Source organism: Streptomyces sp. NPDC021080 (genome assembly GCF_044333225.1).
Lineage (GTDB): Bacteria > Actinomycetota > Actinomycetes > Streptomycetales > Streptomycetaceae > Streptomyces.
In genome coordinates this window covers 1-57,671 of sequence record NZ_JBIRQM010000010.1, presented here as the reverse complement: position 1 = coordinate 57,671, position 57,671 = coordinate 1, and the positions used below count along the sequence as shown (strand labels likewise).

The 57,671-nt window shown below is 71.7% G+C and carries 41 protein-coding genes (1 of these 41 running past the window's edge); 32 read left to right on the top strand and 9 right to left on the bottom strand.

Annotated elements, in window-relative coordinates:
* Positions 1–2,349: the 5' portion of a glycoside hydrolase family 3 C-terminal domain-containing protein gene (locus tag ACH4S8_RS24575; RefSeq protein WP_398397466.1), read on the bottom strand. 597 nt of this gene lie to the left of the window's left edge; only the first 2,349 of its 2,946 coding nucleotides appear in the window; its start codon is at positions 2,347–2,349; its stop codon lies off the left edge, out of view.
* Positions 2,350–2,712: 363 nt separating this feature from the next.
* Here ACH4S8_RS24575 and ACH4S8_RS24570 point away from each other — a divergent pair, with 363 nt between their 5' ends.
* The 6 genes from ACH4S8_RS24570 to ACH4S8_RS24545 all read left to right on the top strand — a co-directional run bounded on the left by ACH4S8_RS24570 (position 2,713) and on the right by ACH4S8_RS24545 (position 11,633).
* Entirely contained in the window at positions 2,713–4,392 is a 1,680-nt protein-coding gene (locus tag ACH4S8_RS24570) for a Tat pathway signal sequence domain protein (protein ID WP_398397464.1), read from the top strand.
* Positions 4,393–4,418: 26 nt separating this feature from the next.
* On the top strand, positions 4,419–5,471 hold the full coding sequence (locus ACH4S8_RS24565; protein WP_398397462.1) for an ABC transporter permease: 1,053 nt from the start codon (positions 4,419–4,421) through the stop codon (positions 5,469–5,471).
* Entirely contained in the window at positions 5,468–6,403 is a 936-nt protein-coding gene (locus tag ACH4S8_RS24560; protein WP_398397460.1) for a carbohydrate ABC transporter permease, read from the top strand. Before ACH4S8_RS24565 ends, ACH4S8_RS24560 begins: the two co-directional genes overlap by 4 nt.
* Positions 6,404–6,539: 136 nt before the next feature.
* Positions 6,540–8,546 carry a beta-galactosidase gene (locus ACH4S8_RS24555; protein ID WP_398397458.1) on the top strand — a complete coding sequence of 669 codons (2,007 nt, stop codon included), beginning with the start codon at positions 6,540–6,542 and terminating at the stop codon, positions 8,544–8,546.
* Positions 8,543–10,879, top strand: a complete 2,337-nt coding sequence (locus ACH4S8_RS24550) for a glycosyl hydrolase family 95 catalytic domain-containing protein (protein WP_398397456.1) — start codon at positions 8,543–8,545, stop codon at positions 10,877–10,879. The genes ACH4S8_RS24555 and ACH4S8_RS24550 overlap by 4 nt, the downstream gene beginning before the upstream one ends.
* A gap of 37 nt (positions 10,880–10,916) precedes the next feature.
* Positions 10,917–11,633, top strand: a complete 717-nt coding sequence (locus tag ACH4S8_RS24545; RefSeq protein WP_398397454.1) for a hypothetical protein — start codon at positions 10,917–10,919, stop codon at positions 11,631–11,633.
* Positions 11,634–11,885: 252 nt separating this feature from the next.
* Here ACH4S8_RS24545 and ACH4S8_RS24540 read toward each other — a convergent pair whose 3' ends face one another.
* Positions 11,886–12,899: a LacI family DNA-binding transcriptional regulator gene (locus tag ACH4S8_RS24540; protein WP_398397452.1), complete on the bottom strand. Its 1,014-nt coding sequence runs from the start codon at positions 12,897–12,899 to the stop codon at positions 11,886–11,888.
* Between the two features lie 300 nt (positions 12,900–13,199).
* Between ACH4S8_RS24540 and ACH4S8_RS24535 the strand changes: the two genes are divergently transcribed.
* The 9 genes from ACH4S8_RS24535 to ACH4S8_RS24495 all read left to right on the top strand — a co-directional run bounded on the left by ACH4S8_RS24535 (position 13,200) and on the right by ACH4S8_RS24495 (position 26,876).
* Positions 13,200–15,131 (top strand): acyl-CoA dehydrogenase family protein, encoded by a 1,932-nt coding sequence (locus ACH4S8_RS24535; RefSeq protein WP_398397450.1) that lies wholly within the window; start codon positions 13,200–13,202, stop codon positions 15,129–15,131.
* A gap of 160 nt (positions 15,132–15,291) precedes the next feature.
* Entirely contained in the window at positions 15,292–18,054 is a 2,763-nt protein-coding gene (gene secA, locus ACH4S8_RS24530) for a preprotein translocase subunit SecA (protein ID WP_398397447.1), read from the top strand.
* Positions 18,055–18,246: 192 nt separating this feature from the next.
* On the top strand, positions 18,247–19,503 hold the full coding sequence (gene dxr / locus ACH4S8_RS24525; RefSeq protein WP_398397445.1) for a 1-deoxy-D-xylulose-5-phosphate reductoisomerase: 1,257 nt from the start codon (positions 18,247–18,249) through the stop codon (positions 19,501–19,503).
* Positions 19,500–20,804, top strand: coding sequence for a M50 family metallopeptidase (locus tag ACH4S8_RS24520; protein WP_398397443.1), 1,305 nt, complete (start codon positions 19,500–19,502; stop codon positions 20,802–20,804). Before dxr ends, ACH4S8_RS24520 begins: the two co-directional genes overlap by 4 nt.
* Before the next feature lie 194 nt (positions 20,805–20,998).
* Positions 20,999–22,156: a flavodoxin-dependent (E)-4-hydroxy-3-methylbut-2-enyl-diphosphate synthase gene (gene ispG, locus ACH4S8_RS24515; RefSeq protein WP_361682992.1), complete on the top strand. Its 1,158-nt coding sequence runs from the start codon at positions 20,999–21,001 to the stop codon at positions 22,154–22,156.
* A 499-nt stretch (positions 22,157–22,655) separates the two neighbouring features.
* Complete coding sequence (locus ACH4S8_RS24510; protein WP_398397440.1) at positions 22,656–23,417, top strand: SDR family oxidoreductase; 762 nt, start codon at positions 22,656–22,658, stop codon at positions 23,415–23,417.
* 216 nt (positions 23,418–23,633) lie between these two features.
* The gene (locus ACH4S8_RS24505) at positions 23,634–24,482 is read left to right on the top strand and encodes a GNAT family N-acetyltransferase (protein ID WP_398397438.1); all 849 of its coding nucleotides are present in this window, start codon (positions 23,634–23,636) and stop codon (positions 24,480–24,482) included.
* A 61-nt stretch (positions 24,483–24,543) separates the two neighbouring features.
* The gene (locus tag ACH4S8_RS24500; protein WP_398397436.1) at positions 24,544–25,113 is read left to right on the top strand and encodes a GNAT family N-acetyltransferase; all 570 of its coding nucleotides are present in this window, start codon (positions 24,544–24,546) and stop codon (positions 25,111–25,113) included.
* 71 nt (positions 25,114–25,184) lie between these two features.
* Positions 25,185–26,876 carry a proline--tRNA ligase gene (locus ACH4S8_RS24495; RefSeq protein WP_398397434.1) on the top strand — a complete coding sequence of 564 codons (1,692 nt, stop codon included), beginning with the start codon at positions 25,185–25,187 and terminating at the stop codon, positions 26,874–26,876.
* A gap of 267 nt (positions 26,877–27,143) precedes the next feature.
* Here ACH4S8_RS24495 and ACH4S8_RS24490 read toward each other — a convergent pair whose 3' ends face one another.
* The 3 genes from ACH4S8_RS24490 to ACH4S8_RS24480 are packed head-to-tail and all read right to left on the bottom strand — an operon-like array spanning position 27,144 to position 29,218.
* The gene (locus tag ACH4S8_RS24490) at positions 27,144–28,088 is read right to left on the bottom strand and encodes an aminoglycoside phosphotransferase family protein (protein ID WP_398398043.1); all 945 of its coding nucleotides are present in this window, start codon (positions 28,086–28,088) and stop codon (positions 27,144–27,146) included.
* A gap of 39 nt (positions 28,089–28,127) precedes the next feature.
* A complete protein-coding gene (locus ACH4S8_RS24485; RefSeq protein WP_398397431.1) occupies positions 28,128–28,601 on the bottom strand; it encodes a ferritin-like domain-containing protein in 474 nt (157 codons plus the stop codon).
* Positions 28,598–29,218 carry a hypothetical protein gene (locus ACH4S8_RS24480; protein WP_398397429.1) on the bottom strand — a complete coding sequence of 207 codons (621 nt, stop codon included), beginning with the start codon at positions 29,216–29,218 and terminating at the stop codon, positions 28,598–28,600. The genes ACH4S8_RS24485 and ACH4S8_RS24480 overlap by 4 nt, the downstream gene beginning before the upstream one ends.
* Before the next feature lie 251 nt (positions 29,219–29,469).
* On the opposite strand from ACH4S8_RS24480, the gene rimP reads away from it, so the two are divergent.
* From rimP to ACH4S8_RS24435, 9 genes are all read left to right on the top strand, one after another.
* Positions 29,470–29,967 carry a ribosome maturation factor RimP gene (gene rimP, locus ACH4S8_RS24475; protein WP_398397427.1) on the top strand — a complete coding sequence of 166 codons (498 nt, stop codon included), beginning with the start codon at positions 29,470–29,472 and terminating at the stop codon, positions 29,965–29,967.
* A 2-nt stretch (positions 29,968–29,969) separates the two neighbouring features.
* A complete protein-coding gene (gene nusA / locus ACH4S8_RS24470; protein ID WP_398397425.1) occupies positions 29,970–31,004 on the top strand; it encodes a transcription termination factor NusA in 1,035 nt (344 codons plus the stop codon).
* A 101-nt stretch (positions 31,005–31,105) separates the two neighbouring features.
* Positions 31,106–31,384: a YlxR family protein gene (locus ACH4S8_RS24465; RefSeq protein WP_339131938.1), complete on the top strand. Its 279-nt coding sequence runs from the start codon at positions 31,106–31,108 to the stop codon at positions 31,382–31,384.
* Between the two features lie 148 nt (positions 31,385–31,532).
* Positions 31,533–34,688, top strand: a complete 3,156-nt coding sequence (gene infB, locus ACH4S8_RS24460) for a translation initiation factor IF-2 (protein WP_398397422.1) — start codon at positions 31,533–31,535, stop codon at positions 34,686–34,688.
* A 277-nt stretch (positions 34,689–34,965) separates the two neighbouring features.
* Positions 34,966–35,259, top strand: coding sequence for a DUF503 domain-containing protein (locus tag ACH4S8_RS24455; RefSeq protein ID WP_398397420.1), 294 nt, complete (start codon positions 34,966–34,968; stop codon positions 35,257–35,259).
* A gap of 43 nt (positions 35,260–35,302) precedes the next feature.
* Positions 35,303–35,752, top strand: coding sequence for a 30S ribosome-binding factor RbfA (gene rbfA / locus ACH4S8_RS24450; RefSeq protein ID WP_339131941.1), 450 nt, complete (start codon positions 35,303–35,305; stop codon positions 35,750–35,752).
* Positions 35,749–36,654: a tRNA pseudouridine(55) synthase TruB gene (truB, locus tag ACH4S8_RS24445; RefSeq protein WP_398397417.1), complete on the top strand. Its 906-nt coding sequence runs from the start codon at positions 35,749–35,751 to the stop codon at positions 36,652–36,654. Before rbfA ends, truB begins: the two co-directional genes overlap by 4 nt.
* Before the next feature lie 265 nt (positions 36,655–36,919).
* On the top strand, positions 36,920–40,753 hold the full coding sequence (locus ACH4S8_RS24440) for a serine protease (protein ID WP_398397415.1): 3,834 nt from the start codon (positions 36,920–36,922) through the stop codon (positions 40,751–40,753).
* A 229-nt stretch (positions 40,754–40,982) separates the two neighbouring features.
* Positions 40,983–41,936 carry a bifunctional riboflavin kinase/FAD synthetase gene (locus ACH4S8_RS24435; protein WP_398397413.1) on the top strand — a complete coding sequence of 318 codons (954 nt, stop codon included), beginning with the start codon at positions 40,983–40,985 and terminating at the stop codon, positions 41,934–41,936.
* Between the two features lie 117 nt (positions 41,937–42,053).
* Here ACH4S8_RS24435 and ACH4S8_RS24430 read toward each other — a convergent pair whose 3' ends face one another.
* Together ACH4S8_RS24430 and ACH4S8_RS24425 are read right to left on the bottom strand one after the other, a co-directional pair.
* A complete protein-coding gene (locus ACH4S8_RS24430; protein WP_398397411.1) occupies positions 42,054–45,872 on the bottom strand; it encodes an SCO5717 family growth-regulating ATPase in 3,819 nt (1,272 codons plus the stop codon).
* A gap of 499 nt (positions 45,873–46,371) precedes the next feature.
* Positions 46,372–46,665 (bottom strand): DUF397 domain-containing protein, encoded by a 294-nt coding sequence (locus ACH4S8_RS24425; protein WP_398397409.1) that lies wholly within the window; start codon positions 46,663–46,665, stop codon positions 46,372–46,374.
* A 264-nt stretch (positions 46,666–46,929) separates the two neighbouring features.
* Between ACH4S8_RS24425 and rpsO the strand changes: the two genes are divergently transcribed.
* The 5 genes from rpsO (at position 46,930) to ACH4S8_RS24400 (ending at position 52,435) form a co-directional block, all read left to right on the top strand.
* On the top strand, positions 46,930–47,217 hold the full coding sequence (gene rpsO / locus ACH4S8_RS24420; RefSeq protein ID WP_351123407.1) for a 30S ribosomal protein S15: 288 nt from the start codon (positions 46,930–46,932) through the stop codon (positions 47,215–47,217).
* 362 nt (positions 47,218–47,579) lie between these two features.
* On the top strand, positions 47,580–49,796 hold the full coding sequence (locus ACH4S8_RS24415) for a polyribonucleotide nucleotidyltransferase (RefSeq protein WP_398397406.1): 2,217 nt from the start codon (positions 47,580–47,582) through the stop codon (positions 49,794–49,796).
* Positions 49,793–51,172 carry a M16 family metallopeptidase gene (locus ACH4S8_RS24410; RefSeq protein WP_398397404.1) on the top strand — a complete coding sequence of 460 codons (1,380 nt, stop codon included), beginning with the start codon at positions 49,793–49,795 and terminating at the stop codon, positions 51,170–51,172. Before ACH4S8_RS24415 ends, ACH4S8_RS24410 begins: the two co-directional genes overlap by 4 nt.
* A 26-nt stretch (positions 51,173–51,198) precedes the next feature.
* Positions 51,199–51,951, top strand: coding sequence for a 4-hydroxy-tetrahydrodipicolinate reductase (gene dapB, locus ACH4S8_RS24405; RefSeq protein WP_387299261.1), 753 nt, complete (start codon positions 51,199–51,201; stop codon positions 51,949–51,951).
* A gap of 31 nt (positions 51,952–51,982) precedes the next feature.
* Entirely contained in the window at positions 51,983–52,435 is a 453-nt protein-coding gene (locus ACH4S8_RS24400) for a hypothetical protein (protein WP_398397401.1), read from the top strand.
* Positions 52,436–52,500: 65 nt separating this feature from the next.
* On the opposite strand, the gene ACH4S8_RS24395 is transcribed toward ACH4S8_RS24400, so the two are convergent.
* Both ACH4S8_RS24395 and ACH4S8_RS24390 read right to left on the bottom strand, forming a co-directional pair.
* Positions 52,501–53,058 (bottom strand): hypothetical protein, encoded by a 558-nt coding sequence (locus tag ACH4S8_RS24395; protein WP_398397399.1) that lies wholly within the window; start codon positions 53,056–53,058, stop codon positions 52,501–52,503.
* 90 nt (positions 53,059–53,148) lie between these two features.
* Positions 53,149–53,388, bottom strand: coding sequence for a hypothetical protein (locus ACH4S8_RS24390; RefSeq protein ID WP_398397397.1), 240 nt, complete (start codon positions 53,386–53,388; stop codon positions 53,149–53,151).
* A 286-nt stretch (positions 53,389–53,674) separates the two neighbouring features.
* Here ACH4S8_RS24390 and thyX point away from each other — a divergent pair, with 286 nt between their 5' ends.
* The 3 genes from thyX (at position 53,675) to ACH4S8_RS24375 (ending at position 57,344) form a co-directional block, all read left to right on the top strand.
* Entirely contained in the window at positions 53,675–54,415 is a 741-nt protein-coding gene (gene thyX, locus ACH4S8_RS24385; RefSeq protein WP_398397395.1) for an FAD-dependent thymidylate synthase, read from the top strand.
* A gap of 211 nt (positions 54,416–54,626) precedes the next feature.
* Positions 54,627–55,526, top strand: coding sequence for a 4-hydroxy-tetrahydrodipicolinate synthase (gene dapA, locus ACH4S8_RS24380; RefSeq protein WP_398397393.1), 900 nt, complete (start codon positions 54,627–54,629; stop codon positions 55,524–55,526).
* A gap of 132 nt (positions 55,527–55,658) precedes the next feature.
* The gene (locus ACH4S8_RS24375; RefSeq protein ID WP_398397391.1) at positions 55,659–57,344 is read left to right on the top strand and encodes a ribonuclease J; all 1,686 of its coding nucleotides are present in this window, start codon (positions 55,659–55,661) and stop codon (positions 57,342–57,344) included.
* Positions 57,345–57,671 lie beyond the last annotated feature (327 nt).

Here is a 57,671-nt window from a genome sequence, read left to right as displayed (position 1 = left end):
GGTGAGCGGGAGTTCGAAGGACACGGTCTTCGACGTGCCCGGGGCGAGTCCGACCCGGCGGTGTGCCGCCAGTTCGCGGCGCGGGCGGGGCACGGACGGGGCGACCGCCCGGGTGTAGAGCTGGACGACCTCGTCGGCGGCGACGGTCCCGGTGTTCGTCACGGTGCAGGAGAGGACCAGCACGTCCGCCTCCCGGTGGACCCGCAGGTCCGTGTAGGCGAACGTCGTGTAGGACAGGCCGTGCCCGAAGGGGAACAGCGGGGTCCCCCCGAAGTAGAGGTAGGTCTGCCGGCCGCCGATCACGTCGTAGTCGAGCAGCCCGGGCAGGTCGTCGTCCCCGGCGTACCAGGTCTGCGGGAGGCGGCCCGCGGGGGAGACGTCCCCGGCGAGGACCGCGGCCAGCGCGGTGCCCGCGGCCTGGCCGCCGTGCGCGGTCCACAGCATCGCGGGCAGGCCGGCGTGCCCGACCGCGTACGGGTAGGCGGAGACCAGCGCCAGCACCGTGTGGGGGTTCGCCGCCCGGGCTGCGTCCAGCAGCCGCTCCTGGTGGGCGGGCAGCCGCAGCGTCGTACGGTCCTCGGTCTCGCGGCCGTTGATGTGCGGGTCGTTGCCCGCGACGACGAGCACCACGTCGGCCGAGGCCGCGGCGCGCGCCACCGCGTCCTCGCCGCGCTGCGTGAACTCCGGCTCGAAGATCTCGGCGTCCCGGGCGTCGGGCCCGGCGACCTTCACACCGTCGGCGGCGACACGGACGTATCCGCCCGTCCCGAGGTGCTTCAGGAGCCGGCCGCCGCCCGGGTCCGCGGAGGGTTCCAGCCGGAAGGTCTCCTGGACGATCCAGCCGCCCGGCTGATCGGCGGACGCGCGCAGGAAGCCGTCGTCGGCGACCGACAGGTAGCGGCCGTCGGGGGCGCGCAGGGTGAGGACTCCCTCGCCCCAGTCGACCAGCGCCAGTTCGGTGCCGACGGCGTCGGCGGTCAGCGGGGGCAGGTCGGTGCGGCCCGCGATCAGCGCGGGGTCCAGGGCACCCTCGGCACCCCGAGCCTCCTCCGGCGCGTCCCGCACGGCGGGCACCGCGAGGTACCGGCCGGACGAGGTCCGCAGGCGTACGCGGTCCACGCCCTCGGCGAAGTCCACCCGCTCGGCGCCGAAGCGCTCGTACAGGCCCTCCAGCGGCGTGGACCGGTGGATCAGCGTGCCGCTGTACCAGTCGAGCTTGCACTCGTCGGCGAGCAGGCCGACGACGGCGAGGCGGACACCGGGGCGCAGCGGCAGCAGGCCCTCGTTCTTGAGCAGCACGATCGCCTGCTCCGCGGCCTCCCGGGCGAGCGCGCGGTGGGCGGGCGTGTCGAACTCCCCGGTGCCCGCGTACGGGTCGAGGTCCGGGTCGAACTCGCCGAGCCGGAACCGCACGGCCAGCTGGCGGCGGACCGCGGTGTCGACGTCGGCCTCGGTCAGCAGGCCCCGCTCCAGGGCGCCCCGGACGCGTGCGGTGATCCGCGAGCCGTCCGTGCCGTGGTCGGTGAAGCTGTCGACGCCGGCGAGGAGCGCGGCGGCCGTGGCCTCCTCGTGGGTGTCGAAGTAGTGCTCGGAGTCGACCAGGTTGGACGGCGCGCCCGCGTCCGAGCAGACCAGCAGCTCCTGGTCGGTCCAGGCCCGCAGGTGCTCGCGCAGATACGGCGAGACATGGTTGGGGCGGCCGTTGACCAGGTTGTACGCGGGCATCACCCCGGCGACCGCACCCGCCGACACGGTGTCGCGGAAGGCGCGCAGATCGTACTCGTGCAGCACGCGCGGCCGGACGGAGGAGGACGAGGTGTCCCTGCGCGTCTCGTTGTTGTGCGCGAGCCAGTGCTTGAGGACCGGCGCCGTACGCCAGTAGACCGGGTGGTCGCCGCGCAGCCCGCGGGTGTACGCGGTGGCGATGGCGGAGGTGAGCGCCGGGTCCTCCGAGTAGCCCTCCTCGTTCCGGCCCCACAGCGGGTGGCGCAGCAGATTGACGGTGGGGGACCAGACGTTGAGGCCCACGCGGTCGTCGCGGGCGCGCATCGCGCGGGCCTCCGACGACACGGCCTCGCCGATCCGGCGCACCAGATCCTCGTTCCAGGTCGCGCCGAGGCCGACGGCCTGGGGGAACACCGTCGCCGGACCCATCCAGGCGACCCCGTGCAGCGCCTCCTGACCGGTGCGGAAGGCGGGCACCCCGAGCCGTTCGACGGCGGGCGTGAACTGGTGCAGGAGCGCGATCCGTTCGTCCAGGGTGAGCCGCGCCAGCAGGTCGTCGATGCGCTTCGCGAACGGCAGGCTCGCGTCGCGGAAGGGCGGCATGGAGGGCGTCTCTGCAGTCACGTGGTGATCCCTTGGCACGGGGGCGACGAAGACCTTTCGAAGCGCTTCGATGCTCGATCGACCAGGGGGTGGGTGTCAAGACATCCGGGCGCAGCACCGCGGTTTCCCGCCAGTGACGTCAAGTGCCGTACGGAGACGCTCTGTTGCCGGGAGCCTTCGAGGAATCTTGGAGTCGACCCTTGTGCGCCCCCAGACGTTCACTTAACCTCGCAGCAACATCGAAGCGCTTCGATTGCCGGGTTTCCCTCTCTCCAGGGCACAGCCCTCCGAGGACCGCTTCCGCTCAGTCAGATCCACTCGAGACACCGCAGCCGACGGCCCCACCGCCGGGTGTCCTGCTGTGCGCCACGAAGGGTTGACGCAATGACGCCGAACTCCGCCCCATCCGCCCCCAGCCGGAGAAGCTTCCTCGCCTCCACGGCGGTCGCCGCGGCCGCCGTGGCGGGCGGAACGCCCCTGCTCGCCGCCTGCGGCTCAGGACAGGACGGCAGCAAGGACGGCACCACCTCGGGGAAGGACGCCCGGAAGATCCTCCCGGCGTTCGTGGCGTCGAGCGTCGTCACCCCCGACCTCCCGTCGAAGAACGGATCGGCGGCCGGATTCACCCGCGCGATCGACCTGGACGCGCTGAAGACGTCCGTCCCGAAGAAGCTGGGCACCGGCAGCGACCTGAAGATCATGTCGCCGTTCTGGGGCACCCCGCCGACGGGCGACAACGCCTACTACACGGCCATGAACGAGGCCATCGGCATCAAGGCGACCTGGCAGAACCAGGACGGCAACACCTACGACGAGAAGCTGGGCGCGATCCTCGCCTCCAGCGACATCCCGGACGTGGTGGTCGTCCCGGGCTGGAACCTGAACGGCAAGATACCGAGCGCGATCAACGCCAAGTTCGCGGACCTCGGCCCGTATCTGTCCGGCGACCGGGTCAAGGCCTACCCGAACCTCGCGGCCGTCCCCACCGACGCCTGGCAGCGCTCCATCTTCGGCGGCCGGCTGCGCGCGATCCCGATGCCGGCCTCGTACGTCACGAACATCGCGCCCTTCTACCGCAAGGACATCTTCGCCAAGAAGGGCTACGCGCTCCCCAAGTCGCCCGACGAGTTCCTGGCCTGGGCGAAGGAGGCCACCGACGCCAAGGCGAAGGTGTGGGCCTGCGACGACCTCAAGTGGACGGCCTTCAACATCTACGGCGTCCTCAACGGCAGCGACAAGGCCCTGTGGTGGGACCTGCGGGACGGCAGGCTCGTCAACCGGATCGAGACCGACGAGTACCTCGAAGCCCTGGAATGGACCCGCAAGCTGTACGCGGCGGAGGTCGTCCACCCCGACGCCAAGGCCGTCAAGGGCGACGCGTCCAACCGCTTCACCGCGGGCCAGTCCCTCGTCTTCAACGGCGACCTGTCCTACTGGTACGGCTCGACGGCCGAACAGCGCACCCAGAAGACGGACTTCGAGATGGGCGCGTTCGACATCTTCGGCCCCGACGGCGGCGATCCCACGCTCTGGGCGACCCAGCCCGCCGGCATCTTCACCTTCGTCGGCAAGAACGCGTCCGAGCGGCAGATCAAGGACTTCCTCGCACTCGCCGACTTCTGCGCGGCCCCGTACGGCACCAAGGAGTACATGCTGACCGTGTACGGCGTCGAGGGCACCGACTACACCGTCAAGAACGGCCTGCCCACCAAGACCACCAAGGGCACCAACGAGGTCAACGGCGCCTACGACTACACCGGCGACCCGGCCGCCTACCTCGCCCACCCCGACCTGCCCGAGATCGCCAGGCTCCAGGTCGAATGGCAGCAGCGCATGGGCGCCTTCACCAAGAAGTCCTCCTTCTACGGCCTGACCATCACCGAACCCAACCGGTGGACCAACCTCGCCAACGACTTCGAGCAGCTGGAGGACGACATCGTCCGCGGCCGCAAGAAGACCGGCGACATGCAGCAGGCCGTCGCGGACTGGAAGCGGAAGGGCGGCGACGACCTGCGCGCCTGGTACAGGAAGCTGCTCGACGACAACGGCCCCGCGGCCAAGTGACCCACGTCCGAGGCCGGGAGAAGGCCGTGTCCCGCAGCACGGTGCCCCGGAGCAGGGCCGGGGCCAGGGCGGGCAAGAGGACGTCGCAGGGGGATCCGCCGGACGGCGCCGGCGGCCGGCGGGCCACGAGGAACGACGGGCGGGACGCGGGAAGAATCGGCCTGCGGCCGCGCTTCCGACGCGACCGCACCCTGATCCTGATGACCCTCCCCGCGATCGCGCTGCTGCTCGTCTTCACCTACGTCCCGGTGCTGGGCAATGTCGTCGCCTTCCAGGACTACGACCCGTATCTGAGCGACAACGGCTTCGTCGCGATCTTCGAGAGCCCCTGGACCGGGCTGGAGAACTTCCAGCGCATCTTCGCGGACTCGGCGTTCTGGCACGCGGTGCAGAACACGTTCGTCCTGTTCTTCCTCCAGCTCGTGCTCTACTTCCCGATCCCGATCGCCCTCGCCCTGCTCATCAACAGCGTGGTCAGGCCCCGGGTCAGGGCCGTGGCCCAGGCGATCATGTACCTCCCGCACTTCTTCTCCTGGGTCCTCGTCGTCACCGTCTTCCAGCAGATCTTCGGCGGGGCGGGCATCATCGCCCAGACCCTGCGCCGACACGGGCACCAGGGGATCGACCTGATGACCGACCCGGGGATCTTCAAGTTCCTGGTGACGGCCGAGGGCGTCTGGAAGGACGCGGGCTGGGGCATCATCGTCTTCCTCGCCGCTCTCGCGTCCGTGTCGCCCGACCTGTACGAGGCGGCCGCCATGGACGGCGCCGGCCGATGGCGCCGGATGTGGCACATCACCCTGCCCGCCCTGCGCCCGGTGATCGCCCTGCTCCTGGTGCTGCGCGTGGGCGACGCACTCACCGTCGGCTTCGAGCAACTCCTGCTCCAGCGCGACGCGGTGGGCCCCGGCGCCTCCGAGGTCCTCGACACCTACGTGTGGTGGAACGGCATCCGCAACCAGGACTTCGGCTACGCCGCGGCGGCCGGACTGATCAAGGGCGTGGTCGGCCTGGGGCTCGTCCTGACCGCCAACAAGGTCGCCCACCTCATGGGCGAGCAGGGGGTGTACGAGAAATGACCGCCGCGACGCCCGACGCGCGCGACAGGCCCGGCCGTTGGGCGGCGCCGCCCCGGCCGCCCTGGGAGGAGGAGCCGTCCAGGGCCGGCCTCGCGGGCAAGGGACTCGCCCTCGGCCTGGCCGCGTTCGCGATCCTCTTCCCGCTCTGGATCGTCGTCGTCACCAGCCTCCAGTCGAAGAAGACCATCGACGCGGCCGGGGGCCTGGTCGTCGTCCCCCGGGGCGTCACCTTCGTGGCCTACAGGGAACTGCTCACCGGCGGCCAGGTGCAGCGCGCGGCGCTCGTCAGCGTCGGCGTGACCCTGACCGGCACCCTGTTCAGCATGGCGGTCTCGGTCCTGTGCGCCTACGGCCTCTCGCGCATCGGATCGCTCGGCCACCGCTGGTTCCTGATGCTGCTGCTCGCCACGATGTTCTTCGGCGCGGGCCTCATCCCCACCTATCTGCTGGTGCAGGCACTCGGCCTCACCGACACCTATCTCGCGCTGATCCTCCCCAGCGCGGTGAGCGTCTTCAACATCCTGGTGCTGCGGGCGTTCTTCATGGGCATATCGCCCGAACTGATCGACAGCGCCCGCATCGACGGCGCGGGCGACTGGCGCATCCTGTGGCGGATCGTGATGCCGCTCTCCCGGGCGGTCCTCGCGGTCATCTCGCTGTTCTACGCGGTCGGTTACTGGAGCGCCTGGTTCAACGCCTCCATCTATCTGACCGACCAGGACATGATGCCGCTGCAGAACGTCATGATCCAGCTCGTCCAGAAGCAGGAACGTCCGGTCGGACTCGCCACCCAGATCAACACCGGGCAACTGTCCCCGCTCGCCGTGCAGATGGCCGTCATGGTGATGGCGCTGCTGCCGGTCGCCGTCCTCTCGCCCTTCGTCCAGCGGCACTTCAAGAAGGGCATGCTCACCGGCGCCGTGAAGGGCTGACCCCCGCGCCCTTCGTACCGAAGCCCCCGGCGCCGCTCCCGGCCCGTCGCGGCCGCCCTGCTCCTGACCGGCGGTCGGCCGCGGCGTACCGGTCCCACCGCTCCCCACCACTCCCTCACCCCGATCGAGGTGGCTCATGCGCACGCTCCGCGGAACCGGTCCCGAGCCCGGGCGGCCGTCTCTGGGCGACGCCACCCGGGGCCGCATCCTGTTCGGCGGCGACTACAACCCCGAACAGTGGCCCGAGGAGATCTGGCACGAGGACGTCCGCCTGATGAAGGAGGCCGGCGTCAACTCCGTCACCCTCGGGGTCTTCTCCTGGGCCCGGATCGAACCCCGGCCGGGAGCACGGGAGTTCGGCTGGCTGGACCGGCTGATGGACCTGATGCACGAGCACGGCATCGGCGTCGTCCTCGCCACCCCCACCTCCTCGCCGCCGCCCTGGATGGGCCGGCTGCACCCCGAGACCCTGCCGCAGGACGAGGACGGCCGCACCGAATGGTGGGGCTCCCGGCAGCACTTCTCGCACTCCAGCACCGTCTACCGCCGCTGCGCCGCCGCCATCACCGAGGACCTGGCCGCCCGCTACGCGAGCCACCCCGCCCTCACGATGTGGCACATCAACAACGAGTACTGCACCGTCGACCACGGAGACGAGGCGGCCGCCGCCTTCCGGCGCTGGCTGAAGGACAGGTACGGCACCGTCGAGGCGCTCAACACGGCCTGGGGAACGGCCTTCTGGGGCCAGTCCTACGACGGCTGGCACGAGATCGTCCCGCCGCGTCACGCGCACTACATGAAGAACCCGACGCATGTCCTCGACTTCAAGCGCTTCACCTCCGACATGCTCCTGGAGTGTTACACCATCGAGCGGGACATCGTGCGCCGCCACACTCCCGGCACCCCGGTGACCAGCAACTTCATGCCGATGTGGGTCGGCCAGGACGCCTGGCGCTGGGCCGAGGAGGAGGACGTCGTCTCGGTCGACCTCTACCCGGATCCGCGCGACCCCCTCGGCGCGCAGCACGGCGCGCTCGTCCAGGACATGACGCGCTCACAGGCGGCCGGCGGCCCCTGGATGCTCATGGAACAGGCGGCCGGAGCGGTCAACTGGCGCGCGGTGAACCACCCCAAGCCCCGTGGGTTGAACCGGCTGTGGTCGCTGCAGGCCGTGGCACGCGGCGCCGACGCCGTCTGCTACTTCCAGTGGCGCCAGTCCCGGCAGGGCGCGGAGAAGTTCCACTCCGGGATGATCGGCCACGCCGGGGAGCGGGGCCGCGGCTTCCAGGAGATCAAGCGGATCGGTGCCGAACTCGCCCTCCTCGCACCCCAGGTGACGGACACCCGGGTCACGTCCGACGTCGCGATCCTGCACGACTGGAACTCCTGGTGGGCCGGAGAGCACGACGGCCGGCTGTCCGCCGGGAACGACTGCGCCGAGGTCGTACGGGCCTGGCACCGCGCTCTGTGGGAGGCCCACCTCACCACCGCGTTCGCCCACCCCGAGCACGACCTCTCCGGATACCGGATGGTCGTCGTGCCCCAGCTGTACCTGCTCACGGACACCGCGATCGAGAACCTGCTCGCCCACGCGCGCGCGGGCGGCACGCTCGTCTGCGGTTTCCTCACCGGCGTCGCCGACGAGGACGACCGGGTGCGGCCCGGCGGCATGGACGAGCGGCTGCGCGACCTGTTCGGCATCCGCACGCTGCACGAACGGTGGCCGCTCGACGCGGGGGAGAGCACCGCGTGCGACGGCTTCGCGGGCACGCTCTGGTCCGAGGAGATCGAGCCCGACCCGGCCGCGGTCGTCGAGGCGCGCTACCGCGGCGGCGAGCTGGACGGGATGCCCGCCGTGCTCCGCAAGGGCACCGCCCGCTACCTCTCCACCCTCCCCGAACCACCCGCCCTGCGCGCACTGCTCGCCGAGGCGGCGGACCACGCGGGCGTCCGGCCGGTCCTCGCCGGCCTGCCCGACGGTGTCGAGGCCGTCCGGCGCGGCGACCTGCTCTTCCTGCTCAACCACGGGCAGGGCCCGGTGACCGTCGAGGTGCCGGGCAGCCACCGCGACCTGCTCGGCGGCGCGCCCGTACGGGACTTCGTACGACTGGAGCGGCACGGAGCGGCGGTGCTCGCCCCATGACGGACCGGGCTCGCGCGGACCGTCCCGGACCCCTCGGCTCCGCCCCCGTCCACGGCACCTGGGAACCCCGGCCCGCCGCCCGCTGGGAGGACGCCTTCCTGAGCGGAAACGGCACGCACGGCGCCATGGTGTTCGGCGATCCGGACGACGACCGGGTGATCGTCAACCACCATCGTCTGGTCCGCCCGAACGGCAGCGCCGACGCGCGCCCGCCCGAACTGGCCGACCGCCTCGCCGACGTCCAGGACCGGCTGCTGGCGGGAGACGTGGACGCGGGCGAGGACTTCACCGACGGCAGGCCGCTGCTGTGGGTGCAGCCGTTCCACCCGGCGTTCCGGGTACGGCTGCGCCGTCCCGCCCGGGAGGCGCGCGGCTACCGGCGCGAGGCCGACTTCACCACCGGCGTGGTCCGAGCGGTCTGCGGTGACCGGCGCAGCGAGGTGTTCGTCTCGCGCGCCGACGACGTGATCGCGCAGTACGTGACCTCCCCCGGCCCCACGGCCGAGGTGACGCTGGACCACCGGCTGCCGGGGGCGCCCGCGGACCTGGCCGTGGCCCACGCGGCCGTCCGCACCCCCGAGGGCGCCCTGCTCACCCTGCGCGCCCGTTATCCGGGCAGCGACCTGGCGTACACCGGGGTCACCCTCGTCGTCACCGACGGCGTCGCCCGTCCCGCCCTTCCCGGCGTACGGGTCGAGGGCGCCCGCTCGATGCTGCTGCTCACCCGGGTGCGCCGACACCCGGGCGACCTGGATGTCCTCGCGGAACTGCGCGCGCTGAGGGAGCTGCTGCCCCGGCCCGGTCCCGGAGCGGAGGACTTCGGCACCGGGGCCGGAGCGGAGGACGCCGACGCGGGGACCAGGGCGGAGGACGCCGTCGCGGGAGCCGGAGCGGAGTACGTCGGGCACGCCTACGCCCGTCTGCTCGCCCGCCACACCGCCCTGCACCGCGCCGCCTATCTGCGGGTCACGCTCGACCTGCACGCCGACCCCGCGGAACGGGCCCTGCCCGGATCGGAGTTGGTCCGGCGGCCGAAGAGCCGGGCACTCCTGGAGCGGCTCTTCGCGGCCGGCCGTCACCACCTGCTGTCGGCCGCCGGGACGCTGCCGCCGCGGCTGACCGGCCTGTGGACCGGAGACTGGGACACCGCCTGGTCCGGGGCGTTCACCACGGACGCCAACCTCAATCTGCAGACGGCGTCGGCCGCCGCGGCCGCCCTCCCCGAGGTCACCGAGGCCCACGCGGCGCTGGTCCACGCCCAGTTGCCGCACTGGCAGGACAATGCCCGAGCCGTCTTCGGCGCGCGCGGTGCGGTCGCTCCCGCCCACACCGACGGCGAGTCCGGCCACATTCACCACCTCAGCCGCGCGTATCCGCTGCACGTGTGGACCGCGGGCGCCGACTGGCTGCTCAAGCCCCTCGTGGACCACGACGAGACCCGCGGCGGACGCGATCCGCGGCTGGCCGCCGCGCTCGCCGAAACCGCCCGCTTCTACGAGGACTTCCTCACCCGGACCGACGAGGACGGCCGACTGGTGATCGTGCCGTCCTACTCCCCGGAGAACCGTCCCGCGAACGCGAGCTGGGTCACCGTCAACGCCGCCATGGACCTCTCGGCGGCCCGGCACGCCCTGTGCACGGCGGCCGCGTACCACCCGGGCCCCGACGCCGAGCGCTGGCGGGCACTCGCCGACCGGCTGCCGCCGCACCGGGTCAACGCCGAGGGCGCGCTGGCCGAATGGGCCCGCCCCGGACTCCTCGACACCTACGACCACCGGCACCTCAGTCACCTCTACGGCGTCTGGCCGCTCGACGAGATCAACCCCTACGACACCCCCGGCCTCGCCGCCGCGGCCCAGCGCGCCCTCGAACTGCGCGGCGCCGAGAACGACTCGGCCCACGGCCACCTCCATCACGCCCTGGTGGCCGCCCGGCTGCGGGACGCCGAGCGCGTGACGAACGCCCTCGAAACCGTCCTGGCCGGGGATTTCTTCCACGTCTCCCTGATGAGCGGCCACTACCCGAACCGGCACGTCTACAACGCGGACGCCTCCCACACCCTGCCCGCCGTCCTCATCGAGGCACTGATCCAGTCCACACCGCGGCGGCTCGTCCTCCTCCCCGCGCTTCCCGCCGGTCTGCCGAGCGGCGAACTCCGCGGCATCCGCACGAGGTTCGGCGCGCGGATCGACCTCGTGTGGACCCCCGAGGGTGCCACGGCCGTCCTGCGGCCGGACCGTACCTGCCGCATCGACCTGTGGACTTCCTCCGGCGCGCGACCGCTCTCCCTGAGCGCCGGAGAAGACCGCGTCCTCACCCTGGGGCCGCGGTAGCCCCCCGCACGTCCCCCCACCCATGGAAGGAAAAGCCATGGCACCTCGCACACCGAACCGGCTCACCAAGGCCCTCGTCGCCCCCGTGCTGGCACTCGGCGTGACGATCGGTCTCGCCTCGGCCCCCGCCCAGGCCGCCGTCTGGTCCTCCTGCGACCAGTGGGGCAGCACCACCCTGAACGGGTACACGCTCTACAACGACATCTGGGGCTCCGGCGCGGGCAGCCAGTGCATCTGGGCCAACTCCGGCACCAACTGGGGAGTCTGGGCCAACCACCCCAACACCGGCGGCATCAAGTCCTACCCCAACTCCAAGAAGTACGTGGGCAAGACGATCGCCGGGCTGTCCTCCCTCACCAGCAGCTACAACGTCACCGTCCCGTCGTCCGGCGCGTACAACACCTCGTACGACATCTGGGACACCGGCTACGCCCACGAGATCATGCTCTGGGTCAACTACAACGGAGCCGTCGGCGCGCTGGGCACCTCGCAGGGAACGCTCACACTGGGCGGCAACACCTGGACCGTCTACAAGGGCAACAACGGCGCGAACGACGTCTTCTCGTTCCTGCGCAGCTCGGACTCCACCTCCGGCACCATGGACATCCTCCCGATCCTGAAGTGGATCGCGAACACCAAGGGCTGGATGTCGAGCGGCGCGACCATCGGGGACGTGCAGTTCGGCTTCGAGATCACCTCGTCCTCGGGCGGTCTCGACTTCGTCACCAACAACCTCACCGTGAGCAGCGGCTGATCCGTTCCCGAAGGCGCGGCCGGTCCCTCGCGGGGCCGGCCGCCCCCGGCCGGAGCACGCGACGGGCCCCGCCCGTCACGGGCGGCCGTGCCCCGTCCCGCAGGAACAGGGGGATCCGGTCCGGCGGAGCGTCCACCGCCACGGCCGCGCCTCCCCCGTACGGCACCCCGGTCCACGCGTCCGCCCGGCGCCCGCCCACCGGGAGACACGCCGTTCGGGCCGTCGCGCCCGCGCCCTCGGGAGGAGGCCGGATCAGAGCGCGGCCGGCGCCGGCCCCGTGCTCGCCCGAACCGTCAACTCCGGTGCGATCAGTACGACTTCGTCCTCACCGCGCCCTTCGAGCTTGGCGATCAGATGCTCGACGGCATGGCGGCCCATGTCCTGCGCGGGGATGGCGACCGACGTCAGCCGGACCGAGGCCTGGGTGGCGACCTGGTCCGGGCAGATCGCGATCACCGAGACGTCCTCGGGCACGGCACGGCCCTTGTGGCGCAGCAGGGCGAGCAGCGGTTCGACCGCCGACTCGTTCTGCACGACGAAACCCGTGGTGCCGGGGCGCTCGTCGAGGATGCGGGCGAGCGTGAGGGCCATCGCGTCGTAGCCGCCCTCGCAGGGCCGGTGCAGCACCCGCAGCCCCAGTTCCCGCGAGCGGGAACGGAGCCCGTCGAGCGTCCGCTCGGCGAAGCCGGTGTGCCGTTCGTAGACGGCGGGCGCCTCGCCGATGACAGCGATGTCACGGTGGCCGAGCAGCGCCAGATGCTCGGCGCACAGTGCACCCGTCGCCCCGAAGTCGAGGTCGACGCAGGTCAGGCCGGTGGTGTCGGCGGGCAGACCGATGAGCACGAACGGCTGGTCCGTCGCGCGCAGCAGCGGCAGCCGCTCGTCGTCGAGTTCGACGTCCATCAGGATCATCGCGTCGGCGAGCCCGCTGCCGGTCACCCGGCGCACCGCGTCGGGCCCCTCCTCGCCGGTGAGCAGCAGGACGTCGTACCCGTGGGTCCGGGCGCTGGTGGACACCGCGATGGCGATCTCCATCATCACGGGTACGTACATGTCGGTGCGCAGCGGAACCATCAGCGCGATGATGTTGGACCGGCTGCTCGCCAGGGCGCGGGCGCCCGCGTTCGGGTGGTAGCCGAGTTCCTGGATGCTCCGCTCGACCCGCTGCCGGGTGCTCACGGAGATGGACCGCTTGCCGCTGAGGACATAGCTCACCGTGCTCGCCGAGACTCCGGCGTGCTGGGCGACCTCGGCGAGGGTGACCATCCAGCTCTCCCAGCTTTGTGAAGCGCTTCGACAGTGCGCGCGGTACCGATCGGGGCGAATGAGGGTGGCTCGACACTAGCTCGGTGAAGGAATCGTGTCCATAGCCTGTCGAAGCGCTTCGACAACGACTGTGCGGACCGGGCTTCCGGCGCGACACCGGCGGCCGGTCCGCGAGGAGCCCATTGGGCCGAACGCTGCACGAGGACTGGTGGGGACATCCGGAATCAGGTAAATACGATCGAGTAGAACCGGTCGGTAACGGACTGTCCCAAGATCCCTATTCGCGGCGAGGTGAGCCTCATGTCCGCAACACCCCACCAGCCCACAGTCACCGAACGCGAGGCCCGGCAGGTCGCCGAGGCCGCGCGTGAACAGGGCTGGCAGAAGCCCAGCTTCGCCAAGGAACTCTTCCTCGGCCGCTTCCGGCTCGACCTCATCCACCCGCACCCGCTCCCGGCCGACGAGGACACCCTGCGCGGCGAGGAGTTCCTGGCCAAACTGCGGGACTTCTGCGAGACGAAGATCGACTCCGCCCGGATCGAGCGCGAGGCGCGGATCCCCGACGAGACGATCACCGGGCTCAAGGAGCTCGGCGCCCTCGGCATGAAGATCGACACCAAGTACGGCGGCCTCGGCCTCACCCAGGTGTACTACAACAAGGCCCTGGCCCTGGTCGGCTCCGTGAACCCGGCGCTCGGCGCGCTGCTCTCCGCCCATCAGTCGATCGGCGTACCGCAGCCGCTGAAACTCTTCGGCACCCAGGAGCAGCGGGACACCTTCCTGCCGCGCTGCGCCCGCACCGACATCTCCGCCTTCCTGCTGACCGAACCGGACGTCGGCTCCGACCCGGCACGGCTCGCCACGACCGCCGTCCGGGAGGGTGACGACTACATCCTCGACGGGGTGAAACTCTGGACGACCAACGGCGTCGTCGCGGACCTCCTCGTCGTCATGGCGCGCGTCCCGAAGTCCGAGGACGGCAAGGGCGGCATCACGGCCTTCGTGGTGGAAGCCGCCTCGGAGGGCGTCACCGTCGAGAACCGCAACGCCTTCATGGGCCTGCGCGGCCTGGAGAACGGCGTCACCCGCTTCCACCGGGTACGGGTGCCCGCCGCCAACCGCATCGGGCCCGAGGGCGCGGGCCTGAAGATCGCCCTCACCACCCTCAACACCGGACGCCTCTCGCTGCCCGCCATGTGCGCGGGCGCGGGCAAGTGGTGCCTGAAGATCGCCCGCGAATGGACGTCGGTGCGTGAGCAGTGGGGCAAGCCTGTCGCCTTCCACGAGGCCGTCGGCGCCAAGATCTCCTTCATCGCCGCCACCACCTTCGCCCTCGAGGCCGTCCTCGACCTGTCGTCGCAGATGGCCGACGAGAACCGCAACGACATCCGCATCGAGGCCGCCCTCGCCAAGCTGTACGGCTCCGAGATGGCCTGTCTGATGGCCGACGAGCTGGTCCAGATCCGCGGCGGCCGCGGCTTCGAGACGGCCGCCTCGCTGGCGGCCCGCGGCGAGCGCGCGGTCCCCGCCGAGCAGGTCCTGCGCGACCTGCGCATCAACCGCATCTTCGAGGGCTCCACCGAGATCATGCACCTGCTGATCGCCCGGGAGGCCGTCGACGCCCACCTCTCGGTGGCCGGCGACCTCATCGACCCCGACAAGTCCCTGTCGGAGAAGGCGAAGGCGGGCGCGAACGCCGGTGTCTTCTACGCCAAGTGGCTGCCGAAACTGGTCGTCGGAGCGGGCCGGCTCCCGCGCTCGTACAACGAGTTCCACCACGATGTGGACCTCTCCACCCATCTGCGCTACGTCGAGCGCAGCTCCCGCAAGCTCGCCCGGTCCACCTTCTACGCGATGTCGCGCTGGCAGGGCCGCATGGAGACCAAGCAGGGCTTCCTGGGCCGGATCGTCGACATCGGAGCCGAACTCTTCGCCATGAGCGCCGCCTGTGTACGGGCCGAACTCCTGCGCACCCAGGGGGACCACGGACGCGAGGCCTACCAGCTCGCCGACGCCTTCTGCCGCCAGTCCCGCATCCGCGTCGAGGAACTCTTCGGACGCCTGTGGGCCAACACCGACGACATCGACCGCAAGGTCGTCAAGGGCGTCCTGTCCGGCACCTACACCTGGCTGGAGGAAGGCGTCCTCGACCCCTCGGGCGACGGCCCCTGGATCGCCGACGCCACCCCCGGCGCGAGCACCCGGGAGAACGTCCACCGGCCCATTCGCTGACGATTCCCCCGGGGTGCGCACCCGCCCCGTCCGCCGCCCCGCTGCTTGCCGCGCCGAAGCAGGGCGCCGACAATGAACGAAGGCGGCGGACGGGGACCTCCACCACGACGCCCCGGAGGTCCTCCCCGCACCGGCCGTGCCGGACTGCGAGGGACTTCCCATGTCAGGTAAAGGGTTCGAGGCCATCACCGGCAGGATCATGCGGGCGGGCGAGGGCCGCATGCTGCGCCGCCTCGAACACCTCGCCGCCCAGGTCGGCTCCCTGGACGAGGAGTTCAGGGCCCTGACCGACACGGAACTCCAGGAGCTCACACCGGAGTTCAAGGCGCGTCTCGCCGCCGGCGAGAGCCTGGACGACCTGCTGCCGGAAGCCTTCGCCGCGATGCGCGAGGCGTCCCGCCGCGTCCTCGGCATGCGCCACTTCGACGTACAGATCATGGGCGGCGCGGCCCTGCACCTCGGCCACATCGCCGAGATGCAGACCGGGGAGGGCAAGACACTCGTCGGCACCCTGCCGGTCTATCTCAACGCCCTCGCCGGCGAGGGCGTTCACCTCGTCACCGTCAACGACTACCTGGCCGGCCGGGACGCCGAGTGGATGGGACGCGCGTACCGTTTCCTCGGACTGACCGTCGGCGTCCTCAGGGCGGACTCGACCCCCGCCGAACGCCGGGCCCAGTACGCCTGCGACATCACCTACGGCACCAACACCGAGTTCGGCTTCGACTACCTGCGCGACAACATGGCCTGGTCCCAGGACGAACTCGTGCAGCGCGGGCACCACTTCGCGATCGTCGACGAGGCCGACTCGATCCTCATCGACGAGGCGCGCACCCCGCTGATCATCTCCGGCCCGGCCGACCAGCCGACGCACTGGTACGAGGCCTTCGCCGCGTTCGCCGGGCACATGGACGGCGTACGAGTCCAGGAGGAGCAGTTCATCAGCCCGGCCGACAAGGAACGCCTCGCCGTGCTGCGGACCGGGCACGACTACGAGTACGACCCGAAGAAACGCACCGTGTCGATCCTGGACCCCGGTGTCGAGTACCTCCAGGACCAGCTCGGCATCGACAGCCTCTACGAGTCCGACCACACCCCGCTGATCGGACACCTCAACAACGCCCTCAAGGCCAAGGAACACTTCAAGCGGGACAAGGACTACGTCGTCGTGGACGGCGAGGTGCTGATCGTCGACGAGCACACCGGCCGCATCCTCGCCGGCCGGCGCTACAACGAGGGACTGCACCAGGCCATCGAGGCCAAGGAGGGCGTCACGATCAAGGACGAGAACCAGACGCTCGCCACGATCACCCTGCAGAACTTCTTCCGCCTCTACGGCAAGCTCGCCGGCATGACCGGCACCGCCATGACCGAGGCGGCCGAGTTCCACACGATCTACCAGCTGCACGTCGTCCCGATCCCCACCAACCGGCCCATGGTCCGGTGCGACGACCCCGACCAGATCTACCGCACCGAGCAGGCGAAGTACGCCGCGATCCTCGCCGACATCGAGGAGAGGCACCGGCTCGGCCAGCCGGTCCTGGTCGGCACCACCTCCGTGGAGAAGTCCGAGGTGCTCTCCGCGCTGCTGCGCCGCCGGGGCATCCGGCACGAGGTCCTCAACGCCAAGAACCACCGGCGCGAGGCCCAGATCGTCGCCCAGGCCGGACGCCGGGGCGCCGTCACCGTCGCCACCAACATGGCGGGCCGCGGCACCGACATCATGCTCGGCGGCAACCCGGAGGCGATGGCGCTCGCCGAGGCGGGCGAGGACGCGGACCCGGGGGAGCGGACCAGGGTCCTCGACCGGGTCGCCTCCGCGGCCGCCGCCGAGCACGACGAGGTCACGTCCCTCGGCGGACTGTACGTCCTCGGCACGGAGCGTCACGAGTCGCGGCGCATCGACAACCAGCTGCGCGGCCGCTCCGGCAGGCAGGGCGATCCCGGCGCCTCCCGCTTCTACCTGTCCCTGGAGGACGACCTGATGCGGCTGTTCCGGGCCAACGTCGTCGACCGCGTGATGTCCATGGCGAACGTCCCCGACGACGTCCCCATCGAGAACAAGATGGTCACCCGCGCCATCGCCTCCGCCCAGGCGCAGCTGGAGCAGCAGCACTTCGAGTCGCGCAAGGACGTCCTGAAGTTCGACGAGGTCCTCAACCGGCAGCGCACGCTCATCTACGCCGAGCGGCGCCGCGTCCTGGCCGGCGAGGACCTGAGCGAACAGATCCGTCACTTCATGGAGGACACCGTCCGGGCGTACATCGAGCGCGAGACGGGCGAGGGCTTCGGCGAGGAATGGGACCTGGAGCGGCTGTGGGGCGCGCTCCGGCAGCTCTACCCCGTGGGGATCACGATCGAGGAGCTGGAGGACCGCCACGGCGGCCGCGGCGACCTCACCACCGAACGGATCGTCGAGGCCGTCACCGACGACATCCGCGCCCGCTACGCCGAACGCGAGACGCGCCTCGGCTCCGCGGCCCTGCGCGACCTGGAGCGCCTCGTCGTCCTGTCCGTCCTCGACCGCAAGTGGCGCGAGCACCTCTACGAGATGGACTACCTGCGCGAAGGCATCGGGCTGCGCTGGACGCTCGGCCGCGAGCCGATCATCGAGTACGAACGCGAGGGCTACGACATGTACGGGGCCATGACCGACGCCATCAAGGAGGAGTCCGTCGGCTACGTCTTCAACCTCGACACCGCCGCCCCGGCCCCCCGGGTCCTGGAACGCCCCGACCGCGCCGACGGCCTCCTGTTCACCGCGCCGACGCTCGACACGGCCGACGGCGTGGTCGAAGGCGCGTTCGCCCCCGCGCCGCCGCCCGGGACCGCGCCGGCGGCTTCCGGACCTCCCGGCGGACCGTCCGCGCGCGGCCGCCGCCGGCCGTCGAAACCCGCGTCCCGGCGCCGCCGCAAGCGCTGACCTGCGGATCAGTAGCGCGGCCGGTCACGGCACCACCCGCGCGGGCGGGCAGCACCCACCGCGACCCGTACGGGACGCCCGCTCCCCGCCGAGGCCCCTCGATACGCCCGGGCGTCACCGGCCACGGCGGGAGACGGCGGGAATGAGGGACGCCCTGTCTTCCGGCGGACGCGATGCGGCCACAATGGGGGGATGAGCGACAGTCCAGCCCCCCTCGCCGACCCGCATCTCGTCTTCGACCCCGTGGACGGAGTCCGGGATGTCGTGATCCTCGGATCCACCGGCTCGATCGGCACCCAGGCCATCGACCTCGTGCTGCGCAATCCCGACCGGTTCCGGGTCACCGCGCTGTCCGCCGCCGGCGGCAGGGTCGACCTGCTCGCCGAGCAGGCCCACAGGCTGCGGGTACGGACCGTCGCCGTGGCGCGCGAGGACGCCGTCCCCGCGCTCAGGGAGGCCCTCGCGGCCCGCTACGCACCCGGTGAGACCCTTCCCGGCATACTCGCCGGACCCGACGCGGCCACCCAGGTCGCCGCCTCCGACTGCCACACCGTCCTCAACGGCATCACCGGTTCCATCGGCCTCGCGCCCACCCTCGCCGCGCTGGAGGCGGGCCGCACCCTCGCGCTCGCCAACAAGGAGTCGCTCATCGTCGGCGGCCCGCTGGTGAAGGCGCTGGCCGAGCCGGGCCAGATCATCCCGGTCGACTCCGAGCACGCGGCCCTCTTCCAGGCGCTGGCCTCCGGCACCCGCGCGGACGTGCGCAAGCTGGTCGTGACCGCCTCCGGGGGCCCGTTCCGCGGCCGTACGAAGGCGGAGCTGGCGGACGTGAAGCCGGCCGACGCCCTCGCGCACCCCACCTGGGCCATGGGCCCGGTCATCACCGTCAACTCCGCGACCCTGGTCAACAAGGGACTGGAGGTCATCGAGGCGCACCTCCTCTACGACATTCCCTTCGACCGCATTGAGGTGGTCGTGCACCCGCAGTCGTATGTCCACTCGATGGTGGAATTCACGGACGGTTCGACGATGGCCCAGGCGACGCCCCCCGACATGCGGGGGCCCATCGCCATCGGTATCGGCTGGCCCGAGCGCGTCCCGGACGCGGCGCCCGCCTTCGACTGGACGAAGGCGTCGAGCTGGGAGTTCTTCCCGCTCGACGACGACGCCTTCCCGTCGGTGGGACTCGCCCGGCACGTGGGGCAGCTCGCGGGTACGGCCCCGGCGGTGTTCAATGCCGCCAACGAGGAGTGCGTGGACGCGTTCCTGAACGGCACACTGCCGTTCAACGGGATCATGGAGACCGTCACCCGGGTCGTCGAGGAACACGGCACACCGCGCACGGGAACTTCCCTGACCCTCGCGGACGTCCTCGAAGCGGAGACCTGGGCGCGTGCCCGGGCCCGTGAACTGACGGCACAGACGACAACCGCGGAGGCTCGTGCATGACGACCCTGATGATGATCCTCGGCATAGTCGTCTTCGTGCTCGGGTTGCTGATCTCGATCGCGTGGCACGAGCTGGGACATCTTTCGACGGCCAAGCTCTTCGGCATCCGGGTGCCGCAGTACATGGTGGGCTTCGGCCCGACCATCTGGTCGCGCAAGAAGGGCGACACCGAGTACGGCATCAAGGCCGTTCCGCTCGGCGGCTACATCCGCATGATCGGCATGTTCCCGCCCGGCCCGGACGGCCGGATCGAGGCCCGCTCGACGTCCCCCTTCCGGGGCATGATCGAGGACGCCCGGTCGGCCGCCTTCGAGGAACTGCAGCCCGGGGACGAGACCCGCCTCTTCTACACGCGCAAGCCGTGGAAGCGCGTGATCGTGATGTTCGCCGGTCCCTTCATGAACCTCGTGCTCGCCGTCGCGATCTTCCTCGGCGTGATGATGACGTTCGGCGTCCAGACCCAGACCACCACGGTCGGCAAGGTCTCCGACTGCGTCATCCAGCAGAGCGAGAACCGCACGAAGTGCGCCCGGGACGACCAGGCGGCACCCGCCAGGGCCGCCGGCCTCAAGGGCGGCGACAAGATCGTCGCGTTCGACGGCAAGGCGGTCGGTGACTGGTCGGCGCTCCAGGACGACATCCGTGCCAACCCCGGCAAGGACGTCACGATCACCGTCGAGCGCAAGGGACGGCAGCTCGACCTGAAGGCCCACCTGATCAAGAACCAGGTGAGCAAGACCGACGGCAACGGCGGCTATGTCGAGGGCAAGTACGTGTACGCCGGCTTCCTCGGCTTCACGCCCGCCTCCGGCATCGTCCAGCAGTCCTTCGGCCAGTCCGTGACCCGCATGGGCGACATGATGCAGAACGGCGTCGAGTCCCTGGTGTCGCTGCCCGGCAAGGTCCCCGACCTGTGGAACGCGGCCTTCGGCGACGCCCCGCGCAAGGCCGACTCCCCGATGGGCGTGGTGGGCGCGGCCCGTATCGGCGGCGATGTCTTCACCTTGGACATCCCCGCGTCGCAGCAGGTCGCGATGATGCTCCTGCTGGTCGCCGGGTTCAACCTCTCCCTGTTCCTGTTCAACATGCTCCCGCTGCTCCCGCTCGACGGCGGGCACATCGCCGGGGCCCTGTGGGAGTCGCTGCGGCGCCACACGGCGAGGGTGTTCCGACGCCCCGACCCGGGCCCGTTCGACGTGGCGAAGCTGATGCCGGTGGCCTACGTGGTGGCGGGAATCTTCGTCTGCTTCACGGTCCTCGTCCTGATCGCGGACGTGGTCAATCCCGTGAAGATCTCATAGTCGTACAACTGACCGTACGGCTGGTCGTACGACGTTGACGGTGGCCGGGCACCCTGGGTGTCCGGCCATCTTCCATCGAGTGGGTTTGAACGCCCGGGGCGTGATGTGCCCGATGGTGCGCCCGTACCATAATCTCGAACCCCGGAGCCCACGATTTCCGGGACCTTGATCCACAACTTGGGGTTGCACAGCAGATGACTGCGATTTCTCTCGGCATGCCGTCCGTTCCGACCAAGCTGGCCGAGCGCCGCAAGACCCGGCAGATCCAGGTCGGGACCGTCGCCGTGGGCGGAGACGCACCCGTCTCGGTGCAGTCGATGACGACCACGCGTACGTCGGACATCGGCGCCACGCTCCAGCAGATCGCCGAGCTGACCGCGTCCGGCTGCCAGATCGTGCGCGTCGCCTGCCCCACCCAGGACGACGCCGACGCGCTCGCCACGATCGCCAGGAAGTCCCAGATCCCCGTCATCGCGGACATCCACTTCCAGCCGAAGTACGTCTTCGCCGCGATCGAGGCCGGCTGCGCGGCCGTGCGCGTCAACCCCGGCAACATCAAGCAGTTCGACGACCAGGTCAAGGAGATCGCGCGGGCCGCGAAGGACACCGGCACCCCGATCCGGATCGGCGTCAACGCGGGCTCGCTCGACAAGCGGCTGCTCCAGAAGTACGGCAAGGCGACGCCCGAGGCGCTCGTCGAGTCCGCCCTGTGGGAGGCCTCCCTCTTCGAGGAGCACGACTTCCGGGACATCAAGATCTCGGTCAAGCACAACGACCCGGTCGTCATGGTGAACGCCTACCGCCAGCTGGCCGCCGCCTGCGACTACCCGCTGCACCTCGGCGTCACCGAGGCCGGCCCCGCCTTCCAGGGCACCATCAAGTCGGCCGTCGCCTTCGGCGCCCTGCTCTCCGAGGGCATCGGCGACACCATCCGCGTCTCCCTGTCGGCCCCGCCGGTCGAGGAGGTCAAGGTCGGCCTGCAGATCCTCCAGTCGCTGAACCTGCGCCAGCGCGGCCTGGAGATCGTCTCCTGCCCGTCCTGCGGCCGCGCCCAGGTCGACGTCTACAAGCTGGCCGAGGAAGTCACCGCCGGCCTCACCGGCATGGAGGTCCCGCTGCGCGTCGCCGTCATGGGCTGCGTCGTCAACGGTCCCGGCGAGGCCCGCGAGGCCGACCTCGGTGTCGCCTCCGGCAACGGCAAGGGGCAGATCTTCGTCAAGGGCGAGGTCATCAAGACCGTCCCCGAGTCGAAGATCGTCGAGACCCTGATCGAAGAGGCGATGAAGCTCGCCGAGCAGATGGAGGCCGACGGAGTCGCCTCCGGCGAGCCGTCGGTGTCCGTGGCGGGCTGACGCCCCCAGCGGCTCTGTACGAGGCCCCCGGGCCCCAGGCATCCCCCGAACCCCGCGATCCGGCACCGGACCGACGGGGATCCCCGGGAGAGCACGGGAACCCGGGGGCCTCGCGCCGTTCCGGCGCCCCTTCGACGCCCCCGCGCCTCGACGTTCTCCGCGCCTCCGCGCCTCCGCGCCTCCGCGCCGCGGTGTCCCGGCGGCGTCCTCCGTGTCCTGGGGCCCAGCGTCCTTCGCTTCCTGGGGCCCGTGTCCAGGGCCCCGCATCCCGGCCCCGTGCCGAAGGCGGGTTCCACCCCCGTGCCCCCGGGCGCGGGGGTGCGCCGACAGGCGCGCGCCGGGTTCGTGGGCGACGATGGGGCGGGGCGCCGGACGAGACGGACCGACGCTGTTTTCCGCAGGCACGGGCGAGGGGCAGCGCGCAGCGGCCCCTCTCACGCGACCGGACGACCGCACGGCCGGACGGCACGGCCGGACCGTACGGCCGGGGAGGCACACCATGACCGCTGACCGAGAAGTGCGGGGAACGCCTCGCGGGCCGGGCATCGCCGACCAGACGGTCGTCGTGATCGGGGCGAGCGCGGGCATCGGACGGGAGACGGCCCGGCAGGTGCGCGCCGGCGGCGGGCGTCTGGTGCTGGTCGGCCGGAACCCGGAACGCCTGGAGGAGGCGGCGCTCGAACTCCAGCCGGTCGGTACCGCGGCGTTCGACGCGAGCGACACCGTCCGCCTGGCGGAGTTCTTCGAGGACCTGCCGGGCCCGGTCGACCACATCCTGCTCACCGCGGGGAGCCCGGCCTACCAGCCCCTGGACGGGATGGACGTGGACGACGCGAGCCGGGCGTTCGCCCAGCGTCTGTCCATGACCCTCGGCGTCGCCCTCGGCAGCCGTGACAAGGTGCGGGCCGGAGGCACCCTGATCTTCATCGGCGGCACCGGCGGCCGCCGGCCCGGTCCCGGCATGTCGATCGTGACCGCCATGACCGCGGCCCTGCCCGCCCTCACCGCCAACCTGGCCCTCGAACTCGCGCCGATCCGGGCGAACCTCATCGCCCCCGGATTCGTCGACACCCCCCTGTCCGCCTCGCTCCTCGGCGACCGGCTCGAAGAACGCCGGGAGGAACTGCGCCGGACGCTCCCCATCCGCCGGGTCGTGGGCCCCGAGGACGTCGCCGCCCTCGCCGTCCACATCATGGTCAACGAAGCGCTCACCGGGGCGACCTTCGACGTGGACGGCGGCCAGCAGCTCGTGGCCCGCTGACCGCGCACCCCGGCGGGGCGGACGGTTCACCGGGCGCCCGCCCGGCCGCCCCGCGCCCCGCTTCCCCCGCCTTGCCCGGCCCGGCTCTGCCCGGCCGGCCGGAGCCGGATCGCGCGGTCCGGGGAGGGACCGTTCCGCCGGTACGAGGGGCGGCGGGGCACAACCACGCCAGGTACAGTGCGGAGACCAGCAGATCCCAGGGTGAGGCCCCCGTACGTGTTGACCCAGACCACCACCAGGGTCCTCGAACCGAGTGACCTGGACGCCGCGCTCGCCGTCCTCGGCCGCGAGCCGGTGGCGAACGCCTTCGTCACCTCCCGAGTACAGGTCGCCGGGCTCGACCCGTGGCGGCTCGGCGGCGAGATGTGGGGCTGGTACGAGGACGGCATGCTGCAGTCCCTCTGCTACGCGGGCGCCAACCTCGTCCCGATCTGCGCCACCCAGCGCGCCGTACGCGGATTCGCCGACCGGGCCCGCAGGAGCGGCCGCCGCTGCTCCTCGATCGTCGGGCCCGCCGAAGCCACCGCCCAGCTGTGGCGGCTGCTCGAACCGAGCTGGGGGCCGGCCCGCGAGATCCGCGCCCACCAGCCGCTGATGGTGACCGACCGGCTGCCCGCCGGCATCACCCCGGATCCCTACGTCCGCCGCATGCGCAAGGACGAGATGGAAACGATCATGCCGGCCTGCGTCGCCATGTTCACCGAGGAGGTCGGCGTCTCCCCGCTGGCCGGCGACGGCGGCCTGCTCTACCAGGCCCGGGTGGCGGAACTCGTCGGCTCCGGCCGCTCCTTCGCCCGCCTCGACCGGGACGGCAAGGTCGTCTTCAAGGCGGAGATCGGCGCAGCGACCGCCGAGGCCTGCCAGATCCAGGGGGTGTGGGTGGCTCCCGAGTACCGCGGCCGGGGGCTCGCGGCCCCCGGCATGGCGGCCGTGCTGCGCTACGCCCTCGCCGATGTCGCCCCGGTCGTCAGCCTCTACGTCAACGACTTCAACACGGCGGCGCGGGCGACGTACCGCCGCGTCGGTTTCCAGGAGGCCGGCGCGTTCATGAGTGTCCTGTTCTGACGTCCGGCACGGGCCCGTCGGGACCTCACGCGTCCCACGGTCCGCCAGGTAGTCTCCCGGCATGCTGCGCTTTCCCGGTCACGGCCACCGCCAGTCCGACGACGTGGTCATCGGCCCGCTGGATCTCGCCGCGCGCGTCGACGAGGCGCTCGCCGTGCAGGCGCTCGCCTTCGGGCTCGGTGCCGACGAGATCGCCGTACGGCGCCAGATCGTGCTGCGGCACCTGACCTACCCGGGCGCCCGCGCGCTCGGCGCCACCACCGCCGACGGGCGGCTCGTGGGCTTCGTCTACGGAATGCCCAACGACCGGGCGCACTGGTGGTCCACCGTCGTCGAGCCGTATCTGCGCGCCCAGGGCCACGACGGCTGGCTCGACGACTCCTTCGTGATCACCGAACTGCACGTCCACCCCCGCTTCCAGAACCGGGGCGTCGGCCGCACCCTGATCACCGCGATCACGGACACGGCGGCCGAACCCCGCTCGATCCTCTCCGCGATCGACTTCGACAGCCCGGCCCGCGGGCTGTACCGCTCCCTCGGCTACGAGGACCTCGCACGGCGGGTCCTGTTCCCCAGCGCACCCAAGCCGTACGCCGTCATGGGCGCCCCCCTTCCGCTGCGACACCCCTAATGGATTTCCGGGGACGGCCGCTGCCCGGCTAACCTCCAGACATCACCCTTACGCAGCAGGAGTCGAGAATCATGGCCCAGGTCCAGCGCATGTCCCGTTTGATGGTCAAGACATTGCGTGACGACCCGGCGGACGCCGAGACGCTCAACCACAAACTGCTCATGCGCGCCGGTTACGTGCGCCGCAACGCCGCGGGCATCTGGACCTGGCTGCCGCTCGGCAAGAAGGTCCTCGACAACATCTCCCGCGTGGTCCGCGAGGAGATGGACGCGATCGGCGCCCAGGAGGTCCTCCTGCCGGCCCTGCTGCCCAAGGAGCCCTACGAGGCCTCGGCGCGCTGGGAGGAGTACGGCGACCTGCTGTTCCGCCTCAAGGACCGCAAGGGCGCCGAGTACCTGCTCGGCCCGACGCACGAGGAGATCTTCACCCTGATCGTGAAGGATCAGGTGGCCTCGTACAAGGACCTGCCGGTCATGCTCTACCAGATCCAGACGAAGTACCGCGACGAGGCCCGTCCGCGCGCCGGTGTGCTGCGCGGCCGCGAGTTCCAGATGAAGGACTCCTACTCCTTCGACATCACGGACGAGGGCCTCGCCGAGTCCTACCGGCTGCACCGCGAGGCCTACCAGAAGATCTTCGCGCGCCTCGGCCTCGACTACCGCATCGTGTCCGCCGTCTCCGGCGCCATGGGCGGCTCGGCCTCCGAGGAGTTCCTCGCGCCCGCCCCCGCCGGTGAGGACACCTTCGTGGACTGCCCGGCCTGCGACTACGCCGCCAACACGGAGGCCGTGACCTTCAAGCTCACGCCCGTCTCCGAGGAGCACGGCGCGGTCGAGGAACTGGCCACCCCCGACACCCCGACCATCGAGACGCTCGCGCAGCACCTCGGCGTGCCCGCCTCCGCGACCCTGAAGAACCTGCTGGTCAAGATCGACGGCGAGATCGTGGCCGTGGGCGTCCCCGGCGACCGCGAGGTCGACCTCGGCAAGCTGGGCGAGCACCTCGCCCCGGCCGTCGTCGAGCTCGTCACGGCGGAGGACTTCGAGGGCCGCGACGACCTCGTACGCGGTTACGTCGGCCCGCAGGGCCTGGAGAAGGTCCGCTACATCGCCGACCCGCGCGTCGCCCCCGGCACCGCCTGGATCACCGGCGCCAACAAGGCCGACACGCACGCGAAGAACGTCGTGGCCGGCCGCGACTTCGAGGTCGACGACTACCTCGACGTCGTCGTGGTGGAAGAGGGCGACCCCTGCCCGAAGTGCGGCGCCGGCCTCAAGCTGGACCGCGCCATCGAGATCGGCCACATCTTCCAGCTCGGCCGCAAGTACGCCGACACCTTCGGCCTCGACGTGCTCGGACAGCAGGGCAAGCCGGTCCGCGTGACCATGGGCTCGTACGGCATCGGCGTCTCGCGCGCGGTGGCCGCGCTGGCCGAGCAGTCGGCCGACGAGCAGGGCCTGTGCTGGCCCAAGGAGATCGCTCCCGCCGATGTGCACGTGGTCGCGGCGGGCAAGGCCCTGCAGACCGAGCTGGCGCTCGACGTGTCCGAGAAGCTCGGCGCCGCGGGCGTCCGCGTCCTGGTCGACGACCGTGCGGGCGTCTCCCCGGGCGTGAAGTTCACCGACGCGGAGCTCATCGGAGTCCCGAAGATCCTGGTCGCGGGCCGCCGTTCGGCCGAGGGCGTCCTGGAGCTGAAGGACCGCCGCACCGGCGAGCGCGAGGAACTGACCGTCGACGAGGCGATCGCCCGCCTGACGGCGTGACCGACGATCCGAGCGGCGCCCCGCCTCCTCACCGGAGGGCGCGGGGCGCCGCTCGGCCGTTTCCGGGGTGCCGGGTCCCGCTCGATCGTTTCCGGGGGTACGGGGCGCGTCGCCCGGCTTGTTCCGGAGGCGCCCGGGGCACGCCGCAACCCGGCCTCTTCGGGGCTCGGCCCCGCCTTCTGCCCCGCGAGGCTCCGCCGAGGGCTCCTCACGCGCGCCGTCCGCCGCCCAGGGGGCAGTACGACCACGGACCCGGCCGCCCGGTCCTCAGAGCCAGCCGGCGAACTCCAGGAGCAGTTCGGCGTCCTGGGCGCGCCCGACCCGGGCCGCCCGGACGCCCGACTCGACGGCGCGGAACAGGGTCCACCCGCGCAGCCGTGCCTGGTCGACCTCCAGGGACTCGGCGAGCCGCTTGATCCGCCGCCGGGTGATCGACGCTCCCGACGGCGACGCGATGAGGTCCTCCACCCGGTCGCGGACCAGCCGGGCCAGGTCGAACGCGCACTCGCCGACCACCGGGTCCGGCCCCACGGCCAGCCAGGGCACGCGCTCGGCGGCGAGCACCTTGCTCTGCCGGAACGTGCCGTGCAGCAGCCGTGCCTCCGGCGGTCCGGCCAGCAGTTCCTCGCGCGCCGCGAGGGCCGCGTCGACCAGGGCCCGGACCTCGGCCCCGGAACCCGCGTCGGCCGCTGTGGCCCGCATGGCCTCGGCCTGCCGCCCGGTCCGCTCCGCGACGGTCTCGAAGTGGGGGCCGGCGGGTGGCTCGACCCACAGCCGCCGCAGCGTTCCCGCCGCCTCCAGCAGGGCCTTCGCCTCGGGCAGCGACCGCACGGACACGTCCGGGTGCAGCCGCTCCAGGAGCAGGACGCCACCGTCGCCGGAGGCCTCATGGGCGTCGTCGTCGAGGAGACGGACCGCGCCGCGGCCGTCCCAGTGGGCGAGCGCGGCCCGCTCGCTTTCCGGACGCGCCCGCTCGGGCGCCAGCTTCAGCACGGCGGGAGTGCCGTCGGCCCGGCGCACCAGGACGACCAGACTGCTGCGCCCGCCCGGCGCCTGCACCCGCTCCACGGTCAGCTCGCGCAGACCGACGGCCCGCCGGGCCAGCTCGGGCAGGCTCTCCAGCCACGCGTCGGCCTCGTCGGCGCCCTCCGGCCCGCTCCGGCGGGTCTCGCCGAGCGCCCGGAGAAGGCGCTGCGGCGGTTCGAAGGCCATGCGCGAGTCCATGCGCGAGGTGTTCCCTTCCAGGTCGCGTTACGTCGGCGAGGGCGCCGTGGCGGACGGGGTGGCCGCCCGCTCGGCGAGCCCAGGGAAGGCTACGCTCTCGCCGCTCCAGCGCACGGCGCGGACCGCGGCCTCGCGCAGCGCCCCGGCCGCCATGCGCCGCCGGTCGCCCGCGGCGGCGCGCACGAGGTCGGAGTAGACGTCGGCGACGCGCTCCTCCAGCTCGGCCGCGAACCGTATGGCCGCGGCGGTGTCCGTCACCGGGAACGGCAGCATGTACGCGGCCGACGCGGCCTCGGGCTCGGCGCCCATGTCCTTGACCGCGCGCGTCAGTTCGTCCCGCCGTGCCCGGTGGGCGTCGTACGCCGACCGGGCGTCCGACTGCCGGGCCGCGCCGATCCGGGCGCCCACGACGCCGTAGCCGTAGACGGCCGCGTGCTCGGCGCCCAGCGCGGCCTGCAGGGCCCTCAGCTCGGCTTCCTCGGTCTTGCTCCGCTTGCTCACTTCGCCGCCTTCGTCAGCAGGAACGCGTGGGCCGCTCCGGCCGCCGCCACGGAGGCGAGCAGCCGGGCGAGTTCGCCGGGGACGTCGACCAAGGCCTGTGTCCGTTCGTCCGCGAGCTTCAGTTCGGCGGAGGCGAGGTCTGCGAGCGCGTCCTTGGGCCGGGCCGCCACACCGGCCGAAGCCGAACTCGAAGCCGAACTCGAAGCCGAAGCCGAAGCGGACGCCGACTCCGAAGCCGACGAGGAGGCGGACGGGGACGAGGACGGGGACACCGATGCCGACGCCGATGCGGACCCCGTCGGGGACCCCGACGCCCCCGCGCTGCCGCCCCCGAACGCCGTCGCGTGCCGGACGACCTCCGCCCGCAGCGGCCCGAGCCGCTCCGCCAGCTGCGGATGGGCGGCGATCACCGCGGTGTACCGGTCGGAGAGCGTCATGCTGTCGCGGACCGCACGCGCGCGGGCCCGGTCCGCGAGCGACGGGCTGCCGCCCGTGGTGTCGCCGGACGACTCGGGAGCGGCGGAGCAGCCCGCGAGCGCGAAGGCGCCCGCGGCGGCCGCGAGCAGGGTCCTTCGGCGCGGACCCGACGGGGTGCGCGACGGCAGAGGGAACGACACGGCAGGCGTCCTCGGAGGGCTCGTACGAATGTATGGGCGAACTGCCCGTGATCACGGTACCCGCGCATCGGCCGATCACGGCCCAGCGGCTCTCCTCCAACTGTCTCCGGCCCCGTTCGACCCAGCCCCGCAGGCACCCGTCCGTGCGGGCACCCCCGCACGGTGGACGGCAACACCCCCCGCGACCGGATACCCTTTGAGCTGACACGCGACCAACACACAACAGCACACGCGGCCGAGGAGTCACCCGGATGAGCACGACCCAGAGCGAGAGGCTTCGAGAACTCCTGGATCCGCTCGTGAGCTCCCAGGGCCTCGACCTGGAAGAGATCGAAGTCGAGTCCGTAGGCCGCAAGCGTGTACTGCGCGTCGTCGTGGATTCGGACGAAGGTGCCGACCTGGACGCGATCGCCGATGTGAGCCGCGCGCTCTCGGCGAAGCTCGACGAGACCGACGTGATGGGTTCGGGTGAATACACCCTCGAGGTCGGAACCCCCGGTGCCGAGCGCGAGCTCAAGGAGCACCGTCACTACGTACGCGCCACCGACCGCCTGGTGAAGTTCCAGCTGGCGGAGGACGGCGAACTGCTCGCCAGGATCCTGCTGGTCGAGGACGACGGTCTCGATGTCGAGGTGCCGGGCGTGAAGGGGCGCAAGCCCACCGCCCGGCGGATCGCCTTCGAGGACATCGTCAAGGCCCGCGTCCAGGTCGAGTTCAACCGCAAGGACAAGAAGGAAGAGGAGGCGTAGCCGTGGACATCGACATGAGTGCCCTGCGGGGTCTGGTGCGGGAGAAGGAGATCTCCTTCGACCTGCTGGTCGAGGCGATCGAGTCGGCCCTCCTCATCGCCTACCACCGCACCGAGGGAAGCCGCCGGCGCGCGCGCGTGAAACTCGACCGGGAGACCGGTCACGTGACCGTGTGGGCGAAGGAGGACCCCGAGGACCTGGAGGAGGGGCAGGAGGCCCGCGAGTTCGACGACACCCCCTCGGGGTTCGGCCGGATCGCCGCGACCACCGCCAAGCAGGTCATCCTGCAGCGCCTGCGGGACGCCGAGGACGACGCGACCCTCGGCGAGTACGCGGGCCGCGAGGGCGACATCGTCACCGGTGTGGTCCAGCAGGGCCGCGACCCGAAGAACGTGCTCGTCGACATCGGCAAGCTGGAGGCCATCCTGCCGGTGCAGGAGCAGGTCCCCGGCGAGACCTACGAGCACGGCCTGCGCCTGCGCTCGTACGTCGTACGGGTGGCCAAGGGCGTCCGCGGTCCGTCCGTGACCCTGTCCCGTACGCATCCCAACCTCGTGAAGAAGCTCTTCGCGCTGGAGGTGCCGGAGATCGCCGACGGTTCCGTCGAGATCGCCGCCATCGCCCGTGAGGCCGGCCACCGCACGAAGATCGCCGTCCGGTCCAACCGCAGCGGTCTGAACGCCAAGGGCGCCTGCATCGGCCCGATGGGCGGCCGGGTGCGCAACGTGATGGCCGAGCTGAACGGCGAGAAGATCGACATCGTCGACTGGTCGGACGACCCGGCGGACATGGTGGCCAACGCCCTCTCCCCGGCCCGGGTCTCCAAGGTCGAGGTCGTCGACCTCGCGGCCCGCTCCGCGCGCGTGACGGTGCCCGACTACCAGCTGTCGCTGGCGATCGGCAAGGAGGGCCAGAACGCCCGCCTCGCCGCCCGTCTCACGGGCTGGCGGATCGACATCCGTCCGGACACCGAGCAGCCCGACGGGCAGCGCGACGGGCAGCGCGACGAGCGGCGCGACGAGCGGCGCGGGGAATAGACCGGGAATAGATCCGGCCCGCGCATCGCTTACATCACGACAACAACCGTTCGATTCATGCCCCAAAGGGGTGAGGTCGGTACGGGGAGGTAGACTTAAGAGTGTCTGGCCGGACGCGAGCCCGCGCATGCCCTGAACGCACCTGTGTGGGGTGCCGGGAGCGAGCGGCCAAGAGAGACTTGCTGCGCATCGTGGCGATCGAGGGTGAAGGTGTCCCCGATCATCGCGGTACGCTGCCTGGTCGGGGTGCGTACGTGCATCCCGTTCCGGTCTGTCTCGATCTGGCGGTCCGCCGCCGGGCGATCCCACGGGCGCTGCGCGCTCCGGGACCGCTCGACACAGCGGCGTTGCGCCTCTACGTCGAGCAGGCAGCACCGTAAGAAGCGTCGTACGGAACCCCCGTGCGGCCCTGGTATTCCGCGAGTTGGAAGTAGGTCGAGATTGCGATGAGCACTCGATGAGCACGCGATGAGTACGCCCATGAAGTAGCGACGGTCCGGACGCAGACCCGGACCTAAAAGGAGCGAAGTGGCTAAGGTCCGGGTATACGAACTCGCCAAGGAGTTCGGCGTGGAGAGCAAGGTCGTCATGGCCAAGCTCCAAGAACTCGGTGAATTCGTCCGTTCGGCGTCCTCGACGATCGAGGCCCCCGTCGTACGCAAACTGACAGATGCCCTCCAGCAGGGCAACGGTGGCGGCAAGCCCGCCCCCCGCAAGGCTGCCCCGGTCAAGCCGGGCGCCCCCTCCCCGGCGCAGGCTGCCCGTCCGGCCGCCCCGCGCCCGCCGGCCCCGAAGCCGGCCGTGGCCGAGAAGCCCGCGGCCGCTCCGGTGACCCCGGCGGCTCCGGGCCCGCGCCCGACTCCGGGTCCCAAGCCGGCCCCGAAGCCCGCTCCGGCGGCTCCGGCTCCGGTCGCGGCCGAGTTCACGGCGCCCCCGTCGGCGCCGGTCGCGCCGCAGGCCCCGTCGGCTCCCGCCGCGGGTCCCCGTCCGGGCGCCCCGCGTCCCGCCGGCCAGGCTCCGCGTCCCGGTGCCCGTCCCGCCGGTGGTCCCGGCCAGGGCGGCCAGGGCCGTGGTGACCGTCCCGAGCGCGGCGACCGTCCCGAGCGCGGCGACCGTCAGGGCGCCCCGCGTCCCGGCGGCCAGGCCCCGCGTCCGGGTGCCCGTCCGGCCGGTCCCCGTCCGGGCAACAACCCGTTCACCTCTGGTGGTTCCACCGGCATGGCGCGCCCGCAGGCGCCCCGTCCGGGTGGTGCCCCGCGTCCCGGTGGCGCCGGTGCCCCCGGTGGTCCGCGTCCGCAGGGCGCGGGCGGCCAGGACCGTGCTCCCCGTCCCCAGGGCGGTCCCGGCGGCGCTCCGCGTCCGCAGGGCGGTCCGGGCGGTGCCCGTCCCACCCCGGGCGGCATGCCCCGTCCGCAGGCCCCGCGTCCCGGCGGCGGTCCGGGCGGTAACCGCCCGAACCCCGGCATGATGCCGCAGCGTCCTGCCGCGGGCAGCCCGCGTCCCGGCGGCGGCCCCGGTGGCCGTGGTCCGGGTGCCGGCGGCGGTCGTCCCGGTGGTCCCGGTGGCGGTCGTCCGGGCGGCGGCTTCGCCGGTCGTCCGGCCGGTCCCGGTGGCGGCGGTGGCGGTTTCGCCGGTCGTCCCGGTGGTCCCGGTGGCGGTGGCGGCGGTTTCGCCGGTCGTCCGGGTGGTCCCGGTGGTGGCGGCGGCGGTCGTCCCGGCTTCGGCGGTCGTCCGGGTGGTCCCGGTGGCCGTGGTGGCACGCAGGGTGCGTTCGGCCGTCCCGGCGGTCCGGCGCGTCGCGGTCGCAAGTCGAAGCGGCAGAGGCGCCAGGAGTACGAGGCCATGCAGGCCCCGTCGGTCGGCGGCGTGATGCTGCCTCGCGGCAACGGACAGTCCGTCCGCCTGTCGCGCGGTGCCTCCCTCACCGACTTCGCGGAGAAGATCAACGCCAACCCGGCGTCGCTCGTCGCCGTGATGATGAACCTCGGCGAGATGGTCACTGCCACGCAGTCCGTCTCCGACGAGACCCTCCAGCTGCTCGCCGGCGAGATGAACTACGTCATCGAGATCGTCAGCCCGGAGGAGGAGGACCGCGAGCTGCTCGAGTCCTTCGACATCGAGTTCGGCGAGGACGAGGGTGGCGAGGAGTTCCTCGTCGCGCGTCCGCCGGTCGTGACCGTCATGGGTCACGTCGACCACGGTAAGACCCGCCTTCTCGACACCATCCGCAAGACGAACGTCGTCGCGGGCGAGGCCGGCGGTATCACCCAGCACATCGGTGCGTACCAGGTCACGACCCAGGTCAACGACGAAGAGCGCAGGATCACCTTCATCGACACCCCGGGTCACGAGGCGTTCACCGCCATGCGTGCCCGTGGTGCCAAGTCGACCGACATCGCGATCCTCGTGGTGGCGGCCAACGACGGTGTGATGCCCCAGACGATCGAGGCGCTGAACCACGCCAAGGCGGCCGACGTGCCGATCGTGGTCGCGGTCAACAAGATCGACGTCGAGGGTGCCGACCCGACCAAGGTGCGCGGTCAGCTCACCGAGTTCGGTCTGGTGGCCGAGGAGTACGGCGGCGACACGATGTTCGTCGACATCTCCGCCAAGCAGGGCCTCAACATCGAGAGCCTGCTGGAGGCCGTGGTCCTGACCGCGGACGCCTCGCTCGACCTGCGGGCCAACCCGGAGCAGGACGCGCAGGGTATTGCGATCGAGTCCCACCTCGACCGCGGCCGCGGTGCCGTCGCGACCGTCCTGGTCCAGCGAGGCACCCTGCGGGTCGGCGACACCATGGTGGTCGGCGACGCGTACGGCCGTGTCCGCGCGATGCTCGACGACAAGGGCGAGAACGTGGAAGAGGCGGGTCCCTCGACCCCGGTCCTCGTCCTCGGTCTCACCAACGTCCCGGGCGCCGGCGACAACTTCCTGGTCGTCGACGAGGACCGCACGGCGCGTCAGATCGCCGAGAAGCGCGCGGCGCGCGAGCGCAACGCCAACTTCGCCCGCCGGGGTGTCCGGTTCTCCCTGGAGAACCTGGACGAGGCCCTCAAGGCCGGTCTGGTGCAGGAACTCAACCTCATCATCAAGGGCGACGCGTCCGGTTCGGTGGAGGCTCTCGAGTCCTCGCTGCTCCAGCTCGACGTCGGCGACGAGGTCGACATCCGTGTCCTGCACCGCGGTGTGGGTGCGGTCACCGAGTCCGACATCAACCTGGCGACCGGCTCCGACGCCATCGTCATCGGCTTCAACGTCCGCGCTGCGGGCCGCGCGGCGCAGATGGCGGAGCGCGAGGGCGTCGACGTCCGGTACTACTCGGTGATCTACCAGGCCATCGAGGAGATCGAGGCGGCCCTCAAGGGCATGCTCAAGCCGGAGTACGAGGAGGTCGAGCTCGGCACGGCGGAGATCCGCGAGGTCTTCAAGTCGTCCAAGCTGGGCAACATCGCCGGTGTCCTGGTCCGCTCGGGCGAGGTCAAGCGCAACACCAAGGCGCGCCTCGTCCGCGACGGCAAGGTCATCGCGGAGAACCTCAACATCTCCGGGCTGCGTCGCTTCAAGGACGACGTCACCGAGATCCGCGAAGGCTTCGAGGGTGGTATCAACCTCGGAAACTTCAACGACATCAAGGTCGACGACGTCATCGCGACGTACGAGATGCGCGAGAAGCCGCGCTCGTAAAGCGGTTCCCAGGCTGGCCGGCGGTGAGCAGTCACCGCCGGCCAGCCTGGCTTTTGCGAGATCACGCGATTCCCCGCGTCCCTCCCCGGGGCGCGGGGAATCGCGTGACCGGCCCCGGCCGGCCCGAGGGCCGGTCGCTGCCGGTCACCCGCCCGGCGTACGGCCGGGGCCCGGAAACCCCGTCGAGCGAGCCGACGGATCGTTGTACGGTTCTGATGTTCCTGCCAAGCGCATTGGCAGGCCTTCTACCCCGTACCGGCGGGACATCCGGTTACACATGTATGTGGGGACACTGTCCTTCGATCTGCTCCTCGGCGACGTTCACTCGCTCAAGGAGAAACGCTCTCTCGTCCGGCCGATCGTCGCCGAACTCCAGCGGAAGTACGCGGTGAGTGCCGCCGAGACGGGCAACCAGGACCTTCACCGCAGGGCGGAGATCGGCCTGGCGGTGGTCTCCGGGGACACCCAGCACCTGACCGACGTACTGGACCGGTGCGAACGGCTGGTCGCGGGCCGACCGGAGGTGGAACTGCTGTCGGTACGACGCAGGCTCCACAGCGACGAAGACTGACGAAGACCGACGCAACACGCAAGGCGAAGAAGGAGACGGACCAGTGGCCGACAACGCGCGGGCGAAGAGGCTGGCGGACCTCATCCGAGAGGTGGTGGCCCAGAAGCTGCAGCGCGGGATCAAGGACCCGCGGCTCGGCACTCACGTCACCATCACGGACACCCGGGTCACCGGGGACCTCCGGGAGGCCACCGTCTTCTACACGGTGTACGGGGACGACGAGCAGCGTGCCGAGGCGGCCGCGGGCCTGGAGAGCGCCAAGGGCGTGCTCCGCTCGGCCGTCGGCGCGGCGGCGGGCGTGAAGTTCACGCCGACGCTGACGTTCGTCGCGGACGCCCTCCCGGACACCGCCAAGACCATCGAGGACCTGCTCGACAAGGCACGGGCCTCGGACGCGAAGGTGCGCGAGGTCTCGGCCGGCGCGGCCTTCGCGGGTGACGCGGACCCGTACAAGAAGCCGGGCGAGGACGACGAGGACGACTCGGCTCGATGACGCAGAAGACCAAAACGCCCGACGGGCTTGTCATCGTCGACAAGCCGTCGGGCTTCACTTCGCACGACGTGGTCGCCAAGATGCGCGGGATCGCCAGGACCCGCCGGGTCGGCCACGCGGGCACCCTCGACCCCATGGCGACGGGCGTGCTCGTCCTCGGCGTCGAGAAGGCCACCAAGCTCCTCGGGCACCTCGCGCTCACCGAGAAGGAATACCTCGGCACGATCCGGCTCGGCCAGAACACGCTGACCGACGACGCCGAGGGCGAGATCACCTCCTCGGCGGACGCCTCCGGCGTGAAGCGCGACGCGATCGACGCCGGAGTGGCCAAGCTGACCGGCGCCGTCATGCAGGTGCCGTCCAAGGTCAGCGCCATCAAGATCGACGGCGTGCGCTCGTACAAACGGGCCCGCGAGGGCGAGGAGTTCGAGATCCCGGCCCGCCCGGTGACCATCTCGTCGTTCACGGTGTACGACATCCGTGACGCGGTCGCCGAGGACGGCACCCCGGTGCTCGACCTGGTCGTCTCCGTCGTCTGTTCGTCCGGGACCTACATCCGGGCGATCGCCCGGGACCTCGGCGCGGACCTGGGCGTCGGCGGTCACCTCACCGCCCTGCGGCGCACCCGCGTCGGCCCGTACAAGCTGGACTCCGCGCGCACCCTCGACCAGCTCCAGGAGGAGCTGGCCGTGATGCCGATCGCGGAGGCGGCCGCGGCCGCGTTCCCGCGCTGGGACGTGGACTCCAAGCGGGCCCGGCTGCTGCTCAACGGCGTCCGGCTCGAGATGCCCGACGAGTACGCGAGCAAGGGCACCGTCGCGGTCTTCGACCCCGAGGGCCAGTTCCTCGCGCTGGTGGAGGAACAGAAGGGCAAGGCGAAGAGCCTGGCCGTCTTCGCCTGAGCGTCGCGCGCCCCTGCCGGGCGCACGGTCGGGCGGACGCTTCACCCGCGGAGCGGCGGTCACGGGGTCTCGTGCCCGCCGCTCAACGGTCCCCCTCGGTTCCCCCACCCAAGGGTGTATCCATCCGAACTGCCCTGTTCACCCCATCGGGCGGGCGCTCGGAGTGAACCAGGGGAGTAGAAGGGGGCGCGTTTCCCGCACGAACTGTCCCGCTGATCACCTCGCCCCTACCGTCGGATCAGAAGCGCGGCGGGGAGGTTCGAGTATGGCGGGGCGTGGCCCGCGGACCGGGAACGAAGAGGCGGCGGACGGTGCCGGACAGGCGGGGGACGACGCCCTCGTACGCGTCTGCGATCCGGCGGGCCGTCCCCGCGGCACGGGATTCGCGGCCGACCACCACGGCACCGTGATCACCGGCCACGAGGCCGTCGACGGCCTGGACCGGCTCGTCCTGCACGCCCCCGGCGGCCGCACCTGCGTGCTGGGCGCCGACGCCGTCACACCGCTGCCCGGCCTCGGCCTGGCCCTCGTCCGCACCGAAGGCCTCGGCCTGGTTCCGCTCCCCGTCACCGTGCGGGACCGCGTCGCGACCGGCACGTACGTCAGGCTCGCCGCGGGCGGCTGGCGCGAGGCGCGCGTGCTGGGCTCCTCCGCCGTGCCGTACGCGGCCGACGGCCGCACCCATCCCCTCGGCGACGCACTGGAGTTGGCGATCGGCACGGCGGGCGCGGACGCGCTCAGGCCGGGCGGCGGAGCGGCCGGGGGACCGGTCCTCGACGCCCGCACCGGCACCGTGGTGGCGGTCGTCGGCACCGCCCCGCTCGCCCGTACCCCGGACGGCACCCTGCCGGGGGAGACCCCGGCGGGTCACCGGGCGCCCGGCTTCGCCGTCCCCCTGCGGGGCCGCGGCCCCGTGCCGCAGCTCGCCGAGCTGCTGGCCCGCAACGCGGCCACCGTGCCGGCGTACGGCGCCGATCTGAATCTCGCCGCCGCCCTGGAACTCGCCGCGACCTCGGTGGGCTCCGACGGACCCCGTCCGCCGGTCCCGTCCCGGACTGCCGGAGCGCACCCCGGAATCGTCGAACGGGCCCATGTCACAAGGGAGTTCGCGGCCTTCGAGAACGGCCCGGCCGGCGTCATCGGGCTCGTCGGCCCGCCGGGCAGCGGCCGTACGACGGAACTGGCAGCCCTCGCCGCGCGCCGCCTGCGCGGCCCCGAACCGGCCCCGACCCTGTGGCTGCGCGGCGCCGACCTCCGCGCCGACGACACCTCGGTGGCGGACGCGGCGACGCGCGCCCTGGAGCGCGCCGGACGGATCGTGGCCGCGTCCCGGCAGAGCCCCGGGGTGGCCGGGGCGGCGGCCGCACGACGGTCCTCGGCCGAGAAGAGCGTCCTGCCTCCCGAGGAATACGGCGGCGAACTCGGCGACATCGCGGCGGACCGGCTGGCCGCCGTCGCGCGTGCCGCCGGCCGCCCGCTGCTGCTCCTGCTCGACGGCCCCGAGGAGATGCCCCCCGAACTCGCCCACCGCCTGCCCGCCTGGACCGAGGCGACGGCGGCATGGCTGACGGAGACCCGCACCCGCCTGGTGGTCGCCTGCAGGCCGGAGTACTGGGAACGGGCCGGGGCGGAGTTCCCCGCACCCCTGCTGCACCGCACGGACACCCGCGCGACGGCACACCCGGGCGAGCGCCGGCCACCCGCCTGTGTGCCGCTCGGCGATCTCACCGAGGAGGAGGGGCGGCGGGCCCGGTCGGACGCCGGGATCCCGGAAGGCGTCCTCGCACAGGCCGACGCCCGCCATCCGCTGGTGCTCCGGCTGCTCTCCGAGGTGCTGGCCGCACCCGTGGACCTGGTGCCGCGGCCTGCCACGGCACCGGGGGCCGAACAGCTCGACCGCGACGACGTGTTCGCCGCTCACCTCGATCTGATCTGCCTGCGCGTCGCGGTCCGCCTCGCCGCCGCGAACGGGCTGCGCGGCACCGCCGTGCGCCGGCTCGCCGCACGTGTCTCCGGCCAGGTGCACGAAGCCGCCCGGCGCTGTCTGGGCCCCGGACAGGGCGGGCTGGACCGGGCCTCCTTCGAGAGCGTCTTCCCCTGGGGCCCCGCCCGGGGACGCCTCGCGGGCATCACCGGCTGGGCGTCCGCCGTCCTCACCGAAGGACTCCTCGTCCCCGCCGGCGACGGCTACCGCTTCGCCCACGAGGAGCTCGCCGACTGGATCCAGGGCACCCACCTCGACCTGGACGCGGCGCTGGACGGCCTGGTCCACCGCGGGCGCGGCGCACCCGGCACCGGCCCCGGGCGTACGGGGACCACGGCGTCCGGCCACCGGCCCGCCCGCCGCGGCCGGTCCGCCCCGCCCACCGCGGCGGACCGCGGATCCGGGGCCCCCGCCTCCGGCCCGGACACCCTTCCCGTCCCCCGGCACCGGATCGGCCCCGTCGTCGAGACCCTGCTCCTGCTGGCCCGGCACCGGGCCACCGCCGAACTGACCCGCCGCCTCGAGGACCTCGTCCACGCGGTCGACGATCTGCTGCCCGAGACGCCGGACCGGTCCGACGCCCGGCACGGCGAGCCCCACGGCACCCCGCTCACCGTCCCGCCGGGCGACCCGCTCTGGTGGGCCACCCGGCTGTGCACCACCGTCCTGCTCCGTGTGCCCGACGCGACCCCGTACATCGGCGCCCTGCGGCTGCTCACCGAGCGCATCGTGGCGTGGCGGCAGCAGGGCAGGGACGTCCCCGAGGAGTTCGGGCCGGCCTTCTGGGTGGCGCTGCCCGTCCCGGACACGGAACGCTTCGACCTGCTCAGGCGCCTGGTGGCCGCCGACCCCCGCCGGACCCCGGCGACCGAACTCCCGCACCAGGGCGAGGCCCCCGCCGCCCCGCGCCACCTCGACACCGTCTCCCGTCTGCTCGCAGCCGACCCCGTCGCCGTGCACCGTCACCTCACCCGCTGGTTCGACGACGAGCGGCCCCTTTCCGCGACGCCCGACGCGACCGTGGCGACGGCCGCGCAGGCATTGCTGTACGCGCACCGGCGGCGCGCCCCGGACGATCTGACCGAGGCCCTGATGGCCCGAGCGCATCCGCGGGGCGACGAACTGCTGGCCGTGCTGGCCGAGGAGGAGCCGTCGCCCGTGTGCCGGGCGGTCGACCGGTGGGCGCACGACGAGCGGCCGAAGCGGCGGGCGGCGGCGGTCGCCCACGGGCTGAGGGCGGCACCCTTCGCGGCGGCACAGGCCGACCGCGAGTTGCTGCGCCGCGCCGCTCTCGCCCTGCTCGCCCGTCCCGCCGACCGCGCCCTGCACGGCGGAGCGCTCGGCATCCTCGTACGGGATCCGCTCACGCGTGCCCGCTGCCTGCCGCAGGCTCTGGACCGCTTCGCGGCCGGCGACCCACGGCTTCCCCCGAGCGCGCTGGCCGCCGCGCTCACCACCGACCCGGAGCCCGTGCTCGCCGCCTTCCGTGACCGGCTGCGGCGGCTCGGCCCCGACACGGCCGAACTCCTGCGCGCACTCGCCGACGTCACCACACCCGCGCTGGCCCGCCCCGTCGCCGCGCTGGTGCGGGAGACCGTGGAGCTGTGCCCCGGAGTCGCCGCGTACACGGCCGCGGACGTGGACCGGCGCATCGACCACGAGAACGCCTCCCACGAGGTGCTGTTTCCACTGGTCAGCGGCCTGTTGGAGATGTGCGGCCCGCCGGTGCGGACCGCGCTCGCCCAGGTTCTCGCGGCGCCCGGGAACCAGACGTCGGCCCCGCTGCGGTGCGAACTGCTCGATCTGCTCCTGGCGCACGAGCGCGATCCGGTCGTGCTCGACACCGTGCTCAGGGCCGCCGCCGACGGTCTCGACCGCAGGGGCGAGGCACCCACCCGCGAACTGGTGCGCCGCGTCGGCCTTCTCCTCGCCCGCACACCGGCCGGGGCCACCGCCTTCGACCGGGGCCTGGCCGATCTGGCCCGGCGCGTTCCGGGCTTCGCCCCCCTGGCGGCCCGCTGGCTGACGGGCACCCCCGGGGAGTGGTCCTGCCTGGTCGGCCCCGGCACCCGCCACCTGATCGAGAACCTGGCCGGGGCACGGGCCCCCGTCTGACCGAACCCGCGCACCGGACCCGGCACCACGCCGGGCCCCCACCGCGTGCCCTGCCGAACCCCGTGCCGGGCCCGGTGCCACGCACTTGGTCGAACGCGCCGCCGCGCTCGGCGGCGCTGAGCAATCGGTCACAGCCCGATGCCGATGCAAGCCGAGAGCGCACGGCATGGCACCCTTAGAGCTGCGAATAAGGCAATGACGGACACGGGTTCGACAAGGAGCGGTCACAGTGCAGCGCTGGCGTGGCTTGGAGGACATCCCCGAGGACTGGGGGCGCAGCGTCGTCACCATCGGTTCCTACGACGGGGTGCACCGCGGACACCAGCTGATCATCCGGCACGCCGTGGACCGCGCCCGTGAACTGGGCGTCCCCTCCGTCGTGGTCACCTTCGACCCGCACCCCAGCGAGGTGGTCCGCCCCGGCAGCCATCCGCCGCTGCTCGCCCCGCACCACCGCCGCGCCGAACTGATGGCCGAACTGGGCGTCGACGCCCTGCTCATCCTGCCGTTCACCACCGAGTTCTCGAAGCTGTCGCCCGCCGACTTCGTGGTCAAGGTGCTGGTCGACAAGCTGCACGCCAAGGCTGTCGTCGAGGGCCCCAACTTCCGCTTCGGCCACAAGGCCGCGGGCAACGTCGACTTCCTGCGCGAGCAGGGGGAGACGTACGACTTCGAGGTCGAGGTCGTCGACCTGTTCGTGTCCGGCGAGGCGGGCGGCGGCGAGCCGTTCTCCTCGACCCTCACCCGGCGTCTCGTCGCCGAGGGCGACGTCGAGGGCGCGCGCGAGATCCTCGGCCGGCCGCACCGCGTCGAGGGCGTCGTCGTCCGCGGCGCCCAGCGCGGCCGTGAGCTCGGTTTCCCCACGGCGAACGTCGAGACCCTCCCGCACACCGCGATCCCCGCCGACGGCGTCTACGCCGGCTGGCTGCACGCCCAGGGCGAGGCCATGCCCGCCGCGATCTCCGTGGGCACGAACCCGCAGTTCGACGGCACCGAGCGCACGGTGGAGGCGTACGCCATCGACCGCGTCGGCCTCGACCTCTACGGTCTGCACGTCGCCGTCGACTTCCTCGCGTTCGTCCGCGGGCAGGCCCGGTTCGACTCCATCGAGGCCCTGCTGGTGGCGATCGGCGACGACGTGAAGCGCTCACGGGAACTGATCGAGGCGTACGACGGGGAGTAGCTCCTCCCGGCCCTTTCTCCGCCTCTCTCCGGCCCTTCTCCGCTACGCGAAGACCCGCACCGTCCGTGAACGGTGCGGGTCTTCGTGGCGTTCGGCCGCTCGGCGGAGCCGCCGGCCCTACTGCTGCGGGGGCGCCGGAGGCGGCGGGTTCTGCCCCGGGTGCGGCGGATGGGGCTGACCGGGCTGGAACTGCTGTCCCGGCTGCGGCTGCTGCGGCTGCGGGTATCCCTGCGCGGGCGCCTGCGGATGGGGCTGACCGGGCTGCTGCGGGTAGGGCTGCCCCGGCCGGCCGTACAACTGCTCGGGCTGCGGCTGCTGCGGGGCCTGACCCGGCGCGGGCTGTGCCGGAACGTGCTGCCCGGGAGCGTACGGGCCGGGAACCTGCTGCCCGGGAACGTACTGACCCGGCATCGGAGGTGCGGCCACCGGCGGCGGGTTGCCGTCGTTGGTCCACAGCCCGTGCGACTGCTGGTGCCGCGCGAAGTCCTCGGCGACCATCGCGGACAGGGTGAAGTACGCCTCGCGCACCTTGGGCCGCATCATGTCGAGGTCGACCTCGGCCCCTGCGGACAGGTGCTCGTCGAACGGCACGACCACGACACCGCGGCAGCGCGTCTCGAAGTGGCTGACGATGTCGTCCACCTTGATCATCTTGCCGGTGTCGCGGACTCCGGAGATGACGGTGATCGACCGCGCGACGAGGTCCGCGTACCCGTGCGCCGACAGCCAGTCCAGCGTCGTACTGGCACTGCTCGCCCCGTCCACGGACGGCGTCGAGATGATGATGAGCTGGTCGGCGAGGTCGAGCACCCCGCGCATGGCGCTGTAGAGCAGACCCGTGCCGGAGTCGGTCAGGATGATCGGGTACTGCTTGCCCAGGACGTCGATCGCGCGCCGGTAGTCCTCGTCGTTGAAGGCCGTGGACACGGCCGGGTCGACGTCGTTGGCGATGATCTCCAGCCCGGAGGGCGCCTGGGAGGTGAACCGCCGGATGTCCATGTACGAGTTGATGAACGGGATCGCCTGGACGAGGTCACGAATGGTGGCGCCGGTCTCGCGACGCACGCGGCGGCCGAGCGTGCCGGCGTCCGGGTTGGCGTCGATGGCGAGGATCTTGTCCTGGCGCTCGGTGGCGAGCGTGGAGCCGAGCGCGGTGGTCGTGGTCGTCTTGCCGACACCGCCCTTGAGACTGATGACGGCGATCCGGTAGCAGGAGAGCACCGGGGTCCGGATCAGCTCCAGCTTCCGCTGCCGCTCGGCCTCTTCCTTCTTCCCGCCCAGCTTGAAGCGCGAGGACGCGGCGGTCGGACGACCGCTCTTGGCCTTCTGCCGCTTGTTGTTGAGCAGCCGGTCGGAGGACAGTTCCACCGCCGCGGTGTACCCGAGCGGGGCTGCACCGGGGTTGACCGGCTGCCGCTGGTCGTGCCGCACGGGCTGCGGCCAGGCGGTACCGGTCCGCGGGTCGACGGGGGTGGCGGGCTGCTGCTGCACGGGCTGGGGGCCCGGCTGGTGCGGAGGCTGCGCCGTACCCGGCGCCGGGTACGGCGGGGCGGCCTGCGCCGGAGGCTGCGCGAGGTCGTGACCGGGCTGCGGAACAGCCGAGTCGGCCCCAGGCTGCGGGAACCCGTAGCCCTGCTGAGGAGCGGGGGCAGGGGCGTGCGGCGGCACGGCGTCCGGCACGGGTGCGGCGGCCGGGGCGGGCTGCGGGAACCCGTAGCCGGGGGCCTGTGGGGCGGCTGGCTGGGGGGTCTGCTGGTGGGGTGCTTGCTGGTCCTGGGGTGTGGTGTCCGGCTGCGGGAAGCCGTAGCCCGGTGCGGGGGCGGGCTGGGCGGGTGTCTGCTGTGGGGCGGGGGCGGTCTGCTGCGGGAACCCGTAGCCGGCGGCCTGCGGGGCGGTCGGCTGGGGGTTCTGCTGGTGGGGTGCTCGCTGGTCCTGGGGCGCGGTGCCCGGCTGCGGGAAGCCGTAGCCCGGTGCGGGGGCGGGCTGGGCGGGTGTCTGCTGTGGGGCGGGGGCGGTCTGCTGCGGGAACCCGTAGCCGGGGGCCTGTGGGGCGGCTGGCTGGGGGTTCTGCTGGTGGGGTGCTCGCTGGTCCTGGGGCGCGGTGCCCGGGTACGGGAAGCCGTAGCCCGGAGCCTGGGCGGCCGGGGCCGCCGGAGCCGGTGCGGGTGTGCCGGGCCCCGGGAAGCCGTAGCTGTCCTGCGGGACGGACGCCGGGTCCGGGGTGCCGGACTGCGGGAACCCGTAGCTCCCCTGCTGCGGCGGAACGGGAGCCGCCGGAGCCGGTGTCACCGGCGGCTGGGCCTGCGGCGGAGCCGTTACGGCGTTCTCGAATCCGGCCGGCTGTACAGGCGCGGGTCCCTGAGGCGACCCCGCGGGACCGGGAGCACCGGGGGAGGACCACGCCGACGGCGCGGGGGCCGGAGCCGGGGGCTGGAAGGGTGCTCCCGGCGCCGGGGTCGCGGGCGCCTGGTGCGGCACCCGGCTCTCCGCGGCCGGAGCGGGCTCCGTGGTGGCGGGCCACTGCGGGGCCGACGCGGGGGCCGCGGGCTGGTAGGCGGGCGGCAACGGCGGCAGCCCACCCCCCGGCAGCGGCGGCGGAGCCCAGGCGGGAGGCGTCCCCTGTGCTCCCGCGGGCTCCTCCGGCCGGGCCACGGGCACCGCGTCCTGCGGCTCGTGGTCCCGGGGCTTGCCGTCCCGGGGCTCGTCGCTCCGGGGGGACACGTTCCGGGGGGTGACGTCCTGGAGCCGGAAATCACCGGCGCCGTGGGCACCGGCGTCCGGGCCGGCCCCGTCGTCCGCGGGGCGCGGCTCCACGGTGTCCGCGGCCTGCGCCTGGGCCTCGCCGTCGATCCCGGCCACGCCGGTGCCCGGTTCCTCGACGGACCCGGCGCCCGGGGAGGCGACGACGGCGTCGGCCGGTGCGGCCCCGTCCGCCGCCGGCGCGTCGGCCGCGCCCGCACGCTGGGACTGGGAGGCGGCCTCCAGCGACTGGTAGGCGAGCACGGGGTCGATGACGGGCTCGGGCGCGGCCACCGGCTGGGCGTGCGCCGTCTGCCCGGAGGGGCCGGCGTGTTCGGGCCCGGCCACCGGCGCGCTCGGGGCCTCGGCTTCGTCCTCGCCCGGCACCGTGCCGGTGTCGCCCCGGTCGTCACCTTCGGTGGTGCCGGCCGTGGCCTGTGCCGTGTCCTCGGCCCCCGCGCCCTCGGCTCCCGTGTCCTCACCGCCGGAGTCGGCCGCAGGAGCGTCCGCGTCCCCGGCATCCTCGGCAGCCGTCCGCTCGGCGATCTCACGCTTCAGCGCGACGGCGGAGAAGCGCATGGTCGCGCCGCTCTCGAGGTCCCCGTGCCCGGAATCCAGCGCGTCGGGAACGGTGGCGGAGACGGCGGGGGGAGCGGCGGGCGTCCACGGCTCCTGGAACCCGCCCGCGGGAAGGTTCGGCAGAGCGGTCGGACCGCCGACGACATCGGCGACAGGAGCCGGGGCGGCCGCGTGGGGCGGTACGACGTGGGGCTGTGCGACGGGCGGCCGGACGGCCCCGGGACCGTCGACGGGCACCGGGCCGGGCACCGGAACGGCCGCCGGAGCGTCCCCGTCCGGTGCGCCGTCCGAGGCCGTCGGACCGTCCCCGGACGCCGAAGCCTGCGCATCCTGCGCTTCCTGCGGCTCCGCGGACTCCTCCGAGCCCGCGGACTCCTCCGGGCCGTCGGCCTTCGCCGGGTCCTTCGGCGCTTCCGAGTCCCCCGAACCGCCCTGCGCCCGAGCACCGCCCGTGCTCCCCGAACCCCCGAGGCCGTCCGAGGCGTTCTGCGTGTACCAGGCGGGCGGCGCGTAGTCGATGGTGAACTCGCCCGTCGTCTCGACGGCGGACTCGGCGTCGGACTGGTCATCGCCGGGCGTGGCCCAGCCCCCGCGGATCCCGTCCCGATCGCTGTTCACAATTCCTCCTGGTGTGGTCGAGCACCCGCACGTCGTGCAGGGCCGACCGTCTGCTTGTCGTCCGCTGACGTTCACGGACGACCGAGGCCGCCCGAAGTCCGTACGGGACCGCCCGAATTGACCGGCCCCCCGGATAACGCGAGCCTCCCGCGCACGGGTTCAGGCGTCGCGCCCGGTCCCAGCCTAATCACCACGGTTGTTCGCGGGGCAGTCCTGTCCACTCCACCGCGGGGACCCGTTACGCCACACCCTGCCCAGAAGTGGCCTGCGCACGCTCACCATTGACCGCGAAAGCGGACAAACAACGGCACCGCCCGGCCACTTGCCGCACGGTCGCCCGCGCGACGTCCACGCGCTTCTCCCGCCCGCGCGACGTCCACGTGCTTCCCCTGCCCGCCCGACGCCCAGGCACCTCCCACGGGGTGCGCCGCGAGGCGGGCAGACAAAAGGGCCGCCACGGAAAAGTCTCCGTACCGGCCCCTGAGCTCCCGGCGGACCGCTACTCCTGCGGACCGCCCGCGTGGGGAGCGGGCTCCAGGTCGAACTCTCCGTCCCGGGCGCCCAGCACGAAGGCCCGCCACTCCGCCTCCGTGTACCGCAGCACCGTCCCCGGGTCGAGCGACGACCGCATGGCCACCGCGCCCCCGGGCAGATGGGCGATCTCGACCCGCTCGTCGTGCTCCTCGGTGCCCGGCGCGCTCTGCCATTCGGCGTCCGAGATGTCGAGCGCGTAGAGCTCGTCCTTCTCCCGCTCCTTGCGCGCCCTGACGTCGTTCTCCGCTTCTTCGGCCATGTTCCGCCGGCCCCTTCCCCACGTACGAATGACCTCTGGCGTCACCCTAGTGGCCCGTTCCGCCCCGTTCCGGAAGGTTCGGATACCCGGACAGACGTATCCGCCCAGGCTGGTACCCTGTGTAACGGCCGTTTGTGTACGCACCCCCGGAGCGCAGCTCTGGAGGCCGCGCCCAGCGGATCCCCGCCTCCCGAGTCACGGAAGCTCCCCTGAGAAGTGGACCAGGGGCACTCGGTGGCAGACATGAGACTACGAGGAGTACGCGTGTCGCTCGACGCCGCTACGAAGAAGCAGATCATCAGCGAGTTCGGTCAGAAGGAGGGCGACACCGGCTCCCCCGAGGTCCAGGTCGCCATGCTCTCGCGCCGCATCTCGGACCTGACCGAGCACCTCAAGACGCACAAGCACGACCACCACTCCCGCCGTGGTCTGCTGATCCTGGTCGGTCAGCGTCGCCGCCTTCTCCAGTACCTGGCCAAGAAGGACATCCAGCGCTTCCGTGCGCTGGTCGAACGCCTGGGCATCCGCCGCGGTGCGGCGGGCGCCAAGTAAGACGCCGTGAAGGGAGCGGTTCCCACTTCTTGGGGACCGCTCCTTTTGCTGTATGTGCTGCCGAGGGAGCTCTCTACGTGCGGAGTGTCACCGACGCTTTGTAATGTGGTAGCACAACGCAATACGCAGGAAACAGCACGGACGAACACAGCGTGACGACGCCGTACCCGCCGGGTAGGGCATCTCACGACAACGAACGAGGAGAAGCGCGCCTCATCGCCGCCGGTCCTCGGTAGTGGCCCCCGGGCGTCAGAGCCCCGGGTGCTTCGATCGAAGACCGGCCCGCACGAGAAGGAGCGCTTCTCCGCCACCGTCCCCCTGCCACACGGGCAGGACGGGACGAAGACGAGGAGAAAACGCTAGTGGAGAACGAGACCCACTACGCCGAGGCCGTTATCGACAACGGTTCCTTCGGCACCCGCACCATCCGCTTCGAGACGGGCCGCCTGGCCAAGCAGGCCGCCGGCTCCGCCGTCGCGTACCTGGACGACGACACCATGGTGCTGTCGGCCACCACCGCTTCCAAGAAGCCCAAGGACCAGCTCGACTTCTTCCCCCTGACGGTGGACGTCGAGGAGCGGATGTACGCCGCGGGCAAGATCCCCGGCAGCTTCTTCCGCCGTGAGGGCCGTCCCTCCGAGGACGCGATCCTCACCTGTCGTCTGATCGACCGCCCGCTGCGTCCGTCCTTCAAGAAGGGCCTTCGCAACGAGATCCAGGTCGTCGCCACGATCATGGCGCTCAACCCCGACCACCTGTACGACGTCGTGGCGATCAACGCCGCCTCCGCGTCCACCCAGCTGGCCGGTCTGCCCTTCTCCGGCCCGGTCGGCGGCGTCCGCGTCGCGCTGATCAACGGCCAGTGGGTCGCGTTCCCGACGCACACCGAGCTCGAGGACGCCGTCTTCGACATGGTCGTCGCCGGTCGCGTCCTGGAGGACGGCGACGTCGCGATCATGATGGTCGAGGCCGAGGCCACCGAGAAGACGATCCAGCTCGTCCAGGGCGGCGCCGAGGCGCCGACCGAGGAGGTCGTGGCCGCCGGTCTCGACGCCGCGAAGCCCTTCATCAAGGTCCTGTGCAAGGCGCAGTCGGACCTCGCCGCGAAGGCCGCCAAGCCGACCGGCGAGTTCCCGATCTTCCTGGACTACCAGGACGACGTCTTCGAGGCCCTGACCGCCGCGGTCAAGAGCGAGCTCGCCCAGGCGCTCACCATCGCCGGCAAGCAGGACCGCGAGGCCGAGCTGGACCGCGTCAAGGAGATCGCCGCCGAGAAGCTGCTCCCGCAGTTCGAGGGCCGCGAGAAGGAGATCTCCGCCGCGTACCGCGCCCTGACGAAGAAGCTCGTCCGCGAGCGCGTCATCAAGGACAAGGTCCGCATCGACGGCCGCGGCGTCACGGACATCCGTACGCTGGCCGCCGAGGTCGAGGCCATCCCGCGCGTGCACGGCTCGGCGCTGTTCGAGCGTGGCGAGACCCAGATCCTGGGCGTCACCACCCTCAACATGCTCCGCATGGAGCAGCAGCTGGACACCCTCTCCCCGGTGACCCGCAAGCGCTACATGCACAACTACAACTTCCCGCCGTACTCCGTCGGTGAGACGGGCCGCGTCGGCTCCCCGAAGCGCCGCGAGATCGGCCACGGCGCGCTCGCCGAGCGCGCGATCGTGCCGGTCCTGCCGACCCGCGAGGAGTTCCCCTACGCGATCCGCCAGGTGTCCGAGGCCCTCGGCTCCAACGGCTCGACGTCCATGGGTTCGGTCTGCGCCTCCACCATGTCGCTGCTCAACGCCGGTGTGCCGCTGAAGGCCGCCGTCGCGGGTATCGCCATGGGTCTCATCTCCCAGGAGATCGACGGCCAGACGCACTACGTCGCCCTCACCGACATCCTCGGTGCGGAGGACGCCTTCGGCGACATGGACTTCAAGGTCGCCGGCACCAAGGAGTTCGTGACCGCCCTCCAGCTCGACACCAAGCTGGACGGCATCCCCGCCTCCGTCCTGGCCGCGGCCCTCAAGCAGGCCCGCGACGCCCGCCTCCACATCCTCGACGTGATGATGGAAGCGATTGACACGCCGGACGAGATGTCCCCGAACGCCCCGCGGATCATCACCGTCAAGATCCCCGTGGACAAGATCGGTGAGGTCATCGGCCCCAAGGGCAAGATGATCAACCAGATCCAGGAGGACACCGGCGCCGAGATCACGATCGAGGACGACGGCACCATCTACATCGGTGCCGCCGACGGCCCGGCCGCCGAGGCCGCCCGCGCCACGATCAACTCGATCGCCAACCCGACCATGCCGGAGGTCGGCGAGCGCTACCTGGGCACCGTCGTGAAGACGACGACGTTCGGCGCGTTCGTGTCGCTGCTCCCGGGCAAGGACGGTCTGCTGCACATCTCGCAGATCCGCAAGCTGGCCGGCGGCAAGCGCGTGGAGAACGTCGAGGACGTCCTCGGTGTGGGCCAGAAGGTCCAGGTCGAGATCGCCGAGATCGACTCCCGCGGCAAGCTCTCCCTGATCCCCGTGGTCGAGGGCGAAGGCGACGATGAGAAGAAGGACGACACCGACCAGTGACGTCGAGTAGCTCCACGACGACGGCCCGCACCTCTTCGGAGGCGCGGGCCGTCGCCCGTACCCAAACCCTCATCAAGGGCGCGAACGGCATCGGCACGGTCCGCAAGACCACCCTGCCCGGCGGGCTGCGCATCGTCACCGAGACGCTCCCCTCCGTGCGCTCCGCCACGTTCGGCATCTGGGCGCACGTGGGCTCCCGCGACGAGACGCCGTCCCTGAACGGCGCCACGCACTACCTGGAGCACCTGCTCTTCAAGGGCACCGGCCGCAGGTCCGCCCTGGACATCTCCTCGGCGATCGACGCGGTCGGCGGCGAGATGAACGCGTTCACGGCCAAGGAGTACACGTGCTACTACGCACGCGTCCTCGACACCGACCTGCCGCTGGCCATCGACGTCGTCTGCGACATGCTGACCGGCTCGCTCATCCTCGAGGACGACGTCAACGTCGAACGCGGAGCCATCCTCGAAGAGATCGCGATGACCGAGGACGACCCGGGCGACTGCGTGCACGACCTGTTCGCGCACACCATGCTCGGCGACACCCCCCTCGGCCGCCCGGTCCTCGGCACCGTCAACACCGTCAACGCCCTCACCGCGGACCGCATCCGCCGCTTCTACAAGAAGCACTACGACCCGACGCACCTCGTCGTGGCCTGCGCGGGCAACGTCGACCACAACAAGGTCGTACGCCAGGTCCGCGCCGCCTTCGAGAAGGCCGGCGCCTTCAAGAACGCGGAGGCGGCCCCCATCGCCCCGCGCGACGGCCGGCGCAGCATCCGCACCGCGGGCCGCGTCGAACTCCTCGGCCGCAAGACCGAGCAGGCCCACGTCGTCCTCGGCATGCCGGGCCTGGCCCGCACCGACGACCGCCGCTGGGCCCTCGGCGTGCTGAACACCGCCCTCGGCGGCGGCATGTCCTCGCGCCTGTTCCAGGAGGTCCGCGAGAAGCGCGGGCTGGCCTACAGCGTGTACTCGTACACCTCCGGCTTCGCCGACTGCGGTCTCTTCGGCGTCTACGCGGGCTGCCGCCCGAGCCAGGTCCACGACGTCCTCAAGCTCTGCCGCGACGAGCTCGACCAGGTCGCCGAGCACGGCCTCTCGGACGACGAGATCGGCCGGGCCATCGGCCAGCTCCAGGGCTCCACGGTCCTCGGTCTGGAGGACACCGGCGCGTTGATGAACCGCATCGGCAAGAGTGAGCTGTGCTGGGGCGAGCAGATGTCGGTCGACGACATGCTCGCCCGGATAGCGTCGGTCACCCCGGACGAGGTCCGCTCCGTCGCCCGGGACGTCCTCGGACAGCGGCCCTCGCTGGCGGTCATCGGCCCGGTCAAGGACAAGCAGGCGTCCCGTCTGCACGACGCGGTCGCGTAAATCCCGTCTCGGTAAGGAACCAAGCAATGAGCAAGCTGCGCGTGGCGGTCCTCGGTGCCAAGGGCCGGATCGGAGCCGAGGCGGTACGAGCCGTCGAGGCCGCCGAGGACATGGAGCTGGTGGCCGCGCTGGGCCGCGGCGACAAGCTGGAGACGCTGGTCGAGGCCGACACCCAGGTCGTGGTCGAGCTGACCACCCCGGCCTCGGTGATGGGCAACCTCGACTTCTGCGTCCGGCACGGCATCCACGCCGTGGTCGGCACCACCGGCTGGACCGAGGAGCGTCTCGCGCAGCTCGGCACCTCGCTCGCCGCGTCCCCGGAGACGGGCGTGCTCATCGCGCCCAACTTCTCCATCGGAGCCGTCCTGACGATGAAGTTCGCCGAGGTCGCGGCGCCCTACTTCGAGTCCGTCGAGGTCGTCGAGCTGCACCACCCGAACAAGGTGGACGCCCCCAGCGGCACCGCCACGCGCACCGCTCAGCTCATCGCCGCGGCCCGGGAGCGCGCGGGCAGCGCCCCGCAGCCCGACGCCACGGTGACCGCCCTGGACGGCGCCCGCGGTGCCGACGTCGACGGCGTCCCGGTGCACGCGGTCCGGCTGCGCGGCCTCCTGGCCCACCAGGAGGTCCTGCTCGGCGGCGAGGGCGAAACCCTGACCATCCGCCACGACTCCCTCCACCACAGCAGCTTCATGCCGGGCATCCTGCTCGGCGCCCGCCGCGTGGTGACCACCCCGGGCCTCACCTTCGGCCTGGAACACTTCCTCGACCTCGGCTGAGCCGGGTACGTACGACAGTTAGCCGGCAGACATGCGCGCGAAGATCACCTATGCCATCACGGCCGCCGTCCTGGTCGTCTATTTCGTCCTGGTCGGCAGCCGGGGCGTGCTGCTCATCCAGAACGGCACGCTGATCACCGTCACCTTCGGTGTCGCGGTGCTCATCCTGCCGGTCATCGGCGTCTGGTTCCTCTGGCAGAACACCCAGTTCGTCCGGAAGGCCAACAAGCTCGCCGCCGTGCTCGACGCCGAGGGCGGACTGCCCGTCGACGAGCTGCGGCGCACCGAGGGCGGCCGCATCGACCGCGACTCGGCCGACGAGGTCTTCGCCCGCCGCAAGGCCGAGACCGAGGACGCCCCGGACGACTGGCGCAACTGGTTCCGCCTCGCCGTGGCCTATCACGACGCCCGCGACACCCCGCGCGCCCGCAAGGCCATGCAGCGGGCCATCGCCCTCCACGAGGGCCGGACCCTGGAAGCCTGACAGGCCCGTACGACGAAGGGGCCGGCCCGCACCGTGTGCGGGACCGGCCCCTTCGTCGCGATGTCTCAGACCCGGCGGTACTCCTCCGCCCACACCTCGATGACGTCCGCCGCCCGGTCGAAGGCCTCGGTACGCGCCAGGAAGTCGGCGTTGTGCGTGGTCATCAGCGGCGGTACCTCAGCGGGCGCGCGGTCCGCGCTCACCAGCGTCAGGGCCTGGCCCTGGACCGTGCGCGGCAGCCCGAGCCAGCGCACCGGCTGCTGGACCGTGCGCACCGCCACGACCCGCTCCCACGGAGTCGTCCGCGTGACGAAGAAGCCCACCCGGCGCAGCCCGCGGGCACTGACCCACACCCCCATGCGCAGCAGCCGCAGCGCGCACAGGATGACGACCGCCGCCCCGGCCATGCAGGCCGCGGCACCGGGCAGCGTCCCGGCGACGGCGATGATCACGGCCGCGACGAGCACGTACGAGGCGAGCAGCAGGACGAGCGCGGCCGCGCCCACCCGCCAGGGGCCGGGCCGGTAGGGGCGGCGCCAGCGGTCGCGGTCGTCGAAGGGCAGCGCGACATCCTCCGCCGACTCGTCGAAGGCGCGGTCCGCCGTCAGAAAGGGCAGGGGCACGACTGAACCTCACTAGATCCACGCAGGGGCAGTGCCCGGTGAGGTTATCGAGCCGCCTGCAGGCCCACCACCCTTGGGGGTCCGGAAGGGTCAGCGGCCGTCCGACGCCACGGAGTGCTGCGTCTGCGCAGGTGACCCATCCTGTGACAGGGCGGGCATTCCGAGGACCAGGGACCCGGCGAGCCCGGCGATCAGGGTGAGGCCGAAGAGCCATCGGCCGGCTATCTGTCCGGCGGAGGACCGCTCGCGGGGCGGGGGAGCGACATTGCTGCGGAACTGGTCGGCTTCGGCGGTGAAGGCGGACGGGACGGACTCGCGCCGACGGAACATGGGCGGTGCTTCTCCTCCGGGGGCTTGCTCGGCAAGGTGCCCCGCTGACGAGGGCGACCGGGGTGATCCGGGCGACCTGGGTGATCCGATGGCAAGCGACGCGAACCGCTCGAACGCGTCGCTCCCACTCATACAGACGGCCGAATGTCTCATGAGGTGCCCGGAATCGCCGAATTCGCAGAAGTTCGCCGATGAATGCCGCGGCCCGGCACCGAACGCCCGTTGTCGGTGCCGGGCCGTAGAGTGGTCGCCGCCCGAGCCAGTGATGGGAAGGATCCTCCGCACCGTGACCGACACCCCAGCCGACGACCTCAAGCCCGTTTTCCGCAGTGATGTCACCGTCGAGCTGATCAAGCACACGGCCTCCGACGCCGACGTGCTGTTCGCCGCCCGTGTCTCCACCGCGGGAGAGCAGTCGCTGGAGGAACTGCAGAAGGACCCGGAGCGCTCCAAGGGCCTGATCAACTACTTGATGCGGGACCGCCACGGCAGCCCGTTCGAGCACAACTCGATGACCTTCTTCGTCAGCGCCCCGATCTTCGTCTTCCGCGAGTTCATGCGGCACCGCGTCGGCTGGTCGTACAACGAGGAATCGGGCCGCTACAGGGAGCTGGAACCGGTCTTCTACGTTCCCGGTGAGGACCGCAAGCTGGTCCAGCAGGGACGCCCCGGCAAGTACGAATTCGTCCAGGGCACCCCCGAGCAGCACAAGACCGTCACCGCGGCCATGGAGGAGTCCTACCGGCAGTCCTATGCCGCGTACCAGGAGATGCTGGCGGCCGGTGTCGCCCGCGAGGTCGCCCGCGCCACCCTCCCGGTCGGTCTCTTCTCCTCGATGTACGCCACGTGCAACGCCCGTTCCTTGATGCACTTCCTCGGCCTGCGCACCCAGCACGAGCTGGCCAAGGTGCCGTCGTTCCCGCAGCGGGAGATCGAGATGGTCGCCGAGAAGATGGAGGCGGAGTGGGCCGGGCTCATGCCGCTCACACATGCGGCCTACAACGCGAACGGGCGCGTGGCGCCGTAACACGCCTCCGCGCACCGGTCCGGCACAGATGTACGGGTCAGCCGAGCGAAGTGTCCGTATTGCGGCATTTCGCGAAGTTCATCTAGCCTGATCAAACGGACCCGGCACTGCTTGAACCCCCGAGCAGGCAGTGCCGGGTTCCATCTTTGTCATGCTTTGTCGTGTCTCCCGAGGGCAGACCACGCGGTGAGCAGCGAGTAGCGTATTACCCATGGCTCCGACCTCCACTCCGCAGACCCCCTTCGGGCGGGTCCTCACCGCCATGGTCACGCCCTTCGCGGCGGACGGCGGACTCGACCTCGACGGCGCTCAGCGGCTCGCGACCCACCTGGTGGACGCAGGCAACGACGGCCTGATCATCAACGGCACCACCGGTGAGTCCCCGACCACCAGCAACGCGGAGAAATCGGAACTCGTGCGCGCCGTGCTGGAGGCGGTGGGCGACCGGGCCCACATCGTCGCCGGCGTCGGCACGAACGACACCCGCCACAGCATCGAGCTCGCCCGCGACGCCGAGCACGCCGGCGCGCACGGCCTGCTCACCGTCACTCCGTACTACAACAAGCCCCCGCAAGAGGGCCTGTACCGCCACTTCTCGGCCATCGCCGATGCGACCGAACTGCCGGTCATGCTCTACGACATCCCCGGCCGCAGCGGCGTACCGATCAACACCGAAACCCTGGTGCGGCTCGCCGAGCACCCGCGTATCGTCGCCAACAAGGACGCGAAGGGGGACCTCGGCCGAGCCAGCTGGGCCATCGCCCGCTCCGGCCTCGCCTGGTACTCCGGCGACGACATGCTGAACCTGCCGCTGCTCTCCGTCGGCGCGGTGGGCTTCGTCTCCGTGGTCGGTCACGTCGTCACCCCGGAACTGCGCGCGATGCTCGACGCGTATCTCTCGGGGGACGTCCAGAAGGCCACCGAGATCCACCAGAAGCTGCTTCCCGTCTTCACCGGCATGTTCCGCACCCAGGGCGTCATGACGACCAAGGCCGCGCTCGCCCTCCAGGGCCTGCCCGCCGGTCCGCTCCGCGCCCCGATGGTCGAACTGTCGCCCGAGGAGACCACCCAGCTCAAGATCGATCTTGGCGCCGGCGGGGTAGAGCTCTAACCACAGACTTCACAACTGAATACGCCTGATCCGCAGGCCATGGGCCTGCACCCCACACAACAGCTACTGCACGAACGTCACGCGCGCCACGTGCCTTGCCAGGTACGTGGCGCGCGTGGTGAGGAGAGTCTTTTGAGTCATCCGCATCCTGAACTCGGCGCGCCGCCGGTCCTCCCGAAGGGCGGCCTGCGGGTCACCCCGCTCGGCGGCCTCGGCGAGATCGGCCGGAACATGACGGTCTTCGAGTACGGAGGCCGACTGCTGATCGTCGACTGCGGAGTGCTCTTCCCCGAGGAGGAGCAGCCCGGAATCGACCTGATCCTGCCGGACTTCACGTCCATCAGGGACCGCCTCGACGACATCGAGGGCATCGTGCTCACGCACGGGCACGAGGACCACATCGGCGGCGTCCCGTTCCTTCTGCGCGAGAAGCCGGACATCCCGCTGATCGGCTCCAAGCTGACGCTCGCGCTCATCGAGGCGAAGCTCCAGGAGCACCGCATCCGGCCCTACACGCTCGAAGTGGCCGAGGGCCACCGCGAGCGTATCGGCCCCTTCGACTGCGAGTTCGTCGCGGTCAACCACTCCATCCCGGACGCCCTCGCGGTCGCCATCCGCACCCCCGCGGGCATGGTCGTGCACACCGGCGACTTCAAGATGGACCAGCTCCCGCTGGACGGCCGCCTCACGGACCTGCACGCGTTCGCCCGGCTGAGCGAGGAAGGCATCGACCTTCTCCTCTCGGACTCCACGAACGCCGAGGTCCCGGGCTTCGTCCCGCCGGAGCGCGACATCCAGAACGTGCTGCGCCAGGTCTTCGCGAACGCCAGCAAGCGGATCATCGTGGCGAGCTTCGCCAGCCACGTGCACCGCATCCAGCAGATCCTCGACACCGCCCACGAGTACGGCCGCAGGGTCGCCTTCGTCGGCCGCTCGATGGTCCGCAACATGGGCATCGCACGGGACCTCGGCTATCTGAAGGTCCCGCCGGGCCTGGTGGTCGACGTCAAGACGCTCGACGACCTTCCGGACCACGAGGTCGTCCTCGTCTGTACGGGCTCCCAGGGGGAGCCGATGGCCGCCCTCTCCCGGATGGCGAACCGTGACCACCAGATCCGGATCGTCCAGGGCGACACGGTGATCCTGGCGTCGTCGCTGATCCCGGGCAACGAGAACGCGGTCTACCGGGTCATCAACGGCCTGACCCGCTGGGGCGCGAACGTCATCCACAAGGGCAACGCCAAGGTGCACGTCTCCGGCCACGCCTCCGCGGGCGAGCTGCTGTACTTCTACAACATCTGCAAGCCGCGCAACCTGATGCCGGTGCACGGCGAATGGCGCCACCTGCGTGCCAACGCCGAGCTGGGCGCCCTGACCGGGGTGCCGCACGACCGGATCGTGATCGCCGAGGACGGCGTCGTCGTCGACCTGATCGAGGGCAAGGCCAAGATCTCCGGCAAGGTCCAGGCCGGCTATGTCTACGTCGACGGCCTCTCGGTCGGTGACGTGGGCGAGCCCGCGCTCAAGGACCGCAAGATCCTCGGCGACGAGGGCATCATCTCGGTCTTCGTGGTGATGGACGCCAGCACCGGCAAGCTCACGGGCGGCCCGCACATCCAGGCACGCGGCTCCGGTATCGACGACTCCGCCTTCGCCGACGTCCTCCCGAAGATCACGGAGGTCCTGGAGCGGTCGGCCCAGGACGGTGTGGTGGAGCCCCACCAGCTGCAGCAACTCATCCGGCGCACGCTGGGCAAGTGGGTGTCCGACAGCTACCGCCGACGCCCGATGATCCTGCCGGTCGTCGTCGAGGTCTGACCTTCGGTCAGGTCTCAACCAGGAGCGGAGCACCTCGATTTGCATCGGGGCGCTCCGCTCCAGTACGTTTACGTCTCCGCCTGAACGGGAACCCCGAAGCCTTGTGCTCCGGAGCCGGTGCCCGAACGGGGCGGGAATTCCGACTCAGAGAATCTGATAAAGTCGGAGCCGCCGGAAAGGGAAACGCGGAAGCGGATTACCTGGAAAGCACCGAGGAAATCAGGTCCTGAAAGATCTGATAGAGTCGGAAACGCAAGACCGAAGGGAAGCGCCCGGAGGAAAGCCCGAGAGGGTGAGTACAAAGGAAGCGTCCGTTCCTTGAGAACT

Coding starts and splice junctions, on each gene's coding strand:
- dapB (WP_387299261.1), top strand. CDS start 51,199: ATGAGCAAGCTGCGCGTGGCGGTCCTCGGTGCCAAGGGCCGGATCGGA.
- ACH4S8_RS24425 (WP_398397409.1), bottom strand. CDS start 46,665: ATGGCCGAAGAAGCGGAGAACGACGTCAGGGCGCGCAAGGAGCGGGAG.
- dapA (WP_398397393.1), top strand. CDS start 54,627: ATGGCTCCGACCTCCACTCCGCAGACCCCCTTCGGGCGGGTCCTCACC.
- ACH4S8_RS24520 (WP_398397443.1), top strand. CDS start 19,500: ATGACGACCCTGATGATGATCCTCGGCATAGTCGTCTTCGTGCTCGGG.
- truB (WP_398397417.1), top strand. CDS start 35,749: ATGACGCAGAAGACCAAAACGCCCGACGGGCTTGTCATCGTCGACAAG.
- ACH4S8_RS24500 (WP_398397436.1), top strand. CDS start 24,544: ATGCTGCGCTTTCCCGGTCACGGCCACCGCCAGTCCGACGACGTGGTC.
- dxr (WP_398397445.1), top strand. CDS start 18,247: ATGAGCGACAGTCCAGCCCCCCTCGCCGACCCGCATCTCGTCTTCGAC.
- ACH4S8_RS24570 (WP_398397464.1), top strand. CDS start 2,713: ATGACGCCGAACTCCGCCCCATCCGCCCCCAGCCGGAGAAGCTTCCTC.
- ACH4S8_RS24545 (WP_398397454.1), top strand. CDS start 10,917: ATGGCACCTCGCACACCGAACCGGCTCACCAAGGCCCTCGTCGCCCCC.
- ACH4S8_RS24540 (WP_398397452.1), bottom strand. CDS start 12,899: ATGGTCACCCTCGCCGAGGTCGCCCAGCACGCCGGAGTCTCGGCGAGC.
- secA (WP_398397447.1), top strand. CDS start 15,292: ATGTCAGGTAAAGGGTTCGAGGCCATCACCGGCAGGATCATGCGGGCG.
- ACH4S8_RS24560 (WP_398397460.1), top strand. CDS start 5,468: ATGACCGCCGCGACGCCCGACGCGCGCGACAGGCCCGGCCGTTGGGCG.
- ACH4S8_RS24510 (WP_398397440.1), top strand. CDS start 22,656: ATGACCGCTGACCGAGAAGTGCGGGGAACGCCTCGCGGGCCGGGCATC.
- ACH4S8_RS24550 (WP_398397456.1), top strand. CDS start 8,543: ATGACGGACCGGGCTCGCGCGGACCGTCCCGGACCCCTCGGCTCCGCC.
- ACH4S8_RS24495 (WP_398397434.1), top strand. CDS start 25,185: ATGGCCCAGGTCCAGCGCATGTCCCGTTTGATGGTCAAGACATTGCGT.
- rimP (WP_398397427.1), top strand. CDS start 29,470: ATGAGCACGACCCAGAGCGAGAGGCTTCGAGAACTCCTGGATCCGCTC.
- ACH4S8_RS24390 (WP_398397397.1), bottom strand. CDS start 53,388: ATGTTCCGTCGGCGCGAGTCCGTCCCGTCCGCCTTCACCGCCGAAGCC.
- ACH4S8_RS24555 (WP_398397458.1), top strand. CDS start 6,540: ATGCGCACGCTCCGCGGAACCGGTCCCGAGCCCGGGCGGCCGTCTCTG.
- ispG (WP_361682992.1), top strand. CDS start 20,999: ATGACTGCGATTTCTCTCGGCATGCCGTCCGTTCCGACCAAGCTGGCC.
- ACH4S8_RS24400 (WP_398397401.1), top strand. CDS start 51,983: ATGCGCGCGAAGATCACCTATGCCATCACGGCCGCCGTCCTGGTCGTC.
- ACH4S8_RS24490 (WP_398398043.1), bottom strand. CDS start 28,088: ATGGCCTTCGAACCGCCGCAGCGCCTTCTCCGGGCGCTCGGCGAGACC.
- ACH4S8_RS24440 (WP_398397415.1), top strand. CDS start 36,920: ATGGCGGGGCGTGGCCCGCGGACCGGGAACGAAGAGGCGGCGGACGGT.
- ACH4S8_RS24455 (WP_398397420.1), top strand. CDS start 34,966: ATGTATGTGGGGACACTGTCCTTCGATCTGCTCCTCGGCGACGTTCAC.
- ACH4S8_RS24535 (WP_398397450.1), top strand. CDS start 13,200: ATGTCCGCAACACCCCACCAGCCCACAGTCACCGAACGCGAGGCCCGG.